This window comes from Variovorax sp. RCC_210, assembly GCF_041355175.1.
Lineage (GTDB): Bacteria > Pseudomonadota > Gammaproteobacteria > Burkholderiales > Burkholderiaceae_C > Variovorax.
This window is the reverse complement of the sequence record NZ_JBFUPJ010000006.1, coordinates 280,510-335,865: the sequence shown is the minus strand read 5'-3', so window position 1 is coordinate 335,865 and position 55,356 is coordinate 280,510. Positions and strand designations below refer to the sequence as shown.

Below are 55,356 nucleotides of genomic sequence, written 5' to 3'. Positions count from 1 at the left end.
ATCCCGCCTGGCGGCTTTGTCCCGCAGGTTGCCAGAGGTCGGCCGTTCCACACTGCGTCCCGCCACCACGCCCTCGCGTTCCACTGTTCGACTGTTCAAATGCTTCCTGAGCAAGCTCGCAATGCACGACGCGCGCATGGTTCAGCAAACCTCCCTGAAGATGAATCCAGGCGAATGAAAAGTATCGTCATGGCTTGAGCTGACGGCCATCTTGAGCACGAGCCGGGCCTGGAGCCGGCGCGACATGAAACGCGTCAGGAACGCCGAGATGTTGTTGAGCCTCCCCGCGATCACGCTCGACCTGGCGGCGAACATGGCGTCGAGCCCGATGCGCGCGACATCGGCTGGTGCCAGCATGGCGCGCTGCGCCGACTTCGGCGCGCGGTATTGCGCCGCGGCGGCGAAGCCGGTGTCCATGAGGCCGGGCGAGAGCACAGTCACGCTCACGTCGCGGCCGCCGAGCTCGGCGTGCAGCGACACGCCCAGCGACAACACGTACGCCTTGGCCGCGCCGTACACCGCCAGCATCGGCGTCGGCTGGTAGGCCGCCATGCTCGCCACTAGCAGCATGTACCCGCGCCTCCTCGCAGCCATGCGCTGCCCGAAGACCTGGGCCAGCTCGGTGACAGTCGTCACGTCGAGCCGGATCATCTCGTTGAGCCGCGCCTCGTCCTGGTCGAGAAAGGCACCGCTGAGGCCGAACGCCGCGTTGTTGATCAGGATGTCCACGGCGATGCCGCGCTCGTCCAGGCGTGCCTGCAAGGCGCGCGCACTGCCGGGTCGCGCGAGGTCGATGGCCACGACCTGCACATCGACGCCGTGCGCCTCGCGCAGCCGGGCCGCAAGCTGCTGCATCGGTTGCTCGCGGCGTGCGGCGAGCACAAGGTTGATGCGACGACCGGCGAGGTCCGCGGCGAGCGCTGCACCCAAGCCACTCGATGCGCCGGTCACCAACGCCCACTGGGAAACTCGTTTTTCCATGAATACTCCGATGAAGAAGCTCGACTCTCGGGCAGAGCCCGGTTCGCGCTGAATCCGATTGCGCCATCGCGTCATCCGAACGCGCCAATCCCGGGCATCGCGTTGGCGCGATGCGATTCGTCGCGCCGGAATGACCTGCCTACACTTCCCCGATGCAGCTGAAAGACCAGATCATTCTTCCGGCCTTCGTCCCGGCCCTCGCTGCTGCGCACGGCCTGGACATGCATCGGCTTCTTCATGCCGCCGGCTTGCCGCAGTCGCTGTTCCACGCCGGCAAGGCGAGCGTGACGACGCGCCAGTACTTCGGGCTTTGGCGCGCCATCGAAGGGATGGGACTGCCGGCGGATTTCGGAATGCAGCTCGGCGCGCGGCACATGCCCGGGCGATACGACGTCGCCACTGTCGCGGCCCTGCACTCGGCGAACTTCGCCGAGGCCATCGCCAAGATCTCACGCTACAAACGTATCGTGTGCCCGGCCGTCTGGACGCTGGCGACGCGCGGCGAAGAGACAAGTCTCGAATCGCAATGGCTGCTGAGCGAGGAGCCCGTGCCCGCCTACCTGTCCGAGGGCGGATTCGCCTCGATCGTGCGCCTGTTCTCGCTCGGAACCGGCGGCGCGCGATTGGCGCCGCATCGCCTGGAGTTCACACGCGCCCACGGAAACGTCGAGATGCTGGCACAGCATTTCGGCTGCGAAGTCCGCTTCGGCGCACCACGCGACCTGCTGGTTTTCTCGCGCAGCAAGCTCGACGAACCCTTTCTGTCGCACAACCCCGAATTGCTGGAGTTGATGATTCCGGGCCTCGAAACGGCGCTCCGGGAACACATGGCACAGCCTTCGCTCATCGAACGTGTCCAGGCCAGCATCGCAGCGCACATGCAAGGACAGCGCCCCGCCATGGCCGCCATCGCCAGCGAGCTGTGCATGAGTTCGCGCACCTTGCAACGCCGGCTGGCGATGGACGGCACCAGCTATCAGCAGTTGCTCGACGGCATCCGTCGTTCCAGCGCTTGCAAGATGCTCGAAGCCACGACGCTGGAACTCGGCGAGATCGCGTTCCTGCTGGGCTTCGAGGAACTCAATTCCTTCCAGCGGGCGTTCCAGGCATGGGAGGGGGTCACGCCGGTCAGATGGCGGGCGGCTCGACTTGGCTCTGGCCGCAGCTAGCTCGATCGACACGGACATGCATGCAGCAGGCATAGCCGATGTATCTGCTGCGTGCTGGTTGGTGCTGCACGCCATTCAGGCGCTGCGCCCAGGACTCGCCGCAGGAAGTTCCCGACTGACGCCTTGCGCATCAGTGTGAGTACCGCGGACCGGCCGGAAGGCCGCTTGGGCCGTCAGGGCTGTGCTGCCCTCCCAGAGTTCCGTCGCGCGGCCTTCGTCGTACGACGCGACGGAGGAGCGTATCTCCTGCAGTCCTTCGAAATATCTGCCATTGGTCTTGGCCAACGCCGGATCGGTGATGAGGCGTGCGAGCGCCGCGCCGGACGCCTCGGGTGTGTGAATGTTCTTCGTGATGAGCAAGCGGAGCAGCGGGATCACCCTTGGCATCACGAAGTGCCACATGAACCGGCCGATGGCGGAATATTCCCGGGCCAGGCCTGTGCCCGGCATCAGGCCCGGATCGAATGCATTGACCGTCGCACCAGGAGGCAGTCGCGCAGCCAATCCATAGGTGAAATAGATGTTTGCGAGCTTGGCCGTCGAATAGCGCCGGCCGCGGTCGGCGTCTGCATCGTCAGCTGCGGCTTCCGGCCCAAGTTCGCCGAGGGCGAGCTTGGCCGGGGTGTTCCAGGCAGGCGGAGGCACGCCGGCACTGGCCGGCAGCCCCTCCAGTTGCGCCGGGTCGTGCACGCCGCTGGCAACGACGGCGATGCGTGCAGGCGCCTCGAGGAACGGCAGCAGCAGGTTCACGAGCAGAAAGTGCCCCAGGTGATTCACACCGAATGTGAATTCGAAGCCATCGATCGTGAACACCTTCGCGCCCTGCATGGCGGCATTGCAGACCAGGCCATGCAGAGGTGGCAGTTCGCCTGCCTTCAGCCTGCGGCTCAGCGCTGCAGAAAACGTGCGTACCGAAGCCAGCGATGCCAGGTCCAGAACCATTGCCTCGACTTTTGCGCCGGCCACCGCCGTCTTTCGAAGTGCATCGACCGCGCCGCGCGCCCGCGCCGGATCGCGACAGGCGAGAACGACGTGCCATGGCGGCGACGCGGCAAGCAGCGTTCGGGCGCAGGCGAAACCCAGGCCGGAGTTGCCGCCGGTGATGACGACGGTGCGCGGCGATGGCGAAAACGACTTGGGTGGGATTTTCTCGGGGGTCATGGCGGTGTGTCCGTACGCAGGTTCATGTGAGTGCCTGCCGACCATCGCCGATGCGCGAAACAGGGTCGAGGTCGATCGTCTCGACCTCTTGCCTGAACCTATCAGCCGCGTTGCCAAGCCGAAGAAAGGGCCACATGATCCGGGAATGGATGAACTTCTCGAAAAAATGCGTGACCGGGTCATCGCTCATGTCGACGGCATCCATACCGAGACACCGATTCCCAACCTGAGCCTCGGTGTCGTCCGCCAACCCCTGATCCCGGAAACCGCGTTCTGCCAGCCGATGGTGTGCGTGGTGCTGCAAGGCGTGAAGCAGGTTCTTGTCGGCGGTCACCTCATCCGCTACGGGACGGCGCACTCTTTCGCATCCGCCGTCGAATTGCCCGCGACCGGTTGCGTGCTCGAAGCGGAAACCGACAAGCCCTATGTCGCAGTGGGCCTGACGCTCGACCACGCCATGCTCGCGAACCTGGTCACCGAGCTGCCGCCGGTTTCTACATTGCCGCAAACCATGGGATTCGGCGTGGCGACCGTCTCGCAACCGCTTCTGGAGGCGCTCGACAGCCTGCTGGCGCTTCTGGATCGCCCCGATGACATCGCCGCGCTTTCAAAAGGACGTGAGCGGGAGGTGCTGTACCAACTGCTGCGCAGTCCGCATGCCCCCATGCTGCGACAGGCGCTCAGCGTGGACGGCCAGCTGGCGAGAATCCGCGAGGTGATCCAGCGGATACGCCAGCAAGTCGACACGTCCCTTTCGGTATCGGCGCTTGCCGAGTTGGCCGGCATGAGCGTGCCGTCTTTCCACCGCCACTTCAAGGCGGCCACAGGCATGAGCCCGCTGCAATACCAAAAGACGCTGCACCTTCATGCAGCGAGAAAGCTGATCGTGGCCAGCGGCGATGCCGCCAGGACCGCTTACGCGGTCGGCTATGAAAGCCCTTCGCAATTCAGCCGGGAGTACGCCAGGTTGTTCGGCATCTCCCCAGCCCGCGACGCCGCGCGGTTTCGACAGGGGGCGGGGCCGACCGCTTTCGGACTGGTCTGACTGCCGCGCAGCGGTCCAACGGGGAGGACTTCGCGCCATCTGCTTCTAAGAAAACGAACGCGCGTGTGAGGTCGACTCCCGTTCCGTGGCTCACTCGCAAGGAAATCGCAGGCGGCCGAGGTCGACAGCGGCGATTGCCCGTGTAAGTAGAACGTTCATGAAGATGTCACCACTTGCAACGATGCTGCAGCCCTCGATTCCCGAAAAAGCTGTGGCTGCCATGTTTCCCACCAAGACCGACAAGGCGCGCGACGAACTCCAGGGCCGCCAGCGCACGCTCAGCCAGCGCGAGCGCGCGCTGCTGCTCATGGCCGACGGCCGGCGCTCGCTGACCGACTTCAGCCCGCTGTTCAGCACGCGGGACGAGGCCGAGCAGGCGCTGTCGGCCCTGGTGCAGCGCGGCTACCTGCAAGACCCGCACGCGGCGGCTGCAGCTGCCGCCCAGGCCGCGCTACTGGCGTCGCAGGCATCGCAGGCATCGCAGGCATCGCAGGCCGCGCAAGCGGCCAGCGACGCCCAGGCGGCTCAAGCCATGGCGGCGCTGCCGGCGGTCGACCCGATCCAGGTCAGCACCTCGGCCGACAGCTTCGACGGCAAGCGCTCGCTGGCGACCACGCGCATGTTCCTGTTCGACATCTGCGAGCGCATGTTCGTGCGCCGCGACCCCAAGTTCGCGTCGCAGATGCGCGACGCCCTGCGCGAAGCGCGCGACCGCGAGGCGATGATGACCATTGCCGCGCTGATGCTCAGCGAGGTCGAGAAGGCGGCCGGGGCCGAGCGCGCCGAGTCGCTGCGCGAGCGCATCGACCGGCTGCTGCCGCCGGCTGAAATCGTTCACTGAGGCCAAAGCCCCGCGCGCCGCGATCCACTACACTCGCCCGGGTCAGGAGAGAGCCCCGCGCGACGGGGCCGCCGAAGGCGCAGGGGTCTCCCGAACGCTCAGGCAAAAGGACTGACAAGGCGCCGGTGCACACCGGCGTTTCCTTGCTGGAGAGAGGCCGCCGCACCCCACGGTGCAACGGCCCACCGAAGGAGCAAACCCCGATCGTGGGGCGAATCTCTCAGGTAAAGCGGACAGCAGGGGTGGCCCATGGCTTGCGTCATGGATTTCGTCTGCCCCTTTGGAGTGCCCCATGGCCTCTTCCACTGCTTCCGCTGCTCCCGCCGCTTCCGCTGCTTCCGCCTCCGACACCCTGTTGAAGACACCCCTGCACGACCTGCACGTCGAGCTCGGCGCCCGCATGGTCCCCTTCGCCGGCTACACCATGCCGGTGCAATACCCCGCCGGCCTGATGGCCGAGCACAAGCACACGCGCGACGCGGCCGGCCTGTTCGACATTTCCCACATGGGCCAGCTGCGCCTGGTCGGCCCCGACGCCGCGGCCGCCTTCGAAACCCTGATGCCCGTCGACGTGATCGACCTGCCCGCCGGCAAGCAGCGCTACGGCCTGCTGCTGAACGACGAGGGCGGCATCCTCGACGACCTGATGTTCTTCAACGAAGGCAACGGCTCGCTCTTCGTGATCGTCAACGGCGCCTGCAAGGTGGCCGACATCGCGCACATCCAGCAGAAGATCGGCAGCCGCTGCACCGTGCAGCCCCTGCCCGACCAAGCGCTGCTGGCGCTGCAGGGCCCGCAGGCGGCCGCCACGCTGGCGCGCCTGTCGCCCGGCATCGAGCGCTTCGTGTTCATGACCGGCGGCGCGGTGCAGATCGGCGACGGCGACGCGAAGGTGCCAGCCTTCGTCACCCGCAGCGGCTACACCGGCGAAGACGGCTTCGAGATCTCGGTGGCCGCCACCGACGCCGAGCCGCTGGCGCGCCTGCTGCTCGCCCAGCCCGAAGTGAAGCCCATCGGCCTGGGCGCGCGCAATTCGCTGCGGCTCGAGGCCGGCCTGTGCCTGTACGGCAACGACATCGACACCACCACCACGCCGGTCGAGGCCTCGCTCAACTGGGCGATGCAGAAGGTGCGCCGCGCCGGTGGCGCGCGCGAAGGCGGCTTTCCCGGTGCGGCCAGGATCCTGGCGCAGCTCGCCGCGGCCACCCCGGGCGCGGCCGGCCACACCGACCACGACACGCTCAAGCGCAAGCGCGTGGGCCTGGTGGCGCTGGAGCGCATTCCGGTGCGCGACGGCACGCTGCTGCAGTCCTTCGAGGGCCACGACATCGGCATCGTCACCAGCGGCCTGCTCGGCCCCACGGCCGACCGCTGCATCGCCATGGGCTACGTGGCCACGGCGTTCGCCGAGCCGGGCACGCGCATCCAGGCCATCGTGCGCGGCAGGCCGGTGCCGATGGAAGTCTCGACCCTGCCCTTCGTGCCGACCCGCTATTACCGCGGCTGAGCCTGCCGACCGCCCCCGGACCCGGCTAGGCTCTGCACCCCGAAACATTTTTTCCACGAGGAGTTTTTCATGAGCATCAAGTACACCAAGGACCACGAATGGGTGGCGGCCGAAGGCGATGCCGCCACCGTCGGCATCACCGTGCACGCGCAGGACGCGCTGGGCGACGTGGTGTTCGTCGACCTGCCCGAAGTCGGCAAGAGCTTTGCCCAGGGCGAAGTGGCCGGCGTGGTCGAGTCGGTGAAAGCCGCCGCCGACGTGTTCATGCCCGTGTCGGGCGAGATCGTCGAAGTGAACGAGGCCCTGCGCGCCGACCCCTCGCTGGCCAACAGCGACCCGCTGGCCAGCGGCTGGTTCTTCAAGGTCAAGCTGAGCGAACCCGCGCAACTCGACGCGCTGCTCGACTCGGCCAGCTACGACAAGTTCGCCGCCGAATCCTGAAATGATGTTTGCCCCTCGGCTTGCCGCTTCGTGTGCTTCTCCGTCCCCCACGGGGAAGGCGCGGGCCGCCTTGGGGCGGCCCGGCGCCGACCGCTGAGCTCTTTTCCGCCGAGCTCTTTTCCGCCGAGTTCCTTTATCAACGCCGATAGACAGTCACCGCCATGCCGACGCCCGCCCTTCCCTCTTTGCAAGAACTAGAGAACGCCGAAGAATTCCTTGCCCGCCACATCGGCATCGATGCGGCGGACGAGGCGCGCATGCTGCCGGTGATCGGCTCGGCCACGCGGGCCGAGCTCATCGACGGCATCGTGCCCGCGGCCATTCGCCGCGCCCGGCCGATGCGCCTGCCCGCGCCGGTGACCGAGGCCGACGCGCTGGCCGAGCTGAAGACGCTGGCGTCGAAGAACAAGGTGTTCAGGAGCTTCATCGGCCAGGGCTACTACGGCACGCACACGCCCGGAGTCATCCTGCGCAACGTTCTGGAGAACCCCGCCTGGTACACCGCGTACACGCCCTACCAGGCCGAGATTTCGCAGGGCCGCATGGAGGCGCTGCTCAACTTCCAGACGATGGTGTGCGACCTCACGGGCATGGCCATCGCCAACGCCTCGATGCTCGACGAGGCCACGGCCGCGGCCGAGGCCATGACGCTGGCCAAGCGCAGCGTCAAGAGCAAGAGCAACGTGTTCCTGGTGTCGGGCGACTGCCACCCGCAGACCATCGAGGTCATCAGGACGCGCGCCGCGCCGCTGGGTATCGAGGTCAAGGTCAGCACGGTGTCCGAGACGCTGCCGCACCTGATGGTGAGCGGCGAGTTCTTCGGCGTGCTCGCGCAGTACCCCGCCACCACCGGCCATGTGCACGACCTGCGCCCGCTCGCGGGCCATGCGCACCAGTGCGACGCCGCCCTCATCGTCGCGGCCGACCTGCTGGCACTCACGCTGCTGGTGGCCCCCGGCGAGTTCGATGCCGACATCGTCTGCGGCACCACGCAGCGCTTCGGCATGCCGCTGTGCAACGGCGGCCCGCACGCCGCCTACCTGGCCTGCCGCGATTCGTTCAAGCGCTCGCTGCCCGGCCGCCTGGTGGGCGTGAGCGTCGACACGCACGGCCAGCCCGCCTACCGCCTCGCGCTGCAAACGCGCGAGCAGCACATCCGCCGCGAAAAGGCCACGTCGAACATCTGTACCGCGCAGGTGCTGCCGGCCGTGGTGGCCAGCATGTACGCCGTGTACCACGGGCCCGACGGCCTCACGCGCATCGCGCAGCGCGTGGCCGCGCTCACCGCCATCCTGGCCAAGGGCCTGTCGCAGATGGGCCGCGAGCCCGTCAACGCCACCGCCTTCGACTCGCTCACCGTGAGCACCGGCGACGACACGCACGCCATCATCGAGCGCGCGCAGGCTGGCGGCGTCAACCTGCGCCAGCGGCTGCAGCACCACCTGGGCATTTCGCTGGACGAGACCACCACGCGCGCCGACGTCGAGACGCTGTGGGCGCTGTTCGTGCCCGCGGGCACCGCGATGCCGCGCTTCGACGACCTGGCCGCCAGCGCCGCGCCGCTGATTCCCGAGGACCTGCGCCGCACCAGCGCCTTTCTCACGCACCCGGTGTTCAACACCCACAAGAGCGAGACCGCGATGCTGCGCTACATCCGCAGCCTGTCCGACAAGGACCTTGCGCTCGACCGCAGCATGATCCCGCTGGGCAGCTGCACCATGAAGCTCAACGCGACCAGCGAGATGATCCCCATCACCTGGCCCGAGTTCGCCAACATCCACCCCTTCGCGCCCGCCGAACAGCTGCAGGGCTACGCCCAGCTCGACGCGCAGCTGCGCGCCTGGCTGTGCGAGGCCACCGGCTACGCGGGCATCAGCCTGCAGCCCAACGCGGGCTCGCAGGGCGAGTACGCGGGCCTGCTGGCCATCAAGGGCTTCCATGCGGCCAAGGGCGAAGGCCATCGCAACATCTGCCTCATTCCGTCTTCGGCGCACGGCACCAACCCGGCCAGCGCGCAGATGGTGGGCATGCAGGTGGTGGTGACGGCCTGCGACGCGCAGGGCAACGTCGACATGGACGACCTGAAGCGCGCCTGCGAGAAGCACAGCGACAAGCTGGCCGCCGTGATGATCACCTACCCCAGCACGCACGGCGTGTTCGAGACGCGCGTGAAGGAACTGTGCGAGCTGGTGCATGAACACGGCGGGCGCGTGTACGTCGACGGCGCCAACATGAACGCGCTGGTCGGCGTGGCCGCGCCGGGCGAGTTCGGCGGCGACGTGAGCCACCTGAACCTGCACAAGACCTTCTGCATTCCGCACGGCGGCGGCGGGCCGGGCGTGGGCCCGGTGTGCGTGGTCGAAGACCTGGTGCCTTACCTGCCGGGCCACGCCACGGCGGGTGTAGCGTCGAACGGCGTGGGGGCGGTGTCCGCCGCGCCGCTGGGCAACGCGGCCGTGCTGCCGATCAGCTGGATGTACTGCCGCATGATGGGCGCCAAGGGCCTGCAGGCCGCGACCGAAACGGCCATCCTGAGCGCCAACTACATCAGCGCGCGCCTCAAGGACCACTACCCCACGCTGTACGCAAGCCCGAACGGCCATGTCGCGCACGAGTGCATCCTCGATTTGCGCCCGCTGAAGGACACCAGCGGCGTGACCGCCGAAGACGTGGCCAAGCGCCTGATCGACTACGGCTTTCACGCGCCCACGCTGAGCTTCCCCGTGCCCGGCACGCTGATGGTGGAGCCCACCGAGAGCGAGCCCCTGGCCGAGCTCGACCGCTTCATCGACGCGATGATCGCCATTCGTGGCGAAATCCGCCGCATCGAAGAGGGTGTGTGGCCGAAGGAAGACAACCCGCTCAAGCACGCACCGCACACCGCGGCCAGCCTGCTCGGCGCCGAATGGGCGCACCCGTACTCGCGCGAACTCGGCGCGTTCCCGCTGGCCGAGCTGAAGCACGCGAAGTACTGGCCCCCCATCGGGCGCGTCGACAACGTGTACGGCGACCGCAACCTGTTCTGCAGCTGCGTGCCGGTGGGCGAGTACAACGAAACCGAAGAGGCCGCGCAGGCCGCCGACAGGGCCTGACCCGCGCGTGGAGGCGCGCGTGGACCCGCACGAGCTCGCGTCGCTCAAGTCGCGCTGGCGCGACTGCGTGTGGGCCCACACGCTGAGCGATGCCGAAGGCGCGGCGCTGCTGCCGCAGTTGCGCTTCGTCGAACTCGCGGCGGGCCAGCCCATCTGGCACCGCGGCGATGCGGCCGAGCACTGGGTCGGCATGGCGCGCGGCAGCATGAAGCTGTGCACCACCTCGGCCTCGGGCAAGCCGGTGACCTTCATGGGCCAGGCCTTCAGCTGGGTCGGCGAGGTCGAGCTGCTGCAGGACAGCCCGCGCGTGTGCGATGCGGTGGCGCTGTCCGACGCGGTGATCATCAAGCTGCCCAAAGCCGCGTTCTTTCACCTGCTCGACACCAACCCCGCGTTCAACCGCTTCGTGCTGCGGCTGATGAGCGAGCGGCTCACCCAGTCGATGGCGCTCACGCTGTCGGACCGCACGCTGGACCCGGTCGCCAAGGTGGCGCAGAGCCTGGCGTCGCTGTTCAGCCCCTCGGCCTTTCCGCCGCGCTCGCTGGCGCTGCGCGTGTCGCAGGCGGAACTGGCGAACTACTGCAACATGTCGCGCCCGCGGCTGAACACGGCACTGAAGCAGCTGGAGGCCGAGGGCCTGCTCCAGCTCGGCTACCAGGTCGTCACGCTGCAGCGGCTCGATGCGCTGCGCGGCTACTGCGGCGCCGCGTCGGTCGACAGCGGCAGCCACACGCGGCCCGACACCGCATAAGCGTTGTCGGCGGTGATGCCGGCCACCGGTGCCTCCGCGAATGTGTCGGACGCTGGCGCCCACACGTACTGCGCATGCGTGGCGAACAGCGCCACGCCCAGCTCGTCGCCCGGCTGCATGCGCGCGGCCACGCCACCCAGCGCGACACGGTGCCGGCCCGGAGGCACGGGCACCACCTGGTCCGACAGCAGCGTGACATCGCCGTTTCGGCGGCGCAGCGCGAGCCCCACCAGCGCCACGCCGGGGCCGGCCTTCGGCTGCACGTCGAGCTCCGCTTCGGGCACGCCGGCCAATACGGCTCCCGCCCCCTGGCGCGCCAGCACATCGGCTGGCAGCGCCACGAACCGAAGCCCCCTGGCGCCCGCTTCGACCAGCGTCGGCGCGAGCGCCGCGCCGACCTGCGCGGCAACCGGCGTCGGCCCCTGGAAGGCCGTGCCGTCGTCCAGCGCGATGCACAGCGAGGGCACCGACGACAGCCCGGCGCCCTGGTCGCGCAGCTTCGCATCGAGCCACGCCAGCATCGCGTCCATGGCATCGACCGTGCCGCACCGCGCGGGTTTCTCGCGCTGGCCGGCGCGCGGATTGACGTGGCCCGAGCGCAGCACCATCAGCCGCACGTCGCCACCGCCGGACTTCAACTCGCGCCAGTTGCGCAGCCCCTCGCCCATGTCGAACAGCACGTCTTCGCTGGCCTGCACCACCAGCGCATCGACGCGCCGCACCGGCTGCCCGGCCCAGCTCGCGCCCGAGGTGCCGTGCGCCTGGTAGGCCGCGCGCAGGCGCGGGGCATCGGCGCCGATGTCGTTCCACGCCCATGCGCCCGGCTTGGGTGCGGCGTCGCACAGGGGCCGCAGCAGCCCGCCGTCGCGCACCTTGCCGCGCTGGGCCATGAAGCATTCGAACTGGACGAAGCCTTCTTTCAGCACGCCTTGCGGCGCCAGCGAATGCTGCAGGTCGTACCAGGTCATCGACGGAATCACCGTGGTGATGCGTGGCTCCAGCTGCGCCAGCTGCATCTGGTAGCCACCGCCGTACGAGCCGCCGATGCTGCCGATGCGCGCGCGGCCATCGGCGCCCTTGCGCAAGGGCAGCTCGCGCTCGGCCCAGTCGACCAGCGCGCGAATGTCGGCAATCTCGGCCTGCGGATCCATGATGCGGCTGTCGCCGCCGCTGCCGCCGTGGCCCCGGTGGTCGAAGCTGATGACCGCGAAGCCGCGCTCCACCAGCGTGGGCACGAGCCGGTCCAGGCGCGCCCAGTAGCTCGCGGCCGGGTCGGTGTCGCGCGGCGGCAAGGCCTGCAGGCGCGGCAGGCCGAAGCCGCTCGCATGCAGCACCAGCGGGTAGCCGCCTTCGGGTTTCGTGTCGGGCAGGAAGAGCGTGAACGCGACCTTGGTGCCTTCGGTGCCCTTGGCCGCATCGGCGCCGGCCAGCGGGTCGGGCACGGCGGATTGCACGGACAGTTGCTGCACCGTAGCAGCCTGCGCTTGCAGCGGGCCAGCGAGCAGGAGTGCGGCGCTTGCGGCTGCCTTCAGCACGGTGTCGCGGATGGTTGTCTTCATTGTTGTGGTGCCTCGTTGCGTATGTCGAAGCACGCGACTCTAGGAACGAAGACGGCGCTGAATTGTCCCGGCCGGAACAAAGCGCGCACAACAGAGCGCACCACACAGCGCACCGCAGAACACGTCGTCTAGTGCGCCTTCGCCGCCACGCGCGCGACCATCTCGTCCATGCGGGACAGGAACAGTTGCAGCAGCGGCGAGCTGTTGGCCTTGTGGTAGCCCACCACCAGGTCGATGCTCGGTACCTCGCCTTTCGCCTTGCCTCGTCCCTTCCCAGTGCCTTCGCCCGTCACGGCCTCGAGCGGCCGGCTCACCACCGACCACGGCAGGAAGTTCAGCGCATAGACCGGCAGCAGCGCCACCCCGCGCGTCGACGCGACGAGCGAGATCGCCATCGCGAGGTTGTCGGCCGCATGCCCCGGCGTGACGGCGAGCTTGTTCTGGCGCAGGTAGTCGTCGATCACGCGGCGCAGCGCAGGCGCGGTGTCGGACACCTGGATGAAAGTCTCGTGCGCGAGCGAGCGCGGGTCGATGCGCTCGCGCGCGGCCAGCGCGTGGTCGCTCGGCAGCACCACGACCAGCGGCTCTTGCGTCACCCGCCTGAACACCAGCTCCGGCAGGTCGGGCTCGCGGCGCATGAAGGCCAGGTCGAGCTGGCCGCGCATCAGCCCTTCGGCCAGGCTGGGCGAGTACTGGCTGTGCACCGTCACCTCGATGTTCGGCAGCTCGTCGCGCAGCGTGCGCATCACCTCGGCAAGCCAGTCGATCTCCTGCCCCGTCAAGAAGCCCAGCGCGAAAGAAGTCTTGGCGGGCATGGCCGCGCGCCGCGCCGCTTCGCCCGCCGCCTCGACCTGCGCCAACGCCAGGCGCGCATGGTCGAGAAAGGCCTTGCCCGCGGCCGTGAGCGCCACGCCGCGCGCGTTGCGCGTCAGCAGCGGCGTGCCGACTTCGTATTCGAGATCGCGAATCTGCCGGCTCAGCGAAGGTTGCGCGGTGTGCAGCCTGCGTTCGGCCGCCACCGTGAGGCTGCCCTCTTCGGCCACGGCGACGAAGTAGCGGAGGTGACGCAGTTCCATATGAAGGCTCCATGCCTGTGAGGTATGGGGCCCAGCTTACAAAGTCTTTGTGAAGCGTGCACCCGAGCCCTAGATTCACTCCCATGCAAAGGCAACTCGCCGAAGCAACTCCGGCAGACAGCAATACCTCCCGCGTCTGCCTTGAAAGGAAACCGACATGAACCCGCTCCAAGGAAAAACAGCCCTCGTCACCGGCGCGTCGCGCGGCATCGGGCGCGCCAGCGCGCTGGCGCTCGCCCAGGCCGGCGCGCAGGTGCTCGTGCACTACAGCAGCGGCGCCGCCGAGGCCGACGCTGTCGTCGCGGACATCCGCGCCGCGGGTGGCCGCGCCGACGCGGTGAAGGCCGACCTCGGCGCGCCGGACGGCCCGCACCTGCTCGCGCGCCAGGTGCGCGAGGTGGTGGGCGAGCGGCTCGACATCCTCGTGGCCAATGCCGGCGTGTCGGTCGGCGGCACCATCGAGGAGACCACCGTCGAGGCCTTCGACCAGATGTTCGCCGTCAACGTGCGCGCGCCCTTCTTCCTGGTGCAGCAGCTGCTGCCCATCCTCGGCAAGGGCAGCAGCGTGGTGCTGGTGTCGTCGCTGGCCGCGCACGCCTCGGTCGGCGCGCTGTCGGCCTATGCCGCGACCAAGGGCGCCATCGACACGCTGGTGAAGCACTTCGCGTCGGCGCTCGGCGCGCGCGGCATCCGCGTGAACGCGGTGGCCCCGGGCGTGGTCGAGACCGACATGTCGAAGTTCGCGAAGACCGACGCGGGCCGCGACTTCACGTTGTCGCTGCAGGCGCTGCAGCGCGTGGCGCAGCCCGATGACATCGCAGGTGCGATCGCGTTTCTGGCGTCGGACGCCGCGCGCTGGGTCACGGGGGACACGCTGCGGGTGGATGGCGGGTCGAAGCTGTGAGCATGCCGGGGCGCTAGTGGTTAACACCGCCCCGGCCTTCGTTGACTCAACGAAAAGTTCGCACTTAAAATTTGCGTACAGGTTCAGATTTAAAGACCATCTGTGAGATGGCTTTGTCGCGCCTGCATGGTTTGCATCGTCTTCTTGCGGATTATTCCAATGGAGACAACTGTGCAACCCAACGCGATCAAGATCCGCGGCATCGACGATGTCATCGCCTACCTGGATTCACGCCAGGGAATCGTCGGCCGGGCCGCTGTCATCTGGTGGCTCGCACTCGGCGGACTGTTCCTCGACGCCTTTTCCAATTCCGCACTGAGCGCGGGCCTCGGCCCGATGACGCGCAACCTGTCGCTCACCGCCGCGCAGGTCGCGCTGATGACGTCGATGGCCTCGTGGGTCGCCATTGCGTTCAACCCCATCGGCGGCTGGATGGCCGACCGCTGGGGCCGCATTCGCCCGCTCATCCTCGCCAAGCTCCTGGCCGTGATCGGCGCGGTGCTGGTGGTGTTCGCACCCAGCTTCGAAATGATCCTGGTCGGCCGCTTCTTCGTGGGGGCGGCCTACGGCATCGACTTCGCCATCGCGATGGCGGTGCTGGCCGAGTTCACGCCGGCCAAGCTCAAGAGCCGGCTCAACACCTGGCAGGGCATGTGGTACGCAGCGGTGTGCACCAACCTGCTGCTGGCGCTGATGTTCTATTCGTGGGACGTGGGCGACGCGATCTGGCGCTACTCGGTGGCGGCCACGGCGGTGTTCGGTGTGACCATTCTCGTGCTGCAGTTCGCGCTGCTGGTCGAAAGCCCGGTCTGGCTCGCCCGCAAGGAACGCTTCGACGACGCCGCCCGCGCCATGAGCCGCATCTACGGCCAGCGCTTCGTGGCCGCGCCGCTCAGTGAACGACTGCCGGTGCTCAACCAGGCGCGCCGCGGCGCGGCCAACGTGCTGCTGATCTTTCGCGGCGTGTACCTGCAGCGCACCGTGCTCGCGGCCACCGTGCAGATCGGCCAGTCGATCCAGTATTTCGCGGTGTGCTGGTACCTGCCATTGATCAGCGCCACGCTGTTCGGCAAGAACTTCGCGCAGGCCACGCTCGGCGCGCTGGCCTTCAACGTGTTCGGCATCTTCGGTGGCTTTCTCTCGCCGTGGATCGGCCGAAAGCTCGGCCTGCGCCGCGCCTCGGCCTTCGGCTTTGCAATGGTGTTCCTCATGCTGCTCACGCTGGGGCTGTTCCACGGTCGCATGCCGCTGTGGCTGGCGGTGATCGTGCCGTCGCTGTTCATCCTGTTCCATTCGGGCGGGCCGGGCGCCAACGGCAAGAGCCTGTCGTCGCTGTCGTTCCGAAGCGAGTTGCGCGCGGGAGCCAACGGCATCATCGGCGCGCTGGGTTCCATCGGCGCGGCGCTGGGGCTGCTGGTGTTTCCGCTGTTCCGCGAGAAGTACGGGCTGGAGCACACCTTCCTGATCCTGTCGGTGGTGCCGCTCGTTGCCAGCGCGATCTGCTTCGCGATCCGCTGGGACCCGACCCGCACCACCATCAACCCCGACAACGAAGCCGGCGCGCCGCAGTTCGAAGACGACGTGCGCGTGCTCACCGAAACCCTCCAGCCAGCCGTGGGAAAAATGAACCGATGAAGTCCACCACCGAGGACGTGATCCTCTCCATCGACGAAGGCACCTCGGGCACCCGGGCAGCCGTGGTCGGCCGCGACGGGCACGTGTCGTGCCTCGAGTACGCGCCGCTGCAGGTCGACACGCCACGCCCCGGCGTGGTCGAACAGGACGCGAACGCGATCCTGGAAAAGACCCTGGCCGTGTGCCGCACGGCCATCGCGCGCGCCCATGCCGAAAACAAGCGCATCGCCGCGCTCGCCATCGCCACCCAACGCTGCTCGGCCGTGCTGTGGGACACCCGCACTGGCCGCGCGCTCGTGCCGGTCATGGTGTGGCAAGACACGCGCTATGTCGACGAGTTGAACCGGCTTGCGCCGGACTGGGACCGCGTGCTGGTCAGGCAGATGGGCCGCCCGGTGGGCGTGCGTTCGCCCTACCTCTGGGCCACGCACCACCTGCGGGAAACGCCGGCCGTTTCCCGCGCCTTCGACGAAGGCCGCCTGGCCTTCGGCACCATCGACAGCTGGCTGCTGTGGCACCTGTCGGACCAGCGCGCCTGCGTGACGACGCCCACCAACGTCACCTCCGGCAGCGCCTACGTGCTGGCCGAGCACCGCTACCACCTCGAGTGGATCGACGCACTCGGCTTTCCCCGTGCGCTGCTGCCCGCGCTGCGCGAGGACGCCGACCAGTTCGGCCGAACCCGCGCCGACCTGCTGGGCATCGACGTGCCCATCCTGGCCTGCGCGGGCGACCAGCACGCGGGTGCCATCGGCCTGGGCTGCCTCGACCGCGAGCAGGCGATGTGCGTGCACGGCACCGGCAGCTTCGTCGACGTGATCACAGGCCCGGTGCAACCCGCCAATGCCGGCCTGCACGACGGCACGCTCACCATGACCGCACGCCGCGCGCAGGGTGTCTCGCACTTCGCGGTGGAGACCTTCGTTGCCACCACCGGTTCCGCGCTGAACTGGGTCTGCGAGAAGCTGCAGTGGTTCGACGATGCGAAGCAGATCAGCCAGCTCGCGGCCACCGCCGGCACTTCGCGCGACGTCACCTTCATCCCCGCGCTGACCGGCCTGCGCGTGCCAGCGATGGAGCCTGCCGCGCGCGCGTCGCTCACCGGCATTTCGATGGCCACCACGCGCGCCGAAGTGGCACGCGCCGTGCTCGAAGGCATCGCGCATTCGGTGGCCTCGTGCATCCAGTCGAACGAAGAGGTATCGGGCGTGCGCGTGTCCGAACTCGTCGTCGGCGGCGGGCTGTCGAGCAGTTCCACGCTGCTGCAGATCCAGGCCGACCTCACCGGCATGCCCGTGCGCCGCATGGCGGAGACAGACCGTGCCAGCCTGCGCGGCATCGCCTTCCTCGCCGGTTCGTCGGGCCTGCTGTGGAACTCGCTGCAGCAGGCCCGCGCCACGCTGGCCACCGACGCGGTGTTCGAGCCCTCGGTCGACGCGGCCGAACGCCAGGCGCGGCGCGCGCTGTGGCACGCGCGCGTCGAAGCCGAACTCGCGCAGGCGCGCCACTTCAAGAACGTTTCAACAGGAGAGCTCCCACGATGAGGGTCCTGCCATCCCTGCGGCCGTCCAAGGACCGCGCCGCGATGACGACCACCGAGCCGCTGCGGCTGAACCGCCAGGAGCAGCTCGCGCGCCTGGCCGACGAACAGTTCGACATGCTGATCGTCGGCGGCGGCGTCACCGGTGCCTATGCCGCGCTCGACGCCAGCCTGCGCGGCTACCGCGTGGCGCTGGTGGAGAAGGACGACTTCGCCTTCGGCACCTCGTCCAAGTCGTCGAAGATGGTGCACGGCGGGCTGCGCTACATCGAGCAGGGCAACCTCGGCCTGGTGCGCCACTCGCTGCTGGAACGCCAGCGGCTGCGCCGCAACGCGCGGCATCTGGTGCAGCGCCTGCCCTTCCTGTTTCCGGTGATGGAGCGCGAGGGCGTGTTCGACAAGCGCCTGGCCAAGGCCTTCGAGAGCCTGCTGTGGACCTACGACATCGCGGGCGGCTGGCGCGAGGGCATCCTGCACCAGAAGCTGTCCAAGGCCGAGGTGCTGTCGCACTGCCCCACTTTCCGCGAAGAGCACCTGACCGGTGGCTTCATGTATTTCGACGCGCGCGTGGACGACGCGCGGCTCACGCTCAACATCGCGCGCACAGCCGCCTTCCATGGCGCCGCGGTGATCAACCACGCAAAGGCCGTCGAGATCACACGCAACGCCCACGGCAAGGTCGACGGCGCGGTGGTGCAGGCCGACGGCCGTGAGATTCGCGCGCGCGCCGGCGTCGTCGTCATGGCCACCGGCGTGTGGCTGCGTGACTGGGACGGCCGCAAGAAGAACGAGGAAAAAACCTTGAACGTGCGCCCCGCCAAGGGCGTGCACGTGGCCATTCCGTGGCTGAAGATCCGCAACGACTGCACCGTGACCATTCCGGTGCCGGGCCGCAACCGGCGCGCCACCATCACGCGCTGGGGCGACGTCTCGTACCTGGGCACCACCGACGAGGACTACACCGGCAACCTCGACGACGTGTGCTGCACGCGCGACGAACTCGACTTCCTGCTCGACGGCGCGCGCTCGGCACTCAAGACCGACCTGCGCGCCGAAGACGTGGTCGGCAGCATCGCCGGTTGCCGCCCGCTGGTGGCGCCGCCGGGCGGCAAGACGCTGGAAATCAAGCGCAACCACGAGATTCGCACCGCGCCCGACGGGCTCCTGACCATCGTCGGCGGCAAGCTGACCACCTCGCGCCACATGGCCGAGCAGACCATCGACGCCGCGCAGAAAGTTCTGGGGCAGCGCAACGCCTGCAAGACCAAGTCGGCCTTCCTGCTGGGCGCCGCCGGCTACGACGCGCAGGCCATCACCGCCTCGGGCGGCATGGCGGCCCACCTGGGCGAGCGTTACGGCACCGAGGCGCGCTTCGTCACCGACATCCTGCACGCCGACCCGGGCCTGCAGAAGCAGATCGTCGAAGGCCTGCCGCACAGCGAGGCCGAGATCGTCTATGCGGTGCGCCATGAACTCGCCTGCACCGTCGACGACGTGCTGTCGCGGCGCATCCGCGCGCGCCTCATGGCGCGCGACGCCTCGGGCCGCGCCGCGGCACGCGTGGGCGAAATCCTCCAGGCCGAGCTCGGCCTGTCCCCCTCGGAAACGGCGCGGCAGGTCAGCACCTACCGCGCTGCCATCGAGCATGAAAAATCCATCCTTATGGGAGTGAAGTAGATGATCAGCAAAGACGCCATCCAGCGCGGCTACAACCGCCGCAACTACGTCGTGGGCGCGCACACGCCGCCGGCCTATGCCAAGACCCTTCCGTCCACCGCCACCGACGGCCCGGCGGGCCTGCAACGCGCACCCGTGGCGGTTGCGCCCGCGCTCATCGAGGCGCTGCGCAGGGCGGCCGACGAGGTGCTGACCGCCACCGCCGACGTCGTGGCATGGACGCGCGACTGGTGGGCAGGCTCGATGGTCAGCGAAACCGGCGGCAAGCCCGCCACGCCGCAGGCCGTGATCGTGCGCGCCTCGACCATCGAACAGATCCAGGCCGTGATGCGCATCGCGCATACCGCGTCGGTTCCCGTGACGGTGTCGGCCGGGCGCAGCAACGTGACCGGCGCCGCGCTGCCGGTGCGCGGCGGCATCGTGCTGGACGTGTGCGAACTCAACCGCTTCATCGGCTTCGACGCCGACAGCCAGATCGTCGAGGTGGAGGCCGGCATGTTCGGCGACGTGTTCGAGGAAACCATCCAGCGCGACCACCGGATGACCATGGGCCACTGGCCCTCGTCCTTCGGCATCAGCACCGTGGGCGGCTGGGTCGCCTGCCGCGGCGCGGGGCAACTGTCGACGCGCTACGGAAAGATCGAGGACATGGTGTTCGGCATGGACGTGGTGCTGGCCGACGGCAGCCTGGTGAGCGTGGGCGGCTACTCGCGCGCGGCGGTGGGCTCCGACCTTCAGCAGCTGTTCATCGGCTCCGAAGGCACGCTCGGCGTGATCGTGCGTGTGCGGCTCAAGCTGCACCGCCTGCCGGACTACGGCCACGCCATTGCCTATGGCTTCGACAGCTTCGCCACCGGCCTGCAGGCCTGCCGCGAGATCATGCAGCGCGGCGCCAACCCGGCGGCGCTGCGGCTGTACGACGCGCTCGAAAGCAAGGTGCAGTTCGAGCTGGCCGACACGCACGTGCTGCTGATTGCCGACGAGGGCGCGCCCGAGATGGTCGATGCCGTCATGGCCATCAGCGAGCGCGTATGCAAGGAGCTGGGCCGCGCGCTCGACGGCCCGGCGATCTTCGAACGCTGGCTCGACACGCGTTACCTCACAGGCAAGAGCGCCGAGGGCTTCAAGCGCAGCCCCGGCTTCGTGGCCGACACGCTCGAGATGAGCGGGCGCTGGAGCGACCTGCCCGCCATCTACGACGAGGTGGTGGCGGCCATCAACGCGGTGCCCGGCACGCTGGCCGGCTCGGCCCACCAGTCGCATGCCTACGTGGACGGCGCCTGCCTGTACTTCTCGCTGCGCGGCGAGGTCGAGGTGGCCGATCGCGCGCGCTGGTACCGCGCCGCCTGGGACGCGGCCAACGCGGTGCTGGTGCGCCACAATGCCGCGCTGAGCCATCACCATGGCGTGGGACTGCTGCGTGCGCCCTACATGGCCGATTCGCTGGGCGGCGCGTTTGCGGTGCTGCAGGCCGTGAAGCGCACGCTGGACCCGAAGAACATCCTGAACCCGGGCAAGCTCGGCCTCACCGACGAGCTGCCCACCCAAGCAGACTGAGTTTCAACGAATGGACCGCTCCCTCGGCGCGCGCCTTGCGCGGCACCCGATCATCGCGACGCTCTACGGGGCAGAGCAGATCGACGCCTTCATCGACAGCGCGAGCGAGATCGCCATCGTCGCGAACGTGGAGCTGCGCAAGCTTCAAGCCGTGGTGGGCACCATCACGCGGGCGGACAAGATCGTGATCGTCAACATCGACAGTTGCGAGGGCATCTCGCCGGACAAGGGCGGTGTCGAGTATCTGGCGGAGATCGGCGCGACCAGCCTGGTGTCCACCCGCGTGGCCACCATCCAGCGCGCCAACCGGGCCGGCCTGCTGACCATGCAGAAGGTGTTCGTGACCGACCGCTCGACCTGGCCGCGCAGCGTGAAGGCGGTGGAGCAGAGCGACCCGAACCTGGTTCAGCTGATGCCCGCGCCCATGCTGCCGCACATCGCCATCAAGGAGCGCAATGCGCTGCCGCCCATCGTCGCCTCGGGCTTCGTGAGCACGCACAACGACGTGCGCAGCGCGCTGGCCGCCGGCGCGGTGGCGGTGTCGACCAGCGACACCGCGATGTGGAGCGTCGACATCCAGTCGCTGAAGGCGACTGACCAGGGCAACTGATCAGGGCTGCTTCTTCTTCCCCGCGCTCGCCACCTCTCCCGTGGCGATCTGCTGGCGCAGCCCGCGCAGGCTCGCCTTCACCTTGCGCTCGTTCTCCAGCCCCATGCGCACCATGATCTTCTGGCCGGAGGACATCGACTCCAGCTGCGGGTCGACGTACTCGTAGCGCACCCACGGGCGCTGCGAGGGCACGTCGCCCTTCACCTCGACCAGCCGCACCTGCACCGGCCCCGTGGGCTCGGGCGCCTGCAGCAGATGGTCGATCACGGCGATGAGCCGGTCGTTGAAGTAGCGCCCCGGGTAGCCCAGCTCTTCGTACGACTGCTGGAACAGCGGATACAGCCTGGCGTACACGGCCGCGGCCTTGGCCGGGTCGACCGACTGGGCCAGCAGCACGATGGCGTTGTAGCGCGCGGCGTTGTTCGCCGAGATGGCCTGCGCCTCGCCCTGCCCCTCGGTGATGAAGCGCTGGCCCGTGGGCTGCACCGGCCATGCGTTGGCCGGCGCCTGCTCGCGCGCGAGGTTGTCGACCGTGGTCACGAAGCGATGCACGATGCCGTCGGAGCGCAGGAAGGTCTCCGCGTTCTTGGCGCCCAGCAGCTCGGCCAGCGCCTTCATCACGCGCGAATCGGACTCGGCCAGCTTGGGCAGCGCGGCATCGGGCGGCGCGAGCGCGTCGACCGGGTTCTGCGGCCCCGTGGGCGCCGCGGCAACGGGCGGCGGCGGGGCCGGCGCGTCGTTGGGGGCCTCGGCCACGGGCGTGGGCTCGGCGGGTTGTTGCTGTTGCTGCTGGTACCAGCGCCAGCCGAAGAACGCGGCGGCGAGCAGCACCAGCACGGCGACGACGATGGCGCCGGTGGGTGTCTCGCGGCGGGGCCTGAATTCGGGGCGGTCGCGGGTGTCGCGAATGTCGCTGTCGGACATGGGGTCGGTTCCTTTTGCGAGAACTTTCAGGGGAGGCGAAAGGCGATGGTGCACCAATTCGGGTAACACCCGGGGCCTGCCGTCGTAACGCCCTGTGACGCATCCGACCGTGCGTAAGTTCAGTCGCTCGATGACACGGCGACGCCCGCTGGCGGCGGGGGCCTGTTCTTCGCTTCGTCTAGTTCGCAGGCCAAGCGTGGAATCGAGTGGGCGCCGACAACGTTCCAAAAGGTCTTGACGTTGTAGAAGAGTGCATACCGCACGCTGCGGATCTTCGGTTCGTCGGCGGCCGGTGGCACGAAGAAGTTGGTGATGGAGCGTACGAACGCGAGCGCTTCTCCGCGCTCGTAGATGCGGTCGATCTCCAGCCGCTTGGCATTGGGTGCGCGCACCGCTTCGTCCACGCTGTAGTACCCGGTCACTGGCGACGGGTCGAATGCGTACACGCGCTCAACGCGTGGCACATCTGGATCAGCGGGCAACGCATATGCGAACTGCTGAGCAAGGCCTCCGCCCAGTGAATGTCCGGTCGCATACAGCCGCAGCCCGCCGCCGCTTCTCAAATATTCGTGGCTCGGTTCGCTTGCGCGGGCCTTGTACCTGGCGACAAATGCCTTGACGAACTCTTTCTGAATCATCGTGTACTCGTCCTCTCTTTCGGGCAAGAACCAGCGAATGTTCGACAACCAGTCGGAAGCATTGGTGAATACAGTCCCCCCGAATGCGACCGCCATGCGACGCGTGGCCACATGCTCCCAGACCTCGACGCGAAGATGCGCCTTGCGCAGTCGTTCGGCCAGCCCGTCATCCATAGGACCCGGAAAGTCTTCCCACCGGTGCCAATCGGCATCCTTGAGCACATCGTCGGGTTTGGGGCAGTCCCGCTCCGCTTTCAAGCTCTGCACACCGGCCGAGCCGGACTCCACACGCGGTAGCTCGGGCACGGTTCCGGTGGCTTCGATGTAGTGAGCGTTGTAGGCCCGAGTGCTCAACCACGCGAACTCCCAATGCTTCTTTGCCTCCACAACCACGTCGACAGAATGACCGAGCACGCGCTCACCCGGCTCGCGCGACAACGCCGTGTCTTGTGGTTGCGTCAGGCTGACGCAGCCTTGCATCAGAGTCAACACCAGCGCACCGCAGCAGGCGCCGAACGCACGTTGTGCAAAGCGAGGAAGCCGCAGGCTCCCGCCTGATTTCTTTGAGGGCATCAGAACCTCCAGAGGGTTGCCGCAAAACCGAGTGCGCGCAGGCTATCGCTTCGCGTGGATGCCCTCATCCCTCTTTCATGGGAGGCGCAGCAATCAATCCCCGATCCGCACCACATGCGCCAGCCGCGGATCCACCTTGCCTGCATGCAGGTCCGCGATCACCGCCTGCGCATGCGCGAAGCCTTCGCCCTGCGCCAGCGCCATCCAGCGGTTGCCGGGCGCGGCGAGCTCCGCGATGAACTTGCCTTGCGCCTCGTTGAAGCGGCGGTTCACCTCCTGCGGGCCCCAGTCGGCGTTGCGCTTGCGGATCTGCACGGGCGCGAAGTACAGCTGCGGCGTGGGGCCGGGCAACGCGCTGGTGTCGCCCAGGAACTCGGTCTTCTGCGCGGAGCCCGCATAGCAGTCGTACACCAGCGCGTCGCCGAAGTGGTGGTGAAGGGTGGCGCGCAGCGCATCGTTGCCCGAGAAGTCGACGTACAGCGTGGGCACATCGGCGGGCAGCGTCGCCGCTTCTTCGTACGCCAGTGTGCGGTCGTAGCAACCCAGGCCTTCGACGAAGGCGCGGTTACCGCCGGACGTGAGCGCCACCAGCGCCAGCCCCTCGCGCCGGCCCAGGCAGAAGGCGGTGCCGAACGCGGTCTTGCTCGATGCGCTGGACACCACGATCTGCTTGGCGCCGAAGAAGCCGTTGTCCTCCAGGAAGTCGGCCAGCATGAACGAGGTGATGAACAGCGGGCGCACCAGCATCTGGTAGTCCTCCAGCGCGGCGGCGTAGCCCGCGTCCTGGCTGCAGCGCATGTACTGGTTGTAGGCCGACACCAGTTCGCCGCGGTGCGGCGCGCCGTCGTAGAAGCCGCGCGGGGTCACGCGCACGGGCTGCATGCGCAGGTGGCTCGCGATGGGAAAGTAGCCGTAGAAGCGCTCCCCCACGGCCACGCCTTCCACGTTGGAGGCCGCCACGTCGGCGAAGCCCCAGGCCGGCATGTGGCCCCAGTCGGCATCGCCGGTCGGGAAGAACTGCCAGTACTTCATGACGGCGTCGCCGAAGGCCGCGTAGGTGATGTTGTTGGTGGTCAGCGAGAAGCGGCCGATCTTCAGCAGCACCTCGCCGGGCTGCAGCGCGCCGTCGTCCGGCGTGGTCACGACACGGGTGGTGCCGAGGGCGTTCTTGCGCGTCTGCAGGCGCGTTAAAGTGAATGCGTTGTTCATTCGCAAACTGTATGGCGACCCGCTTCGCGGCGGGTTCGGAAAACCCGCCGATGCCGGACACCCCCCGCTCCAAGCCCCTGAAACGCCCTACGCAGGCACGCGGCAAGTTCACCGTGCAGGCGATCTACGACGCCTTTGTTCGGATTTGGAACGCGCACGGCTGGCAAGGCGTGACCACGCGCGCCGTGGCGCTGGAAACCGGCATTGCGGTGGGCACGCTGTACGACTACTTTCCCGACAAGGAGGCGCTGCTGTCGGGCTACGTGCGCCATTGCATCGAGGCGCTGCTCGCGCGCATCGATGCGGAGGTGGTCGCGCCGTCGGGCCTTGCATGGCGCGAGCGCGTGACGCGGCTGGTGCGCATCACCTGCGACACGCAACTCGACGGCCTGCCCGCGTTCGACCACGAGATGCTGATGCTCGAGCACCGCGTGGCGGAGCCCAAGCATCACCGCCGCGTGTACGACGAACTCGCCGCGCGATGGGTGCAGGCCTTCGCGGCCTGCACCGACCTGCGGCCGCAGCCGTCGAGCGCGACGGTGCACGCGCTGCTGACGGCCGCGTGGGGCGGGCGCCGCTACCGGCTGCTGGTGCAGCCCGAAGCTGGAACGGGAACGGGAATGGGCAACGAAGACTGGGTCGGCGAGATGGAGGCGATGACGATGGCGCGGCTGGGCGCCGGCATGCGCTGACTGCCCGCTTCAACCGCCCCCTTCAACCGCCCGTTTCAACCGTTCGCCTCAAGCGCCCGTCGGCGCGCTGAGCGACTGCAGCCAGGCCACCGTGGCCTGCAGCTCGGCCGGGCGCAGCTCGTGCGCACCCGGAAAATCCGCGCCCGACAACGCCAGCGGCAGCGTGCGCGCCAGGTCGCGCGTGACCTGCGCGGCGCTGGGCGGGATCACGTTGTCGGCGCTGCCGTGGCTCACCCACAGCGCCTTGCCCTCGAAGGCCTCGGCCGGCGCCACGTGCGGCACCACCTGCGACAGCAGCCGGCTGTGCCACACCATCGCGGCGCGCACCGTGTCGGGCTTGGTCAGCAGCAGCGACAGCGCCATGATGCCGCCCTGGCTGAAGCCGCCGACCACCACACGCTCCGGCGGAATGCCCAGCTGCTGCGCGGCCGAGGCGAGCATCTCGCCGACCAGGAAGCGGCTTTCGCGCTCCTGCTCTTCGTCGATGTGGCGCTCGCCGTTGGCCAGCACCTGGAACTCGAACCACGCGTACGAGTCCGGCGACAGCACGTAGGGCGCGCGCAGGCTCAGCACGTGGAACTGCGGCGGCAGCATGCGCGCCAGGCCGAACAGGTCCTGCTCGTTGCTGCCGACGCCGTGCATCAGCACCAGCAGCCAGGGCTCGCGCACCGAAGGTTGCGCGGGGTGTTCAAGGAACTTGAGGGGGAGGTGGAGTTGGGTCATGGTTCGGTTGCTCGCACGTCGCTCAACGAAAGCCCTGGGCGAGTGCGCGTGTGATGTCCGCGGAAGAAGCCTCGCGGCAGCCGGTGGCGTTCTGCCCCGACCATAGCGGAGAAAAGTCGCCGCTGCCCTGGGCCTCGGCCTTGGCGCGCAAGGGCGCGATGGCCGAGGTGGCCAGCGGAAACTCAGGCGCCGCCGCGCCGATGGGGCCCAGCTCGCGCATCACGCGGTTGACGATGCCGCGCGCCGGGCGGCCGGTGAAGAGATTCGTCAGCGCCGTGTGGCGCGCGGCCTCGCTCTGGAGCGCGGCGCGGTGCAGCGCGCTGGTGGTGGCCTCGTTCGCCAGCATGTAGGCGGTGCCCACCTGCACACCCGCCGCGCCCAGCGCCATGGCCGCGGCCACGCCGTCGGCATCGGCAATGCCGCCGGCCGCAATCACCGGCACCTTCAGCGCGCGCACCAGCTGCGGCAGCAGCGCGAAGGTGCCGAGCTGCTTGGTGAGGTCGTGCGACAGGAAGTGGCCGCGGTGGCCGCCCGCCTCGAGCCCCTGCGCGATGACGGCGTCGGCGCCGTGCGCCTCGAGCCACAGCGCTTCTTGCACCGTGGTGGCCGAGGCCAGCACCCTCGCGCCCCAGCCGCGCACCTGCGCCAGCAGCGCCTCGGGCGGCAACCCGAAATGAAAGCTCACCACCGGCGGGCGGAACTCGGCCAGCAGGTCGGCCATGTCGGCGCTGAAGGGGTTGCGGCCCGGGCCGGCCGGAATGCTGGCCGCGTCGATGCCGAACTCGGCGTAGTACGGCGCCAGCGCCGAGCGCCACGTGGCCTCGCGCTCGGGGCTCGCGGCCGGCGGGGTGTGGCAGAAGAAATTGACGTTGTAGGGCTTGCCGGTGCCCGCGCGGATGGCGGCCAGCTCGTTGCGCAGCATCTCGGGGCTCAGCATGGCGCAGGGCAGCGAGCCCAGCGCGCCGGCGTTGCTCACCGCGACCACCATCGCGCTGCCTTGCACGCCGGCCATCGGCGCCTGGATGAGGGGAAGTTCGGTGCCCAGAAGTTGTTGCAGCGTGGCCATCGTGAAAGTGCTCCTTGTCGTGCGGGTCGTCGGAATGCCGGGCATTGTCCCGCCAAGGCGGAGGTCACCGCAGCGACAGGGTCATCGCCATTCGGCTTCGGCAGAATGGCGGCCATGCCCAGCCCCACCACGACCCCTGCGACCTCGCGCCCGTCCGTTCTTTCGAAGCCGCTGCAGCGCACCGGCGCGGTCGCCGTCGCCACCGCCGCCCTGCTCGCGCTCGGCGGCTGCCCGCAGAAGGAAGCGGCCGTCGGCACAGCTGCCGCGCCCGCTGCAACGACCACGGCAACACCCGCGGCAGCCCCTGCGCCAGCAGCAACGGCAGCGGCATCCGCGGCGCCGGCCACCGCAGCGACCTCGCTCAAGCGCGCCGAACTCATGGCGCTGGTGTTCCCCGATTCGCAAGGCCCCAACGCCAAGCCGGGCCAGCCCGACATCGTCTCGCTGCCCGAGACCGGCAACGACGGCAAGACCGTGCCCGACAGCGCGGCCGAGCAGAACGCCCGCGTGTCGCCGCGCGAGGTCGTCAAGCTCGACGACACGCACGCCGTGATGCTGACCGAGACCGTGCCGCTCGACGACCAGGGCCAGCCCATGGACGGCCACGTGAGCGGCGCGTGGCTGGGTGCTTACTTCTTCGAGCAGGGCCCCGAGGGCTGGAAGCTGGCGAGCCGCAACGACGCAGTCGACTACCTCGGCTTCATGGGCAACCTGGGCACCACCAAGGTGGAACGCATCGCGCCGCAGCGCTTCGGCCTGACCATCACCAACGGCAGCTGCTGGCAGGGCTACTGCGGGCAGTGGCTGTCGGTGTACGGGCTGGAGGCGGGCGCGGTGCGCACGCTGATCCCGTCCATCGCGCTGTCGGCCACCAACGAAGGCGCCGACGAGGCCTGCGAGAAGGTGCTGAAGTCGCAGAAGCCCGAGGAGCCGCCGCGCGGCGAGTGCTACGACATCGGCGGCACGCCGGCCTTCGCGCCCGGTGCCGACGACACCACGCCGGGCGAGCTGCGCATCGTGTTCAAGGGCGAGCGCACCAGCGGGGCCAAGGCCCGGCGCGTGGACACGGTGGACACCACGCTGGTCTACGCCTGGCGCAACGGCGCCTACGTGCTGACCGAAGGCAAGAACCCCGTGCCGTCGTTCTGACGGCCGAAGGCCCGCTCCCTCACCAGCGAACCAGCTAGCGAGTGCAGGCCGCGCGCGTCGTCATTCCTCGCTGGTCCACTCCACCTGCACGCCCAGGCTGCGCAGGTTTTCCACGAAGCGCGGATGCGCGCGGCGGATGGGCGCGGCATTGCGGATCTCCGACTTGCCCTCGATGCTCGCCGCCACCATGAACAGCGCGATCGCCACGCGAATGATGTAGGGGCTCTCGACCACCGCGGGCGTCAGCGGGTTGCCGCCGAAGGTGATGAGGCGGTGCGGGTCCGACGAGAACACGTGCGCGCCGAATTTCGAAAGCTCGCCGGTCCAGCCCAGCGCGCCGTCGTACACCTTGTTCCAGAACATCGCGTTGCCCTGCGCGCGCACGCCCAGCGCAATGAAGATCGGCAGCAGGTCGACCGGAAAGTAAGGCCACGGCGCCGCCTCGACCTTGGTCAGCACGTTGCTCGTGAACGGCGTCTGCACCTTCAGCGGGCCGCTGCGGATGGCGCGCGACCAGCCGTCTTCATGCACGATCTGCACGCCGAACTTCGCGAAGGTGCGGTCCAGCAGCGGAAAGTTCTCGGGGGCGCTGTTGCGCACGACCACGTCGCCGCCGGTGATGGCGCCCAGCGCCAGGAAGGTGGTGATCTCGTGGAAGTCTTCGTCGAAGCGAAACTCGCCGCCCGTGAGCGTGCCGCCGCCATGCACCGTGAGCCGCGAGGTGCCCATGCCCTCGATGCGCACGCCGATCATGGCCATGAAGCGGCAGAACTCCTGCACATGCGGCTCCGAGGCGGCATTGGTCAGCGTCGATGTACCGCCCGCCGCCGCCGCGCACAGCACGAAGTTCTCGGTGGTGGTGACCGAGGCGTAGTCCAGCCAGTGGTCCGTTGGCGTGAGCCGGCCCTTGCTGTGCACCAGCAGCGAGCCCTCGGTGCGCTCCACCTCGCCGCCGAAGCGCTGGAACACCTCCACGTGCGGGTCGATTTCGCGCACGCCCAGCGTGCAGCCCTTCACGTTGTCTTCCAGCCGCGCCACGCCGAAGCGCGCGAGCAGCGGCGGCACCAGCATGATCGACGAGCGCATCTCCTCCGGCAGCCGGTGGCGCGCGGCGTCGAAGCTGGTCTCGCGGTGGTGCAGTTCGAGCGTGCCGCTCTCGTGGTCCATGTGCACCTCGCTGCCCAGGGTGCGGAAGATGTCCAGGATCTTGCGCACGTCGGTGATGTCGGGCACGCCGAGCAGTCGCAAGGGCTCCCAGGTCAGTAGCGTTGCGCAGAGCACCGGGAGCACGGCGTTCTTGTTGGCGGAGGGAATGACGCGGCCACGCAGCGGCGTACCGCCGTGCACGATGAGGTTGGACATGAAGAAAGCGGGGGACCGAGAGGCGGTGGTGAAAGGGTCGCGGACAATCCGAAACCGGAGACCGGCACTTTACCGTCTGAAAGCAGCATGTACGGCGCTGAAGTTGTAAGAACTTCAAATTGAAAGTCGCCGAATTAACAATTCTTTCGCGTTACATCGCGACGATTTCCTCGAACCAACTTCTTAGCAACCTCTTATGCGCACGCTTGACGAACTGATCGACACCGAAGACGCCGCCCTGCCGCTGCTACAGGAATGGGCCGCGGCCGCCAACGCCGACTCCAGTCCCAACCACCCCTTCGAGATCCTGGCGCCCGCCGAAGCCGATCGCGCTCGCGTGCTGCTCGCGCTGCAGGTGACCACGCGCTCGACCATGGGCGCGGTCGCCTACGACACCGGCGGCCTGCTCATCGACCACGGCTGGCTGCGCGTGCTCGGCTCGGGGCATGCCCGGCTGCCGCGCAACATCGCCGACTGGAACGCACAACAGTCGACCAGCGCGGCCGGCTTCCTTCTGGTGGCGGACGACGTGCTGGGCGGCTTCTTCGCGCTGAACGGCGGCGGGCTGGGCAACGACGCCGGTGCGGTGTACTACTGGGCGCCCGAGACGCTCGCGTGGGAGTCGCTCGACATCGGCTACAGCGACTTTCTCGAATGGGCCTCGACCGACCGGCTGCAGGTGTTCTACGGCAGCGCGCGCTGGAGCGGCTGGGAGGCGGACGTACAGGCCCTGCGCGCGGACCAGTGCTTCAACTTCTATCCCTTTCTCTGGGCGAAGGAAGGCTCGGTGCACATCAGCTCCCGCAAGGCCGTGAGCGTTGCGGAGCAGTACGCGGTCAATGCCGAGCTGGCGGCCAAGGTGGTCGGGTAGGCCAGACGCGCCAGACGCGCCGCGAGCCGGTCAGCCGCTCAGTCGATCAGTCCGCCCGCCCGTGCCGCAGCACGCGACCGGCGTGCACATCCAGGCTGCGGCCGTCCCTGCAAGCCAGGCGGCCGTTGACGAACACCGCGTCGATGCCCGCGCTCACCTCGGTCGGGTGGGCGAAGGTGGCGCGGTCGGCCACGCGCTGCGCGTCGAACACCACCACGTCCGCATGGTGGCCCGGCGCCAGCACGCCCCGGCCCCGCAGCCCAAAGCGCCGCGCGCTCAAGCCGGTCATCTTGTGGACCGCCGTCTCCAGGGAAAACAGCCGGCGCTCGCGCACATAGTGCCCCAGCACCCTCGGGAAGGTGCCCCACAGGCGCGGGTGCGGGCTCACGTCGTGCGCGAGGCCGTCGGAACCCACCATGGCCATCGGGTGGGCCAGGATGCGGCTCACGTCGGCTTCGCTCATCGCGAAATAGATGGCGCCCGCGGGCTGCAGGTCTTGCGCCAGTTGCTCCGGCGTGACGCCGCGCTCGCGCGCCAGCGCGAACAGCGACTGCCCGGCGGCGCTGGCATCGGCCTTCGACCAGGTCACGCGCACGTCGTCGGACTGCGCCACGCGCCCAGGCAGCAGCATGGTGGAAGAGGCGTTGTAGGGGTAGCAGTCGAAGCACACCGGCTGGCCCTCGGCGGCCTGCTCGATCATCGCCAGCGTCTGCACCGAGCGGCCATGGTTCGCCTTGCCGACCAGCTTGTGGTGCGACAGCACCGTGTCCACGCCCAGCGTGCGCCCGATCAGCAGCGCCTCGCGCAGCGCCTCGTCGATGGCATCGCTCTCGTCGCGAATGTGCATGGTGATGACGCCACCGGCGCCCGTCAGCGGCGCGCCGACCGCGACCACCTCCTGCATGCTCGCAGCCCTGGCCGGCGGGTAATACAGCCCGGTCGACATGCCGATGGCACCTGCCGCCAGCGCGTCGGCCAGGTCGCCGGCCATGCGCTGCGCTTCGTGCGACGTGGCCTCGCGGTCCAGCCGGTCCATGTGGCGCACGCGCAAGGTCGAGTGGCCGACGAGGCATGCAGCGTTCACTGCGGGGCCCGAGGCTTCCAGCTCGTCCAGGTAGTCGCCGAAGCGCGCAAAGCGCCAGGCGTCCGTGCCCAGCAGGTCCAGCGGCGCGGGCGGCGAGGTGGCGGCCTGCAGCGGCGCCAGGCTGACGCCGCAATTGCCGGTGACCACCGTGGTCACCCCTTGCGACAGCTTGGAATGCGCGCCCACGGGCGTGTCGAGCAGCAGGCGGTCGTCGTGCGTGTGCACGTCGATGAAGCCCGGCGCCACGATGCGCCCGCGCGCGTCGAAGCGCTCACGGGCCGCGAGCGCCGACAGCGCGCCGATGGCGGCAACGCGCCCTTGCGCAATGGCCACGTCCGCGCGCAGGCGTGGCGCCCCCGTGCCGTCGATGACGGTGCCGCCTTCGATGATCAGGTCGAACATGCGCGCCCCTCAGTCCAGCTGCGCGCCGGAGCGCTTCACCACGTCGGCCCACATCGGGGTTTCGCGCGCGACGCGCTCGGTCAGGCGCTCGGGCGGTCCCGTCAAGGTCTCGAAGCCGATGGCCGCGTACCGGTCGCGAATGCCGGGCATCGCCAGGATGGTGTTGATGGCGCCGTTCACCTGCGCCACCACCGCGGCCGGCGTCCTGGCGGGCGCGACGATGCCGCCCCACGCCACCACGTCGTAGCCCGGCACGCCGGCCTCGGCCATGGTCGCGATGTCTGGGAACAACGCGCTGCGGTGGGCACCGGTCACGGCCAGCACCTTGAGCCGCCCGGCCTTGATGTGCGGCGAAATGGAGCTGAGGTTGTCGAACAGCAGGTCGACCTGCCCGCCCATCAGGTCCTGGATGGCCTGCGGGCTGCCGCGGTAGGGCACGTGCGTCATCGAGATGCCGGCCATGCGCTTGAACAGCTCGCCGCTCAGGTGCCCGGTCGTGCCGTTGCCCGCAGACCCCACGCTGAGCGCGCCCGGCTTCGACCGGGCGAGCGCGACAAGCTCCTTCACGCTGTCCACGCCCAGGTCCTTGCGCACCACCAGGGCGTTCTGCACGTAGCCCAGCAGCGCGACGGGCACAAGCTGCGTGTCGGGGTCATAGGGCAGCTTCTTGAACAGCGACTTGTTGATGGCCAGCGTGCCGACGTTGCCGTAGCCCAGGGTGTAGCCGTCGGGTGCGGCATGCACGATGTCGATCATGCCGATGTTGCCGCCCGCGCCCGGCTTGTTGTCCACCACCAGCGGCTGGCCGAGCGAGCGCGCCAGCTCGCCGGTGAGGATGCGGCAGACCGCGTCCGGCGAGCCGCCCGCGGCCGAGGGCACCACCAGGCGAATGGGGCGCTCGGGCCAGCCTGCCGCGCGCGACAGCAGCGGCACGCCGGCGAAGGTGGCAGCGCAGGCGGCGGCACAGCCCAGCTGCAGGACATCGCGTCGCGTGGGAGGGGTGGCGGTCATCGGTACATCCTTTCATCGTTGAAACACCAGGCAGTGGTGTGAGCGGCCGATGGTGCGGTGGCAGCCCGCGGCGGGCAAACCATGTTTGCTGGCCCCTGCATGCGCTTTTCTCATGCATGATTTCAGTGCGCCCGCCAACCCATTGCGGGCTCGTGCACCGAACCTGCTCTTTTCTCATGAACCACCACGTCCGCGCCCCGTCCACCACGTCGCTGCTCTGCATGGAGGCCAGCGCGCGCCTGCGCTCCTTCACGGCCGCCGCGCAGGAGCTGCGCCTCACGCAGGGTGCGGTGAGCCGGCAAATCCAGACACTGGAAGACCGACTCGGCGTCAGGCTCTTCACCCGCCGGCGCGATGCACTGGCCTTGACGGACGCGGGGCGCTACTACCTGGGCGAGGTCGCGCCGCTGCTGCACCGGCTCGAACGCGCCACGGCCAACGTCATGGCGTTCAAGGGGCGGGGCGGCGAGCTGTCGCTGTCGGTCGGCGCGTCGGTGGGCAGCTACTGGCTCATTCCCCGCCTGCCGGGGTTCACGCGCGACCATGGAGAGATCCTTCTCAACCTGGGCACGCGCGTGGGTCCGGTGGACTTTCGGGCCACCGCGGTCGATGCCTCACTGGAATTCGGCGACGGCCAGCGCGCGGGCCTGCACAGCGAGTTCGTGCTGCCGCTGGTGCTGTCGCCCTACGCCGCGCCCGCGTGGATCGCCTCCCATGGCAAGGCCGTCGATGCAGGCACACCCCGCGCATCGCTCATCCACCACCAGACGCTGCCCGACGCATGGGACGAGTGGTTCGCGCTCGAAGGCATCGCCGGCGGCGCCGGGCGCGAGGGGCCGCGCTACGAGATCATGTCGATGGCCCTGAACGCATCCGTCGCCGGCATGGGCGTGGCCCTGCTGCCGCCCTACATGGGCGAGGACATGGTCGCGGCGGGCCGCCTGAAGCGGCTGTCGCGCCGCAAGTGGCGCCACGCCAAGGGCTACTACCTCGTCTACCCGGAAGAGTCGGCGCAGATGCAGTCGCTGCAGGTGTTCCGGGCGTGGCTGCTGGAGCAGGCGCAAGGCAACGGCGTGGCCTAGGCACGGCGGCCACAGCAAGTTCGGTCAGGACACACCGGCCACGGCTGATTCATGATCAGCCGCATGGACAGCCCGCCTTCCCCACGCCCCACCGAACCCGACCTCTTCCTGCCCCTGGTCGCATGGATCGAGGAGCAACTCGACACGCCTCTCACGCTCGAGCTGATCGCGCAACGCGCCGGCCTCTCGGCGTACCACTTCTCGCGCCTCTTCACCGCCCGCATGGGCCGCAGCGTGATGGCGCACGTGCGCGGGCGCCGGCTGGTTCGCGGCGCCCGAAGGCTGGCGACGGAGCCCGAGCTGAAGCTGGTCGAGCTGGCGTTCGACTGCGGCTTCGAATCGCAAGAGGCGTTTTCCCGCGCGTTCAAGCGCGTTTTCGGCGTGTCGCCCGGGCGCTTTCGCGACGGCTTCGCGCTCAACCAGATCACACCCATCGAAGGAGAATTTCCCATGAACGCACCCCGCACGCTCTCCACCGCCGTCACCCGCCTGCCGGAACTGGTCCGGCTCGACGCCTTCAGCGTCGCGGGCCCTTCGCGCCGCTTCGACAACGCCAGCAAATCCGAGATTCCGCAGCTGTGGTCCACGCTGGTCGGCGCTCTGCCGCTGAAGGGCCAGAGCCCGAGCTGGGCGACCTACGGCGTGGTGTGGAGCGTCGACCGCGACAGCGGCAGCTTCCAGTACATGGCGGGTGTGGGGCTGAGCGTGAGCGTGGGCGTGTCCGCGTCCGCGACCGAGCGCGAGCTGCCCAAGGGCTTCACCGTGAAGGAGATTCCGGCGGCGACCTACGTGGTGTTCCGCATCGCCCTGAACGGCTCCGCGCTGCACCCGCAGGTGAAGAGCGCCATGGCGACCATCTGGAGCGAGCTGATTCCCGCCTCGGGCCTGCGCGTGGCCGACAGCCCCGACTTCGAGCTGTACGACGGGAGGTTCGCGCCCGACCAGCCGGGCGCGGTCATCGACTTTCATGTGCCGGTCGAGGTCTGAACCCGCCACCGCAGCGGCCATTCACGACGCACTTGTTACTCCCCGCGCTGGCGCAAGCGCCGGTAGATTGGCCGCCATGCCGACCCGGCAGCGACCTTGAAAGGACCCGCGCGATGAGCCAGACCTACACCGGTGGATGCGCCTGCGGCGCCATCCGCTACGAGATACCGACCGAGCCCCTGTTCCAGAACCACTGCCAGTGCCGCGACTGCCAGCACAAGAGCGGCACCGGCCACGGCTCGTACCTCACGTTCGCGCGCGGCGACGTGAAGCAGACCGGCGAGGCCACGCTGTGGGACATCACCGGCGACAGCGGCAACGTCAAGACCCGCGCCTTCTGCCTGACCTGCGGCTCGCCGGTGTTCATGCGTTTCGCGGCCATGCCCGACGTCTTCACCGTGCATGCCGCGAGCCTGGACGACCCCGGCCTGTTCCAGCCGCAAGTGGTCACCTACGCCGTGCGCGCGCACGCATGGGATGTGCTGGACCCGGCGTTGCCGAAGTTCGACAGGATGCCGCCGATGTGAGCAGACAAGAGTGCGAGAACGGGCCCGCGGCGACCCACCGGTTTCCGTAGAAACGCCCACCGGCCGCTGACATGCGGGCATCACGGCGATAGACTGATTTCACCGAGGTGCGATGGCACCCGATGCCATCGCCATGAGCCGCCGAACCTTCTCCTTGCTGATCCTGTCCATCCTGCTGTGCTGCAACGGCTGGGCGGCGGCAGTGCAAGACGTGCTGCAGGTGCGCGCCGGCCTCTTCAACGTCTTCGATGAAGCCGGGCAGGCGCAGGCCGGCGAAGTCTCGTACTGCGCTCAGGACAACGCCAACGCGGGCACGCATCACAAAAGCGCGGCCGGCGAACTGAACATCGACGACGCTGTCATGGCCGGGGTGCCCGATCTGCGGTGCGCCGAAGTCGCGGCGCCTGCTTTCCACCACGCACGCCGTTGCGCGACCCCGCCTTCCAGATGGCTGGAACGACCGATGCGCCCGCCGTGCCCGGCGGCGCGCTTTACTTAAACCTGTAGACCTGTAGACCTCGACCAACGGCACGGGCTCCGGCCCGCCCGACGCTGCCCACGGTCCCACGGTCTCACGTCGCTCCGTCGTAGCGCACCACGCTCACGCAAGCTCGCCGCCCTTTTCCAGCGCACCGTCCGCACCGCAAGGTCCGCATCCGGAGCGCAGGGCGCCTTGGCCATCGAATGGCCGTTCTCCCCCATTGCAGCGGCAAGCCCGGCCTGGTGCGTCCTTTCGAGTGGCACCGAACGCCCGCGCTTGCCGCCCACAGGAACACACATGAAGCAATCCAGCGATGTCATGTATGCGCGCCTGAAAGATTTCAGGATCGACCCCGAAGCGCTGCGTGCGCATTTCTTCGCCCACGTCCAGCAGATGCCTTCGACGCCGTACCGGGACAACCGGGTCGACTACATCGGCTGGGCCGTGACCAGCCGCGACGGCACGCTGCACGACGGCATTCGCCGCATCAACTCCGGCAGCCCCGGCGGCCCGAACGTGCGCGGCGTGAGCCCCACCGACGCCTGCAGCGGCAGCCTGGCGCACGCCATGGACGCGCTCGCCGGCAGCGGCCTGAAGCCCTACCGGGCGCGCATCATGCAGCTGGAAAGCGAAGGCGCCGAAATGCCGCTGCACACCGATGCGAAAACGGAAACCTGGCGCCTGCACGTTCCCATCGTCACCAACCCGAACTGCTTCTTCGAGTGGCAGCGCGCCGATGGCAGCATCGAGAGCGTGCACCTGCCGGCGGACGGCTCGGCCTGGCTGGTGCGCGTGGACGTGCAACACCGCGCGGTCAACCGCAGCAACGAGCCCTCGCAGCGCGTGCACCTGCTGATGGGCCTGGGCGTCAACCCGGCCTTCGACAGGCTCGCGCCGCCCTGGCTGCCCGTCGTGCGCGAAAGCCCTGTGCGCCGAAGTGAAGAACCCGCCGCGAACCTGGGCCTCTTCGCGCACTCGATGGCGGACTGAGCGTGCACCTTCCACAGGGCCCGGGCGCCGACCTTCGCGAAGCCGTGGCGGCACCGCGCACGCCACGCAAGCCGCCCAAGCCGGGCACGCTGCTGCGCGTCGCGGCCTGGCTTTGCATCGCCTGCCTGGGCGTGGCGGCAAGCGCGCAGCAGCCCGCACCGGGGCCTTGCCGCCCGGGCAACAGCACACCGTTCGCCACCCTCGACCGCATCCATGTGCGCGACGAGTTCCGCATCGTCTACGCCGTGACCGGCCCGCACGCGCTGCCCGACCAGCGCGACCTGAACGCCAACGGCATCCCCGACAAGGTGGAAGACGTCGCCACCCAGCTCGTCGCGGGCCGCCGGCTGTTCAGCGAGGTGATGGGCCTCGTCGCGCCGCTGCGGCAGCCGCGCTACGCGCAAGCCACGGCCATCGACGTGTTCCTGCTGAAGATGGACAAGCGCAACGGCCTCGCGTACGACGAGGTCGTGAACTACCGGCTCGGCTTCGACGGCTCCGGCGGGCGCTGCGCCTTGCGCATCGACCTGCTGAACAGCCGCCCGAACCAGAACCCGACGCCGCTGCACGAACTCTTTCACCTGCACCAGTACGGCTACACCATGTTCAAGGCGCGCTGGTTCCTGGAAGGCACGGCGCGCTGGGCCGAGTACGCGCTGCGCCCCGGCAGCGGCCCGCAGCAGCCGCTGCCGCCATCGCCCGGCGCGCTGCAGGCGGCGCTGTTCGACACCACCTATGCCGCGAGCCACGTGTGGAACCGGCTGGCCTTCCTGCTGGACCCGGTGGGCCGCATGCGCCTGCCGCCCGACCTGGAAAACCTCAGGTACGTGGATGGCAGCCGCGTCGTGCACGACGACGAACTGCACGGCGCCGCCTTCATGAAGGCGCTGCTCGAATCGCTGGCCTCGCTGGCCCGCGATGTGAGCGCGCGGCAAGGGTGGCCCGCCTTTCAGTGGAAAGAGGCCGACCAGCGCTCCGCGCAACACGACGCGCAGATGTTCAAGAAAATCCAGGACGTGGTTCGCGTCGAAGCCCGCCGCACCAACGCGGTGGACACCGCCTACGCCGGCGAACTCGAAGCCTTCCTGGCGCTGCTCCCTGAATTGCCGTCCCCCGCATCGCAGAAAGACAAGCCCGATGAGCCTGAATGAACTGCTGGCCGCCGCCCGCCCCGCCAGCGCCGAGCTGTGGAACGAATGCCGCGCGGCGGCGCCGGAAGCAGAAGACAAACCCTCAGACAAGCCCGGCGTGCTCTTCCTGTCCGCCTGCACCGGCAAGGAGCGCGCGCATGTGGTCGTCGCGCGCGGCAAGGACTTCGGCGCCACCTGGCAGCGCGCGGCCCAGCTGCTGGGCGCATGGCAACGCAAGCGCGCCGTGCTGTCGGTGCCGTGGCTGCGGGTCGACGTCGTGCACACGGTGCATCCGATGCGCTGGGACACGCTGACCCAGGGCCTGGCCGCGACCAAGCGCAACTACTTCCGCTTCGGCATCGCCTTCGACGAAGCCTTTTCCGTGGCCCTGCTGGAGCCCGAGATCGGCGCCAACGCCGTGCTGTACGACGGCACCAAGGACGAGGCGACACCGAACGACGCCAACCTGAAGCTCTACGGGCGGCGCCGCTTCGACCGCGAACTGGCATGGCCCACGCAACCGCAGGAGCGCGTGTGGCTGTTCGAGACGCGCGCCGTGTTCACCGACGGCAAGGCGCTGCACCGCGTGGAGCACCAGGGCCGCAACCGCGGCCACCGCGTGCTGCCGCGCTGGGACGCGGCGTGCGTCGAAGAGGTGATCGGCGCGAGCAGCAGCTACCTGGCGCGCCAGGTCACGCCCTCGGGCAAGTACCACTACGGCTGGTTCCCGTGCTTCGACCGCCCCATTCCCACCTACAACACGCTGCGGCACGCAAGCTCGACCTACGCGCTGCTCGAAGGCTGGGAGCTCACGCGCGACCCGCGGCACAAGGAGGCCGTCGACAAGGCGCTCGCGCACCTCACGGCGCACTTCATCCATCACCTCGCGCTGCCTTCGGGCGCGCAGGCCGCCTTCCTGGTCGACGAGGGCGACGAGATCAAGCTGGGCGGCAATGCGGTGTGCCTGCTGGCGCTGGTCAAGTACACCGAGCTCACCGGCGACACCCGGTACATGCCGTTGCTGGAGGCACTGGCGCTCGGCATCGTCCACATGCAGGACCCGGTGACGGGCCGCTTCGTGCATGTGCTCGACCACCCGAGGCTGAGCGTGAAGGAAGAGAGCCGCATCATCTACTACGACGGCGAGGCCGCCTTCGGCCTGATGCGCCTGTACGGCCTGACCCGCGACGCGCGCTGGCTGCGCAGCGCCGAGCTGGCCTTCGGCCACTTCATCGAGGCCGGGCACTGGCGCGCGCACGACCACTGGCTGAGCTACTGCGTCAACGAACTCACGCTGTACAAGCCCGAGGCGCGCTACTACCAGTTCGGCCTGGACAACGTGCGCGACCACCTCGACTTCGTGCTCGAGCGCATCACCACCTTTCCGACGCTGCTGGAACTGATGATGGCGGCCGAGCGAATGATCGAGCGGCTGCAGCGCACGCCCGAGCTGTCGCACCTGCTGGAAGGCTTCGACCTCGACAAGTTTCATCGGGCGCTGGAGCAGCGGGCGCGCTACCTGATGACGGGGCACTTCTTTCCCGAGCTGGCCATGTACTTCAGGAACCCGGCGCGCATCGTGGGCAGTTTCTTCATCCGGCACCACAGCTTCAGGGTGCGCATCGACGACGTGGAGCACTACCTGTCGGGGTACGTGGCGTACCTGAAGTACCTGCGGCGGCGGTCGCCGGGCGGCATCGCACCGGTCGAGGTGCAGGACAAGAAGGAGCTAGAGCGGCTCGCTCACGCCCTTGCCTGACGCGCCTTCGGCCGCCCGGCCTCAGCCTGCCCTCAGCCGCTCGCCGATGTAGGTGGCCGGCGGCTTGCCGAACGCCTTCTTGAACATGGTGATGAAGGCGGACGGCGACTCGTACCCCAGCGCGTACGCCACCTGCTGCACGGTCGCTCCGCCCGACAGCTCCCGAAGCGCGACGATCATGTGCAACTGGCGCCGCCACCGCCCGAAGCTCAGGCCGGTCTGCGCGGTGCACAGGCGGTTCAGCGTGCGCTCGCTGGTGCCGGTCTCGCCCGCCCAGTCCTGCAGGGTGCGGCGGTCGGAGGGGTCGAGCGTGATGGCGCGCGATATCTTGCGAAGCCGCGCGTCCTGCGGCATCGGCAGCGAGAAGTTTTCGTTGGGCATGGCGCCCAGCTGGTCCAGCAGCACGTGCGCCAGCCGGTCGGTCGCGCTGCCGGGCTCGTAGGTCGGCGCCAGGCCGGCCAGGTGCTGGATCATTTCGCTGAGCATCGGGCTGATGGCCAGGGTGCAGCAGTGGGTCGGCAACGCGGCCATGCCCGGGGCGACGAACAGGTAGAAGATGAGCGCGTTCGCCGTGCCGTGGTTGCTGTGCGGCGTGCCGCCCGGAATCCACACGCCCGCCTGCGGCGGCACCATCCAGAGGGTGCCCGGCACCTCGCACGACACGGCACCGCGCAGCGCGATGACGAGCTGCCCCATGTGATGCTGGTGGACCGGTATTTCGCGCGCACGCGCCTCGACATCCACGCGAAGCGCCATGACGGGAACGGTGAACTGGTAGTCCAGGTCTTCGGGGTCGACCTCGGGGCGTGGCATGGTCTCCAATGGTGGGGGCGGGCCCGCCATTCTCGCGCGGCCGCCGAAGGGCTCCACCTGCCGACGGGCACCGCCGGCCATGCCTCCAGCCCCGTGACCGAAAAAAGAAATCGTTCGGCCAGGAATGCAATTTCCGACGCGTGGCCCGCTGCCTAGCATCGGCGCATGAAACGGATTCGCTTCTCGCGCCAGGAGCTGCTCTTCTCCCTCAAGAGCTTCGCGGGCGCCATGCTCGCGCTGTACCTGGCCAACTGCGCCGGCCTGCCCCGGCCTTTCTGGGCCTTCATGACCGCGTACATCGTGGCCCACCCGCTGGCCGGCAACGTGCGCTCCAAGGCGCTCTATCGCTTCGTGGGCACCCTGCTCGGCTGCGCGGCCACGGTGGTGCTGATTCCGTCGCTGTCTGCCTCGCCCGAGCTCCTGTCGCTGGCGTTGGCGCTGTGGACCGGCCTGTGCCTCTACCTGTCGCTGCTGGACCGCAGCGCGCGCTCCTATGTGTTCATGCTCGCCGGCTACTCGGCCGCGCTCATCGGCTTTCCGTTGGTGGACGCGCCCGCGGCCATGTTCGACACCGCCGTGGCGCGGGTGCAGGAGATAGGGCTGGGCATCCTGTGCGCCAGCGTGGTCCACAGCATCGCGCTGCCGGCCAGCCTGGCGTCGCCCCTGCTCGGCCTGGTGGACCGCGCGCTGGGCGACGCGCGCCGGTGGATGGACGACCTGCTGGGAACCGTGGGCAACGCGGGCGATGAACACGGTGCGCGCGTGGCCGCGGACCGCCAGCGGCTGGCGCAAGACATCACGCAGCTGCGGCTGCTGTCCACGCATGTGCCCTTCGACACGGGCAACCTTCGCTGGACGGCGGGCGCCGTCCGCGCGATGCAGGACCGCATCTCGGGGCTCACGCCCACGCTGTCGGCGATGGAAGACCGGCTCGACGCACTGAAGGCCGCCGAGGGCGAGTTGCCAGCAGACGTCGTCTCGGCACTGGAACGGCATGCAAGCTGGACGGCGCCACGCACGCCAGGCATTCCTCAAGCGACCACGGACGAAGCACGCGCCGCGTTCCGCGCCCTGGCGGACGGCCCCGCATCGTCGCCCTGGGTACGCGCACTGCGCATCGACCTCGCCGTGCGCCTCGAAGCGTTGATGGCCGACTGGCACGCCTGCCTCAGCCTGCGTGGCGACATCGACGCCGGCCTCGCGGGCACCGCACCGCCGCTGCGGCGCGCCGCGTCGCTCGGCCACAAGGTGCTGCACCTGGACAGGGGTTTGGCCCTGCGCTCGGCCGTGACTGCCGTGCTGGCCACCTGCGCATGCTGCGCGGTCTGGATCGCCACGGCGTGGCCTTCGGGCTCGGCCGCGGCCATGTCGGCGGCGGTGTTCTGCAGCTTCTTCGCCACCATGGACGACCCCGTGCCGGCCATGCACAAGTTCGTCGTCGCCTTGCTGTGGTCGTTGCCGGTGTCGGTGTTCTGCGTGCTGGCGGTGATGCCGCTGGCGCGCGACTTCGCCATGTTGGCGCTGTGCATCGCGCCCTTCTTCCTGCTTGTCGGCTGCTACATCGCGCGGCCGGCCAGTTCGCTCGCGGCACTGGGCATGTTCTTCGGCGTGGCCGGAACGCTGGCGCTGCAGGACACCGCGAGCGCAGACCTGCCGAGCCTCGTCAACTCGAACCTCGCGCTGATCCTGGGCGCCGTTGCCGCGGCGCGCGTCACCGCCCTGGTGCGCAGCGTGGGAAGCGACTGGAGCGCGCGGCGCATACGGCGCGCGACCTCGCTCGATCTTGCCGATCTTGCCGACCTGGCCGCCCGCCCGCAGGACGCGTCCGCGCACGACGCCTACGCGGGCCGGATGCTGGACCGCATCGCGCAGCTTGCACCGCGCACCGCACCGGGTGAAGGCGAACATGCGCGGGCGGCGCTGCGCGATCTGCGCGTGGGTGCCGACCTCGTCGCCTTGCAGCGGTGGCGCCGCTGCCTGCCGGCCGAGGCCGTCGGCCGCCTCCTCGCGGACTCGGCCCGGGTCTTTCGCGCCCAGGCGGCGGGCGCGCCACGGCGCCATGAAGCACTGCTGCCGCAAATCGACGGCCTGCTGCTCGCCGCATTGCACGGCGACACCGCGCACGGCACACACAGCACACACGCCGCGCACAACATGCCCACCCCGCAGCCTTCCAGCGCCGCCATCGCCGCCCTCGTGGGCCTTCGACGCAACCTCTTTCCGGCCGCCCACGGCGCGCTCCAACCATGATCGAAACAAGCTTCTATGGCGTGTACCTGCCCGGGTTGTTGCTGCTGGCAGGCGGCGCGCTCGCATGCTCCTGGGCGGTGCGCCGCCTGCTGGCCCTGTCCGGCGTCTACCGCTGGGTATGGCACCCGGCGCTGTTCGACCTGGCGGTGTACGTGCTTCTGCTGCATGCGCTGGCCCGTTTCACGGGCGCCATGACGACCTGATCCATCGGTCGGTTCGTCGATTGATTCGCCACCCGATTCCCGAGATTCGCATCCCCTCCCTTCTCCATGAAACCTGACGCCATTCCCTTCCCCGCCTTGGCCCCGCGCAGCGCCCGCCTGGCCGCCCGTGTGCTCGTGACCCTGCTGGTCGTCGCCGCCGCCTGCGGGTCCGCCTGGCAGCTGTGGGACCACTACGAGCTGGCCCCCTGGACGCGCAACGGACGCGTGCGGGCCGACGTGGTGCAGGTCGCGCCCGACGTGTCCGGCCTGGTGACCGATGTGGCGGTGCAAGACAACCAGTCCGTCGCCGCCGGGGCGCTGCTGTTTTCGCTCGACAAGGCCCGCTTCGCACTGGCCGAGCAGCAGGCCGAGGCCGCCGTCGCCGCGCAGGCCATCGCGGTGAACAACCAGCGCATCACCATCGCGCAGGCGCAGCGCGAGAACAACCGCAATTCGGGCCTGGGCGACCTGGTGTCGCAAGAGCTGCGCGAGCAGTCCCGCCTGCGGCTGGACCAGGCGAACGGCGCGCTGCGCTCGGCCGAAGCGGCGCTGCGCCAGGCACAGATCGCGCTGGACACCGCGCGGCTGAACCTGCGCCGTACCGAGGTGCGCGCTCCCACGGCCGGCCTGGTGACCAACCTCGACCTTCGACAGGGCGCCTACGCCAGCGCCGGCCACCCGGTGCTGGCGCTGGTGGACGCGGGCTCGATGTACGTCGAAGGCTATTTCGAGGAGAACAAGCTGCCGCGCATCCACCTGGGCGACCGGGTGCGCGTGACGCCCATGGACGCCGACGTGCTCGAAGGCACCGTGCAGAGCATTGCGGCCGGCATCGCGGACCGCGACCGCAGCACCGGCGCCAACCTGCTTCCCAGCGTCAATCCGACCTTCAACTGGGTGCGGCTCGCGCAGCGCGTGCCCGTGCGGGTGAAGCTGGGCGCGATACCGGCGGGTACCCGACTGGTGACGGGCCAGACCGTGACGGTGCAGGTGCTTGGTGGTTCTGGGGCCTCGGCGACTCCAGCACCCTCCGAAGCTCCAGCGGCTTCGGGCACGGCCGCAGCCGCGCGCCGGTCGGGGGTTCCAGGGTGAGCCGCCTCCATCGGCTGCTGGCCACCGCCATCATGGCCGCGGCGTGCGCGGCGGCCACGTTGCTGGCCGGCTGCGCCCACCCGCCCGTCGGGCCCGACTATGCGGCGCCGGCCGCGCTGTCGCCCACGCAGGCGGCCTCCGCGGGCCCGTTCCTGTCCGGCGACGGCACCGCGACCGACGCGGCACTGCCGCCGAACTGGTGGCGCATCTACCAGGACCCGTTGCTGGACGCACTGGTGGCCCAGGCGTTCGCGCACAACACCGACCTGCGCCAGGCCGTCGCCAACTTTGAGCGCGAACAGGCGCTCGAGGCGGAAGTGCACGGGCCCGAGCGTCCGACGGTGGCACTCAGCGGCGGCCCAGGCTTCGGCCATGTCTCCGGGCTCACGCTGGTGCAGAAAGACTACGAGCCGCCCGGCCGCTTCACCTATGGCGCGAGCGCCGGCCTGTCTTACCAGCTCGACCTGTTCGGCCAGCTGCGCCGCGCCATCGAGGCGGCCGAAGCCGGCAGCGGCGCGGCACAGGCGGCGCTCGACCTGGTTCGCGTGAACGTGGCCGGCGGCACGGCCAGGGCCTATGCCGAAGTCTGCGCGAGCGGCCTGCGCCTGCGCAGCGCGCACGCGTCGGTGCGGCTGCAGGAAGAGGCCGTGCAACTCGCGCAACGGCTGCAGCAGGCAGGCAAGGTCGGGCCCATCGATACCGCGCGCGCACGCGGCCAGCTGGAACTGCTGCGCGCCTCGGTCCCGCCGTTGCTCGCGCAGCGCCAGAACGCGCTGTACCGGCTGGCCACCCTCACCGGCGCGGCGCCGCGCGACTTTCCTGCCCCGGTGGCCGGGTGCGACCGGCCGCCGCGCGCCGCCGGCCTGCTCCCCGTAGGCGACGGCGCGGCCCTGCTGCGTCGCCGGCCCGACGTGCGCCAGGCCGAACGCAACCTGGCCGCCGCCACCGCCCGCATCGGCGTGGCCACGGCCGAGCTCTATCCCAAGGTCATGCTGGGCGTTTCGGCCAGCTCCGCGGGCTTCTTGAACAGGTTCGGCAACCGCGAAACCTTCAGCTACAGCCTGGGCCCGCTGATCAGCTGGACGGTGCCCGACAACGGCGTGGCCCGCGCGCGCATCGCGCAGGCCGAAGCCGCCACGCGGCAGGCCGCGGCGCGCTTCGACGGCACCGTGCTGACGGCCTTGCGCGAGGTTGAAAGCGCCCTGTCGTCGTACGCCCGCGAACTCGACCGCCACGCCGCCCTGGCCGCCTCCCGCGCGCAGAGCGCCACCGTGGCACAGCAGGCGCGCACGCTCTATGTCAACGGCAAGACCGCGCAGCTCGACGCGCTCGACGCCATGCGCACGCTGGCCGCCAGCGAGGCCGCCCTGGCCGCGTCGGAAGCCCAGCTCGCGGACGACCAGTTCGCCGTGTTCATGGCGCTCGGCGGCGGCTGGGAGGGCCAGGCGAACGACGTCGTCGGCCAGGCCGCGCGCTAGGCCATGGAAGACTTGCAGCAGCTGAAGGTCTTCAGGGAAGTCATCGCGCGCAAGAGCTTCACGCGCGCGGCCATGGCGCTGGGCATTTCCAAGGCCAGCGTCACCAAGACCGTGGCGCAGCTGGAGAAAGACGTCGGCGTGCGGCTGCTGAACCGCTCGACGCGCTCGGTCACGCCGACCGACGCCGGGCAAACGCTCGCGCAGCGCCTGGTGCCGCTTTTCAGCCTGCTCCAAGAGGTGAGCACGGAGCTGTCGGACTTCGCGGCGCATCCGCGCGGGCGGCTGCGGGTCGCGGCGCCGCACGGGCTGTCGCTGAGCCTGCTCGGCTGGCACATCGAGGACTTCATCACCGGCCATCCCGATGTGCACGTGAGCATCCACCTGAGCAACCGCGACGACGACCTGGTGGTGGGCGCCATCGATGTCGCGTTGCGCATCGGGCCTATCGAGGCAAGGGACGTCGTGGTGCGCAAGCTCCAGCCGGTGCCGCTGGTTCTCTGCGCGTCCCCGGCGTACTGGGCGCGCCGGGGCATGCCGTCGACCCCGGAAGACATGGCCGGCCATGACGTGCTGAGCTACTCGCTGTGGGACGCCTCGCCGCGCCTGCCCTTCCTGGTCGACGGCAAGACGCACCACGTGCCCGTGCGCAGCCGCCTGGACGCGGACGACGCCGCCCCCCTGATCGCGTTGGCGGTGAAAGGGCTCGGCGTGACGTGCGTTCCCGAGGTGCTGGCGCGCGCGCACCTGGGCTCGGGTGCGCTGGTGCCCGTGCTGAAAGAGGCCATGCCGCAGACGATCTGGCTGTACGCGACCTATGCGCACCGCAGCCACAAGAGCGCGGCGCTTCGGGCGTTCCTGGACTTTCTGACGGTCAGTGCCGGCGGCTTCCCCGTGCGCTGATGCCGCGCCTGGGCGCGGCGCGTGCCTGCCGCAACGCGCCCGCCGCAATCGCTGCATCCCACGGCCCTGGCGACGGAAACACCTCTTCGAGGAATGCGACGAACGCTTTCACGTTCGGGCTCGCACGCCGGCTCTCGGGCCACACGGCGGTGATCGGCGAGCCGTCGACCGAGAACGCCTCGAGCACCGGCACCAGCAAGCCGCGCTCGACGTAGGGGGCCGCGATCCACGATGCCGCCATGCCGATGCCACCGCCGGCGGCCAGCACCTCCACCACCGCGTCGCTGACATCGACCACGATGGCCGCATCGGGCGTGAACTCCACGGTGCGGTTGGCGACCTTGAAGGTCCACCGCAGCGTTTGCCCCGAGGTCTGGTAGCGGAAGTTCACGCAGTCGTGGTCCCTGAGGTCTTCCGGCTTGCGCGGCGTGCCCCGCGCCTTCAGGTACGACGGCGACGCGAATGCGCCGACCCGGTTCGATGCGAAGCCGCGCGAGATCAGGCTGGAATCGGCGAGTTGCCCGATGCGAATGGCCACGTCGATGCCCTCTTCGACCAGGTTGACGAAACGGTCGTTCAGCCGCAGGTCGATGGCGAGCTGGGGGTAGCGCCTACGAAACTCCGGCAGCGCCGGCGCAAGCAGCCGGGTGCCTATGGGCAGCGGCGCCGCGATCTTCAACATGCCCGAGGGCTCGGAGCGCACCGCCGCGGCCGACTGCACGACATCGTCGGCGGCGCGCAGCAACAACACTGCCCGTTCGTGAATGTCGCGCCCCTCCGGCGTCAGCACGAGCGAGCGGGTCGTTCGCGTGAACAGGCGCAGGCCCAGCTGCTGCTCGAGGCGCTGGATGGTCTTGCTCACGGCCGAGGGCGACACGCCCAGCGACTGCGCCGCCGCGGTGAAGCTGCCATAGGACGCCGCGCGCGCGAACGCGACGATGCCGGTGAGCCGCTCCAGGGTGATTTGTTCCGTCATGGCATGAAAGAAGTGAAGCTGTGCGGGATTATCAATCGCAAGGTAAACAACCAGACTCCTCATCAACGACACCACCGGGGTGCCGAACCACAGGAGAAACCCATGACCCGACCCAAGTCCATGAAGACCATGAAGGCCATTCGGCTGCACGCATTCGGCGGCCCCGAGGTGCTGCGCCATGAAGACGCGCCCGTTCCCGAACTGAAGCCGGGCGAGGTGCTCGTTCGCGTTCGGGCGGCCGGCATCAATCCCCCCGACTGGTATCTGCGCGAAGGCTACAAGGCGCTCCCGGCCGACTGGCGGCCGGCGGTGCCCTTGCCCGTCATTCCGGGGTCGGACGTGTCGGGCGTGGTCGAGGCCGTGGCGGCCGGCGTGCACGGCTTCGCGGTCGGCGACGAGGTCTTCGGCATGGTGCGGTTTCCCAGCTATGGCGAGAGCGCCGCGTATGCCGAGTACGTTGCCGCGCCCGCGTCGGACCTGGCGCTGAAGCCCGCCGGCATCGATCACGTGCATGCCGCGGCAGCGCCCATGGCGGCGCTCACCGCCTGGCAGTTCCTGGTCGAGCTGGGGCACGACCATGCCAACCCGCTGCAGCCGCATCGCCATCGCCCCGTGCCGCTCGAAGGCAAGAAGGTGCTCGTCAACGGCGCGGCGGGTGGCGTCGGGCACCTGGCATTGCAACTCGCGAAGTGGAAGGGCGCGCACGTGGTCGCGGTGGCCTCCGGTGGGCAGGCGGCGTTCCTGCGCGAGATGGGCGCGGACGCGTTCATCGACTACACGCAGGGCGCGCCAGAAGAGGCCGAGGCCGCGCGCGACCTCGACCTGGTGCTAGACACCCTCGGCGGCGCCACCGCAAGCCGCTTCCTGCGCACGCTCAAGCGCGGCGGCGCGCTGTTCCCGGTGTTTCCGCTCGGCTTCTCGGGTGCGGAGGAAGCCGCGGAGCGGGGCGTCGTGGTCTCGGCGACGCAGGTGCGCTCGAACGGACAGCAGCTCGCATCGCTGGGGCGCTTGCTCGAAGCGGGCACGCTGCGCGTCGCCATCGACAGCAGCTTCGCGCTCGCGGATGCGCAGCAGGCCCACGCGCGCGCGGCGCGCGGGCACATCCGGGGAAAGATCGTGCTCACGGTCGGGTGATGCGCTACGCAGCCGGGCGTCAACCGTTTCGCGACCGTTCCTCGACCGTTCTGCGACCGTCCGCTTAAGCCTCCCCTAAGATCCGCGGCACACACTACCCTCCGGCAGCCCGCTTTTCTTCTCCTCCTCCCTCCCTCGGGGGCTGCTCTTGACCCGCTGCGGCGGGTTTTTCTTTGCGCATGCGGGGTGCTCGCTCGAAGCCATGAACAACTTGCAGGCATTGCAGTCACTCGGGATCTCGCTGCCGAGCCCGGCCTACATCTTCGGCGTGGTGCTGTTCGGCCTCATCGGCATCGCGCTGTACCGCTACGCGAAGCGCACGGGCCGCCGCCGAAGCAAGTGGCTGGCCGTCGCGCTGATGCTCTACCCCTACGCGGTCTCGCAGACCTGGTTGCTCTACGTGGTGGGCGTGGCGCTGTGCGCCGGTGTGTGGCTGGACCGCGGCTGAGCCAGCCGGTTCAGCCTTCGGCAGTTCAGCTCTTCGCCAGCTTGCGCCGCGCCTTCACCGCCGAGGCCAGCCCCTCGAGCACCGGCACCGTCTGCGCGAAGCTGATGCACGCATCGGTGATCGACACGCCGTACTTCAGCGGCACGCCGGGCTTCAGGTCTTGCCGCCCTTCCTCGAGGTGGCTCTCGATCATCAGGCCCGTGATGCGCCGCTCGCCGCCCGCGATCTGCGCCGCCACGTCTTCGGCGACCACGATCTGGCGCTGGTGCTGCTTGCTGCTGTTGCCGTGCGACACATCGATCATCACCTGCGGCCGCAGGCCGTTCGCCAGCAGCGCGTCGCAGCTGGCGGCCACGTCCGCGGCCGAATAGTTGGGCGCCTTGCCGCCGCGCAGGATCACGTGGCAGTCGTCGTTGCCGCGCGTTTCGAAGATCGCGGCCATGCCCATCTTGGTCATGCCCATGAAGGCATGCGGCGCGCGAGCGGCGAGGATGGCGTCGGCCGCCACCTTCACGCTGCCGTCGGTGCCGTTCTTGAACCCGACCGGGCAGCTCAGGCCCGAAGCCAGCTGCCTGTGGCTCTGGCTCTCGGTGGTGCGCGCGCCAATGGCGCCCCAGGCGATCAGGTCGGCGATGAACTGCGGGCTCAGCAGGTCGAGAAACTCGGTGCCGGTGGGTAAGCCCAGCGTGGTGAGTTCGAGCAGCAGGCGCCGCGCGCGCTCCAGGCCTTCGTTGATGGCGAAGCTGCCGTCCAGGTGCGGGTCGTTGATGTAGCCCTTCCAGCCGACGGTGGTGCGGGGCTTTTCGAAATAGGCGCGCATCACGATCAGCAGGTCGTCCTGCAGCGAATCGGCCACAGTCTTCAGGCGCTGCGCGTACTCGATGGCCTGGTCGTGGTCGTGGATGGAGCACGGCCCGACCACCACCACCAGCCGGTCGTCGCGGCCGTGCAGCACGTCGGCAATGGCCGCGCGGCTGGTTTCGACCAGCGCCAGCGTGTTGTCGCGCACCGGCACGCGCTCCTGCAGCAGCGCGGGCGTCATGAGCGGGCGCACTGCGCCGATGCGCACGTCGTCGATGCGGGTGGTGTCCAGGGTGCTGTCGCGGGAGCCGACTTCAGCGTCGTGCAGGGGGTCGTCGAGGCGGGGCATGGTCGTGGTCGTCTTGGTTTCGGATGAAGCTTGCCCGTCTATTGTCCTCTCGGCGGCGCCCGCGGCCGAGCGGCACCCCCGCGAGAACGGCTGCGTCAGCCCTTCACGAGGCCGCCGTCGACCACGAGGTTCTGGCCCGTCACCGCGCGCGCCCATGGCGAGGCGAAGAACAGCACGGCGTCGGCGAATTCCTCCGGCGTGGTCACGCGGCGCAGCGGCGTGGACGCGGCAATCAGGTCGAACACCGCCTCGGGCGTGCCGGCGCTCGCGTCGGTGGTGCGCAGCAGGCCGCCCGACAGCATGTTCACCGTGATGCCGTCCGGCCCCAGGTCGGCCGACGCGGTGCGCGTGAGCGAGAGCAGCGCGGCCTTGGCGGCCGTGTAGTCGTGGTACGGCACCACCGGGTTCTGGAACAGGTTGGTGCCGATGTTGACGATGCGGCCGAAGCCCTGCGCGCGCATGGCGGGCAGGGCGGCCTGCAGCGTGTGGAGCGCACCACGCACGCTGCCGTCGAACTGCGCTGCGAAGTCGGCCCAGTCGATGTCGCCGACCTTCGCGCGCGCGTCGCCGTTGAAAGAGAAATCGGCCAGCGCGTTGTTGACCACGGTGGTCACGCCGCCGCCGAAATGCGCCTGCGCCTTGGCGAACAGGTCGGCGACCTGTGCCGGGTCGGTCACGTCGGCCTGCAGCGCGATGGCGCGCGCGGGGCCGAGCGAACCGGCCAGGTCTAGGGCGGCGGCGCGGCTGGCACGGTAGTGCACGACCAGGCGGGCGCCTTCACGCGCGAAGGCGCGCGCAATGGCGTGGCCCAGGCCGCGGCCGGCGCCGGTGACGAGAACGGTTTGCTCGGATATCTGCATGACGGTGGCTGTGTTGCGGGGGAGATGGAGGAGATGGAGAAGAAGGGCAGGCGTAGAGGCACGGCCTCGTGGCCCGCAGGATTGTGCCGCTGCATCGCAGCCGCTGTTTTTCGCCGCCCGCATGCCGTGCGCGGAACGGCCTCGTGTCACCCGGCCTGCTCGACCCACTGCGCACGCCACGCGGGCGCATCGAAGGGGTCGGCGAAGTACTGCGTCTCGCGCGCCACCTTCGCACCGCTGAACTCCATGATGCTCACGGTGAAGGCGCTCTTGCCCGCGTAGTCGATCGCGTACTCGGTGATCCACAGCGCGCCCTCCCCCACGATGCGCCGCACCACGAAGCCCGAGGGCTTGCCGGGGTGGTGGCTGCGAAGGGCTTGCAGGTTGTGCCGGCCGTGGATCACCTCGCCCGACTGCGGGTAGGTGCACACGGCATCGTCGTGGTAGATCTCGTGCTCGGCCACCTGGTCGCCCGCGGCGGAGGCCGCCCAGTGCCTGTCGAGGGCCGTTCGAATGTCATGCGCCTGCATCGTCGACCTCCATGCGGGCGCGCCTGCTGGCGGCATCCGCGGCAAGTGAAAACCTGCATGATGCGCGCCATGAGCACCACACCTCACCCCGCATTCGCCGCATTCGACAACCCCGACGTCGTCGACAAGTACGCCGAGGGCCCGCGACGCAACGTACCGGGCTATACCAGCCTGCTGACCATGACGCGCATCCTGCTGGCGGAGCGCGTGCCGCAGGAGGGCCGCGTGCTGGTGGTCGGCGCCGGCGGCGGCCTGGAACTGGAAGAGTTCGCCCGCGCCCACCCCGGCTGGCATTTCGACGGCGTCGACCCGAGCGCGCCCATGCTCGAGCTTGCCGCGCGCAGGCTGGCGCCGCTGTCCTCGCGCGTGACGCTGCACGAGGGCTACGTGCAGGACGCGCCCACCGGCCCTTTCGACGCCGCCACCTGCGTGCTGACCTTCCACTTCGTGCCGCGTGAAGATCGCGTGCCCATGGCCGCCGAAATCCGCCGCCGACTGAAGCCCGGCGCGCCCTTCGTCGCGGCGCACATGAGCGTGGAAGACGACGAGCGCGACCTGTGGATGTCGCGCTATGCGGCCTTCATCACCGCGTCGGGCACCAGGCCGGAGCAGGCGGCGGCCGCACGCGAGAAGGTGCAGCGCGAACTGCCGGTGCTCTCGCCCGCGCAGGACGAGGCCATCCTGCGCGAGGCCGGGTTCAGCGACATCCGCCTGTTCTACGTGGGCTTCACCTTCAGGGGCTGGGTCGCCACGGCCTGATGTGGGCGTGGTGCGCGCTCGATGCGCGCTCGATGCGCGCGTGGTGCCGCACCGCGTGGTGCGGTGCTCAGGCACGGGCTTTCACCCGTGGAAATCCGGTCCCACCGGATTCCGTAGAAATAACGGATTCACACAAATTACGAGTGTGTTGCGGGCCGTGCGGGGGCAGAATAATTTGCATACAAACGCAATACACCCGCGCCATGACACTCGACCAACTCTTTGCCAATGCCGAGTCGCTCCCTACGGTTCCGAGGGTCGTGGCCGACCTGATGGACATGCTGCGCGACGAAGAGGTGTCCTTCGCGGCCGTGGCGCACCGCATCGAACTCGACCAGGTGCTCGCGGCCAAGGTGCTGCAGATGGTCAACTCGCCCTTCTTCGGACTGCGCCGGAAGATCTCGTCGATCCAGGGCGCCATCCTGATGCTGGGGCTGTCCACCGTGCGCTCGCTGGTCGTGAGCTCGGGCCTGTCGGGCGCCTTCAGGAAGGTCGAAGGCGTCGACCTGCCGGACTTCTGGGCCCACAGCCTGCGCGTGGCATCCGTCGCGCGCTACCTGGCATCGAAAACGCGGCGCGCCGACGCCAACCTGGCCTTCACCGCCGGCAGCATGCACGCCATCGGCCACCTGCTGATGGCCCAGGCGATGCCGGGCCGCATGGCCGCGCTGAACGCCGCCCACCCGTTCGACGCACTGGGCCGCGCCCAGCTGGAACGCGCGGAGTTCGGCTACCACTACGGCGACGTGAGCGCATCGCTCGCGCAGCGCTGGGACTTCGCCCCCGAGCTGGTCGGCGCGCTGTCGAGCTTCGTGAACCCGATGAATTCCGCGCACGCCGACAAGCTCGGCGGCGTCCTGCACCTGGCCGTGTGGCGCGTGGCAATGGAGCGTCAGGGCGTGGACCTGAGCCACGTCGCGGGCCTCTGGCCGAGCGAGTCGGCAATGGCCGTCGGCATCACCGAAGCCATCGTGCATGAGATGCCCGCGCCGCGCGTGCTCGCGGCGGAGCTGGAGTCGATGATCGCCTGAGTGCGCGTTCGGTTGCCGGAGGGAGGCTGCGGCCGGGCTACGATCCGCGCTCACCAGCCAGCCCCCGACACTCCGACATGCGCAAGGAAGACTCTCGAGATCCGTGGATCGACCCCTCCCAAGCGCCGACCGCGGCGGCATGGGAAAGATCGTTGCGACCGGCGAAATCATCGGGCGGTCGCATGTGGGTCTTGATGGGTGCCGTGGCCGTCGCCGTCGTGGCCTACCTGGCATTTGACAGCTGGCGAGGTTCAACGACTTCCTCGACGCCAGCCAAACGACAGGCCGCACCTTCCGCTTCACCGGACCCGAAGGCCTCCTACAGCCCGCAGAACGAACGCCAGGCACTCCCCGAGCCGTTGTCCCCACGCACACAGCGCTTCGCGAAGTGCACTACGCCTGCCGGAGCAACGACGTACTCCGACCGGCCTTGCCCCAGCGGCACACGGGCCGGCGAAGTGTCGGTAAAGCCCGATCTCAACCTGGCCGATGGCATGTCCGACGATGCCAGGCAGGCGTCGATGCAGAACAACAGCGCCATCGCGCAGTCCGTTGTCGAACATGAGCGCCGTGTGGCCATGAACGTGGACGCCTCCACATCGGAATGCGCCTCCCTGAACGCGTTGATCGCCTCGATCGACGCCGCGGCGCGCCAGCCCCAACCCGCGTTCGAGCAAGACCGCCTGAAGGACCAGCGCAAACGCGCGCGCGACCGGCAGTTTGCGCTGCGTTGCGGCTGACCGGTTGCCCCACGTTTCGTGCCGCGCGGTGCAGAGCCGCGCAGACGACCGAGCTCGGCCCGCCGAGTTCTACGAGTTGCCTTCCTGCCGCAACGCCGTCACCTCGCGCAAGCGCTGGTGCGCTCCGCTGTCCCACGCAATCGCCTGCTGGTTCTTCGCCTGAAGGTAGTGGTGCGTGAACACCGCCAGGTAGGCCTCCAGCGTCTGGTCGGCGACGTGTTCGCCCGCCAGCTTCATGCACAGCGCGGCCACTTCGCTGGTGCAGAAGTGGTCGTCGCGGCCGGAGCGGCGCAGCTTGTACTGCGTGATCTGCTCGGGCTGCAGGCTCAGCACGGGCAGGCCATCGAGATACGGGCTGCGGCTGAACATCTTGCGCGCCTCGCCCCAGGTGCCGTCCAGCAGGATGAACAGCGGGCGCTTGCCGCCAGCGGCTGCATCTTCGGCGGAAGGCACGCTGACGACCACGCGCTCCGGCGCAGCGTACTGCCCGGGAAACACCACGTAGGGTTGCCATTGCGGATCGGCCAGCAAGGCCAGAAGCGCGGGGTCGGTCTCGGTGCGCGCCCAGCCGAAGGCGAAGGTGTCGGGCACCACGTCGGCAATCAGCCAGCCGGTGTTGGTCGGCTTGAGCGGTTCGATGTCGGCCATGAGCAGGCACACGCCCGCGCGCGTGGCCACCGGCGGGCGCAAGGCGCACATGCAGTGGCTGGGCAACAGCCGGCAGCCGGCGCAGCGCTCGCGCTTGAAGCCGCCACGGGCAAGAAAGGGTTTGGCGCTTCGCGCCAG

General features: G+C 69.2%; 51 protein-coding genes and 2 riboswitches (1 of these 53 only partly in view). Of the genes, 33 read left to right on the top strand and 18 right to left on the bottom strand.

From position 1 onward, the window contains the following. Positions 1-141 precede the first annotated feature (141 nt). Entirely contained in the window at positions 142-981 is an 840-nt protein-coding gene (locus tag AB6807_RS19845) for an SDR family NAD(P)-dependent oxidoreductase (protein WP_371085889.1), read from the bottom strand. Positions 982-1,133: 152 nt separating this feature from the next. Between AB6807_RS19845 and AB6807_RS19840 the strand changes: the two genes are divergently transcribed. Then, a complete protein-coding gene (locus AB6807_RS19840) occupies positions 1,134-2,150 on the top strand; it encodes an AraC family transcriptional regulator ligand-binding domain-containing protein (RefSeq protein WP_371085888.1) in 1,017 nt (338 codons plus the stop codon). Positions 2,151-2,225: 75 nt separating this feature from the next. On the opposite strand, the gene AB6807_RS19835 is transcribed toward AB6807_RS19840, so the two are convergent. After that, the gene (locus AB6807_RS19835) at positions 2,226-3,311 is read right to left on the bottom strand and encodes an SDR family NAD(P)-dependent oxidoreductase (protein WP_371085887.1); all 1,086 of its coding nucleotides are present in this window, start codon (positions 3,309-3,311) and stop codon (positions 2,226-2,228) included. Here AB6807_RS19835 and AB6807_RS19830 point away from each other — a divergent pair. The 6 genes from AB6807_RS19830 (at position 3,253) to AB6807_RS19805 (ending at position 10,988) form a co-directional block, all read left to right on the top strand. Further along, positions 3,253-4,356 carry an AraC family transcriptional regulator N-terminal domain-containing protein gene (locus AB6807_RS19830; RefSeq protein ID WP_371085886.1) on the top strand — a complete coding sequence of 368 codons (1,104 nt, stop codon included), beginning with the start codon at positions 3,253-3,255 and terminating at the stop codon, positions 4,354-4,356. The genes AB6807_RS19835 and AB6807_RS19830 overlap by 59 nt on opposite strands. Positions 4,357-4,513: 157 nt before the next feature. Continuing rightward, positions 4,514-5,197: a hypothetical protein gene (locus AB6807_RS19825; RefSeq protein ID WP_371085885.1), complete on the top strand. Its 684-nt coding sequence runs from the start codon at positions 4,514-4,516 to the stop codon at positions 5,195-5,197. 33 nt (positions 5,198-5,230) lie between these two features. Beyond that, a riboswitch (glycine riboswitch) is annotated at positions 5,231-5,317 on the top strand. Positions 5,318-5,333: 16 nt separating this feature from the next. After that, positions 5,334-5,444, top strand: a riboswitch (glycine riboswitch). A 45-nt stretch (positions 5,445-5,489) separates the two neighbouring features. Continuing rightward, complete coding sequence (gene gcvT, locus AB6807_RS19820) at positions 5,490-6,704, top strand: glycine cleavage system aminomethyltransferase GcvT (protein WP_371085884.1); 1,215 nt, start codon at positions 5,490-5,492, stop codon at positions 6,702-6,704. Positions 6,705-6,773: 69 nt separating this feature from the next. After that, positions 6,774-7,145, top strand: coding sequence for a glycine cleavage system protein GcvH (gcvH, locus tag AB6807_RS19815; protein WP_116909673.1), 372 nt, complete (start codon positions 6,774-6,776; stop codon positions 7,143-7,145). A gap of 161 nt (positions 7,146-7,306) precedes the next feature. After that, a complete protein-coding gene (gcvP, locus tag AB6807_RS19810) occupies positions 7,307-10,237 on the top strand; it encodes an aminomethyl-transferring glycine dehydrogenase (protein ID WP_371085883.1) in 2,931 nt (976 codons plus the stop codon). A 19-nt stretch (positions 10,238-10,256) separates the two neighbouring features. Continuing rightward, entirely contained in the window at positions 10,257-10,988 is a 732-nt protein-coding gene (locus AB6807_RS19805; RefSeq protein WP_371085882.1) for a Crp/Fnr family transcriptional regulator, read from the top strand. On the opposite strand, the gene AB6807_RS19800 is transcribed toward AB6807_RS19805, so the two are convergent. Both AB6807_RS19800 and AB6807_RS19795 read right to left on the bottom strand, forming a co-directional pair. Continuing rightward, positions 10,931-12,547 (bottom strand): alpha/beta fold hydrolase, encoded by a 1,617-nt coding sequence (locus AB6807_RS19800; RefSeq protein ID WP_371085881.1) that lies wholly within the window; start codon positions 12,545-12,547, stop codon positions 10,931-10,933. The two genes, AB6807_RS19805 and AB6807_RS19800, sit on opposite strands and share 58 nt — an antisense overlap. A gap of 128 nt (positions 12,548-12,675) precedes the next feature. After that, the gene (locus AB6807_RS19795) at positions 12,676-13,623 is read right to left on the bottom strand and encodes a LysR family transcriptional regulator (RefSeq protein ID WP_371085880.1); all 948 of its coding nucleotides are present in this window, start codon (positions 13,621-13,623) and stop codon (positions 12,676-12,678) included. 157 nt (positions 13,624-13,780) lie between these two features. Between AB6807_RS19795 and AB6807_RS19790 the strand changes: the two genes are divergently transcribed. The 6 genes from AB6807_RS19790 to AB6807_RS19765 all read left to right on the top strand — a co-directional run bounded on the left by AB6807_RS19790 (position 13,781) and on the right by AB6807_RS19765 (position 21,546). Continuing rightward, positions 13,781-14,527 (top strand): SDR family NAD(P)-dependent oxidoreductase, encoded by a 747-nt coding sequence (locus AB6807_RS19790; protein WP_371085879.1) that lies wholly within the window; start codon positions 13,781-13,783, stop codon positions 14,525-14,527. Positions 14,528-14,698: 171 nt separating this feature from the next. After that, positions 14,699-16,162: a nitrate/nitrite transporter gene (locus AB6807_RS19785; RefSeq protein ID WP_371085878.1), complete on the top strand. Its 1,464-nt coding sequence runs from the start codon at positions 14,699-14,701 to the stop codon at positions 16,160-16,162. Then, a complete protein-coding gene (locus AB6807_RS19780; RefSeq protein WP_371085877.1) occupies positions 16,159-17,706 on the top strand; it encodes an FGGY family carbohydrate kinase in 1,548 nt (515 codons plus the stop codon). The genes AB6807_RS19785 and AB6807_RS19780 overlap by 4 nt, the downstream gene beginning before the upstream one ends. Continuing rightward, on the top strand, positions 17,703-19,379 hold the full coding sequence (locus AB6807_RS19775) for an FAD-dependent oxidoreductase (RefSeq protein ID WP_371085876.1): 1,677 nt from the start codon (positions 17,703-17,705) through the stop codon (positions 19,377-19,379). The genes AB6807_RS19780 and AB6807_RS19775 overlap by 4 nt, the downstream gene beginning before the upstream one ends. Continuing rightward, complete coding sequence (locus tag AB6807_RS19770; RefSeq protein ID WP_371085875.1) at positions 19,380-20,936, top strand: FAD-binding oxidoreductase; 1,557 nt, start codon at positions 19,380-19,382, stop codon at positions 20,934-20,936. Between the two features lie 10 nt (positions 20,937-20,946). After that, a complete protein-coding gene (locus AB6807_RS19765) occupies positions 20,947-21,546 on the top strand; it encodes a glycerol-3-phosphate responsive antiterminator (RefSeq protein ID WP_371085873.1) in 600 nt (199 codons plus the stop codon). Here AB6807_RS19765 and AB6807_RS19760 read toward each other — a convergent pair whose 3' ends face one another. The 3 genes from AB6807_RS19760 to AB6807_RS19750 all read right to left on the bottom strand — a co-directional run bounded on the left by AB6807_RS19760 (position 21,547) and on the right by AB6807_RS19750 (position 24,890). Then, positions 21,547-22,470: a DUF3014 domain-containing protein gene (locus AB6807_RS19760; RefSeq protein WP_116909677.1), complete on the bottom strand. Its 924-nt coding sequence runs from the start codon at positions 22,468-22,470 to the stop codon at positions 21,547-21,549. 119 nt (positions 22,471-22,589) lie between these two features. Next, a complete protein-coding gene (locus tag AB6807_RS19755) occupies positions 22,590-23,681 on the bottom strand; it encodes a hypothetical protein (protein ID WP_371085872.1) in 1,092 nt (363 codons plus the stop codon). Between the two features lie 93 nt (positions 23,682-23,774). Further along, positions 23,775-24,890, bottom strand: a complete 1,116-nt coding sequence (locus AB6807_RS19750; protein WP_371085871.1) for a DUF2855 family protein — start codon at positions 24,888-24,890, stop codon at positions 23,775-23,777. 50 nt (positions 24,891-24,940) lie between these two features. Here AB6807_RS19750 and AB6807_RS19745 point away from each other — a divergent pair, with 50 nt between their 5' ends. Next, complete coding sequence (locus tag AB6807_RS19745; RefSeq protein ID WP_371085870.1) at positions 24,941-25,582, top strand: TetR/AcrR family transcriptional regulator; 642 nt, start codon at positions 24,941-24,943, stop codon at positions 25,580-25,582. Positions 25,583-25,630: 48 nt separating this feature from the next. Here AB6807_RS19745 and AB6807_RS19740 read toward each other — a convergent pair whose 3' ends face one another. After that, a complete protein-coding gene (locus AB6807_RS19740; RefSeq protein ID WP_286514843.1) occupies positions 25,631-26,305 on the bottom strand; it encodes an alpha/beta hydrolase in 675 nt (224 codons plus the stop codon). A gap of 22 nt (positions 26,306-26,327) precedes the next feature. Then, entirely contained in the window at positions 26,328-27,371 is a 1,044-nt protein-coding gene (locus AB6807_RS19735; RefSeq protein WP_371085869.1) for an NAD(P)H-dependent flavin oxidoreductase, read from the bottom strand. 114 nt (positions 27,372-27,485) lie between these two features. Between AB6807_RS19735 and AB6807_RS19730 the strand changes: the two genes are divergently transcribed. Beyond that, positions 27,486-28,520, top strand: a complete 1,035-nt coding sequence (locus tag AB6807_RS19730; RefSeq protein ID WP_371085868.1) for a hypothetical protein — start codon at positions 27,486-27,488, stop codon at positions 28,518-28,520. 60 nt (positions 28,521-28,580) lie between these two features. Here AB6807_RS19730 and AB6807_RS19725 read toward each other — a convergent pair whose 3' ends face one another. Then, a complete protein-coding gene (locus tag AB6807_RS19725; RefSeq protein ID WP_286514839.1) occupies positions 28,581-29,882 on the bottom strand; it encodes a UDP-N-acetylglucosamine 1-carboxyvinyltransferase in 1,302 nt (433 codons plus the stop codon). A gap of 196 nt (positions 29,883-30,078) precedes the next feature. On the opposite strand from AB6807_RS19725, the gene AB6807_RS19720 reads away from it, so the two are divergent. Further along, positions 30,079-30,753 (top strand): DUF2625 domain-containing protein, encoded by a 675-nt coding sequence (locus tag AB6807_RS19720; RefSeq protein ID WP_371085867.1) that lies wholly within the window; start codon positions 30,079-30,081, stop codon positions 30,751-30,753. A gap of 46 nt (positions 30,754-30,799) precedes the next feature. Here the strand turns inward: AB6807_RS19720 and AB6807_RS19715 are convergent, their stop codons facing one another. Both AB6807_RS19715 and AB6807_RS19710 read right to left on the bottom strand, forming a co-directional pair. After that, positions 30,800-32,239: an amidohydrolase family protein gene (locus AB6807_RS19715; RefSeq protein ID WP_371085866.1), complete on the bottom strand. Its 1,440-nt coding sequence runs from the start codon at positions 32,237-32,239 to the stop codon at positions 30,800-30,802. A gap of 9 nt (positions 32,240-32,248) precedes the next feature. Then, the gene (locus AB6807_RS19710) at positions 32,249-33,250 is read right to left on the bottom strand and encodes a tripartite tricarboxylate transporter substrate binding protein (protein WP_116909687.1); all 1,002 of its coding nucleotides are present in this window, start codon (positions 33,248-33,250) and stop codon (positions 32,249-32,251) included. Positions 33,251-33,426: 176 nt separating this feature from the next. On the opposite strand from AB6807_RS19710, the gene AB6807_RS19705 reads away from it, so the two are divergent. The 7 genes from AB6807_RS19705 to AB6807_RS19675 all read left to right on the top strand — a co-directional run bounded on the left by AB6807_RS19705 (position 33,427) and on the right by AB6807_RS19675 (position 40,206). Beyond that, the gene (locus AB6807_RS19705) at positions 33,427-34,332 is read left to right on the top strand and encodes a LysR substrate-binding domain-containing protein (protein WP_371085865.1); all 906 of its coding nucleotides are present in this window, start codon (positions 33,427-33,429) and stop codon (positions 34,330-34,332) included. Between the two features lie 51 nt (positions 34,333-34,383). Continuing rightward, a complete protein-coding gene (locus AB6807_RS19700) occupies positions 34,384-35,319 on the top strand; it encodes a helix-turn-helix domain-containing protein (RefSeq protein WP_371085864.1) in 936 nt (311 codons plus the stop codon). A 113-nt stretch (positions 35,320-35,432) separates the two neighbouring features. Beyond that, entirely contained in the window at positions 35,433-35,846 is a 414-nt protein-coding gene (locus tag AB6807_RS19695; RefSeq protein WP_371085863.1) for a GFA family protein, read from the top strand. 112 nt (positions 35,847-35,958) lie between these two features. After that, a complete protein-coding gene (locus AB6807_RS19690; protein ID WP_371085862.1) occupies positions 35,959-36,345 on the top strand; it encodes a hypothetical protein in 387 nt (128 codons plus the stop codon). Positions 36,346-36,624: 279 nt separating this feature from the next. Further along, positions 36,625-37,317 (top strand): hypothetical protein, encoded by a 693-nt coding sequence (locus AB6807_RS19685; protein ID WP_371085861.1) that lies wholly within the window; start codon positions 36,625-36,627, stop codon positions 37,315-37,317. Positions 37,318-37,319: 2 nt separating this feature from the next. Next, positions 37,320-38,468 carry a hypothetical protein gene (locus AB6807_RS19680; protein WP_371085860.1) on the top strand — a complete coding sequence of 383 codons (1,149 nt, stop codon included), beginning with the start codon at positions 37,320-37,322 and terminating at the stop codon, positions 38,466-38,468. Further along, positions 38,455-40,206, top strand: a complete 1,752-nt coding sequence (locus tag AB6807_RS19675) for a Mur ligase (RefSeq protein ID WP_371085859.1) — start codon at positions 38,455-38,457, stop codon at positions 40,204-40,206. The genes AB6807_RS19680 and AB6807_RS19675 overlap by 14 nt, the downstream gene beginning before the upstream one ends. A 21-nt stretch (positions 40,207-40,227) precedes the next feature. Here AB6807_RS19675 and AB6807_RS19670 read toward each other — a convergent pair whose 3' ends face one another. Beyond that, positions 40,228-41,019: a helix-turn-helix transcriptional regulator gene (locus tag AB6807_RS19670; protein ID WP_371085858.1), complete on the bottom strand. Its 792-nt coding sequence runs from the start codon at positions 41,017-41,019 to the stop codon at positions 40,228-40,230. Between the two features lie 165 nt (positions 41,020-41,184). Here AB6807_RS19670 and AB6807_RS19665 point away from each other — a divergent pair, with 165 nt between their 5' ends. The 5 genes from AB6807_RS19665 (at position 41,185) to AB6807_RS19645 (ending at position 46,942) form a co-directional block, all read left to right on the top strand. Then, positions 41,185-43,269 carry an FUSC family protein gene (locus AB6807_RS19665; protein WP_371085857.1) on the top strand — a complete coding sequence of 695 codons (2,085 nt, stop codon included), beginning with the start codon at positions 41,185-41,187 and terminating at the stop codon, positions 43,267-43,269. Continuing rightward, positions 43,266-43,472, top strand: coding sequence for a DUF1656 domain-containing protein (locus AB6807_RS19660; RefSeq protein ID WP_116909696.1), 207 nt, complete (start codon positions 43,266-43,268; stop codon positions 43,470-43,472). Before AB6807_RS19665 ends, AB6807_RS19660 begins: the two co-directional genes overlap by 4 nt. A 66-nt stretch (positions 43,473-43,538) precedes the next feature. Continuing rightward, positions 43,539-44,564: a biotin/lipoyl-binding protein gene (locus tag AB6807_RS19655; protein WP_371085856.1), complete on the top strand. Its 1,026-nt coding sequence runs from the start codon at positions 43,539-43,541 to the stop codon at positions 44,562-44,564. 32 nt (positions 44,565-44,596) lie between these two features. Then, positions 44,597-46,042: an efflux transporter outer membrane subunit gene (locus AB6807_RS19650; protein ID WP_371085906.1), complete on the top strand. Its 1,446-nt coding sequence runs from the start codon at positions 44,597-44,599 to the stop codon at positions 46,040-46,042. A 3-nt stretch (positions 46,043-46,045) separates the two neighbouring features. Continuing rightward, the gene (locus AB6807_RS19645; protein WP_286514823.1) at positions 46,046-46,942 is read left to right on the top strand and encodes a LysR family transcriptional regulator; all 897 of its coding nucleotides are present in this window, start codon (positions 46,046-46,048) and stop codon (positions 46,940-46,942) included. Here AB6807_RS19645 and AB6807_RS19640 read toward each other — a convergent pair. Continuing rightward, a complete protein-coding gene (locus AB6807_RS19640) occupies positions 46,914-47,918 on the bottom strand; it encodes a LysR substrate-binding domain-containing protein (protein ID WP_371085855.1) in 1,005 nt (334 codons plus the stop codon). The genes AB6807_RS19645 and AB6807_RS19640 overlap by 29 nt on opposite strands. Positions 47,919-48,020: 102 nt before the next feature. Between AB6807_RS19640 and AB6807_RS19635 the strand changes: the two genes are divergently transcribed. Together AB6807_RS19635 and AB6807_RS19630 are read left to right on the top strand one after the other, a co-directional pair. After that, positions 48,021-49,052, top strand: a complete 1,032-nt coding sequence (locus AB6807_RS19635; RefSeq protein WP_371085854.1) for an NADP-dependent oxidoreductase — start codon at positions 48,021-48,023, stop codon at positions 49,050-49,052. A gap of 202 nt (positions 49,053-49,254) precedes the next feature. Continuing rightward, positions 49,255-49,500, top strand: coding sequence for a hypothetical protein (locus AB6807_RS19630; protein ID WP_286514818.1), 246 nt, complete (start codon positions 49,255-49,257; stop codon positions 49,498-49,500). A 25-nt stretch (positions 49,501-49,525) separates the two neighbouring features. On the opposite strand, the gene AB6807_RS19625 is transcribed toward AB6807_RS19630, so the two are convergent. From AB6807_RS19625 to AB6807_RS19615, 3 genes are all read right to left on the bottom strand, one after another. Then, positions 49,526-50,650 carry a 3-deoxy-7-phosphoheptulonate synthase gene (locus AB6807_RS19625; protein WP_371085853.1) on the bottom strand — a complete coding sequence of 375 codons (1,125 nt, stop codon included), beginning with the start codon at positions 50,648-50,650 and terminating at the stop codon, positions 49,526-49,528. Between the two features lie 95 nt (positions 50,651-50,745). Further along, positions 50,746-51,510 carry a 3-oxoacyl-ACP reductase gene (locus AB6807_RS19620; RefSeq protein WP_371085852.1) on the bottom strand — a complete coding sequence of 255 codons (765 nt, stop codon included), beginning with the start codon at positions 51,508-51,510 and terminating at the stop codon, positions 50,746-50,748. A gap of 146 nt (positions 51,511-51,656) precedes the next feature. Beyond that, entirely contained in the window at positions 51,657-52,040 is a 384-nt protein-coding gene (locus tag AB6807_RS19615) for a nuclear transport factor 2 family protein (RefSeq protein ID WP_371085851.1), read from the bottom strand. Positions 52,041-52,109: 69 nt separating this feature from the next. On the opposite strand from AB6807_RS19615, the gene AB6807_RS19610 reads away from it, so the two are divergent. From AB6807_RS19610 to AB6807_RS19600, 3 genes are all read left to right on the top strand, one after another. Next, the gene (locus AB6807_RS19610; RefSeq protein WP_371085850.1) at positions 52,110-52,799 is read left to right on the top strand and encodes a class I SAM-dependent methyltransferase; all 690 of its coding nucleotides are present in this window, start codon (positions 52,110-52,112) and stop codon (positions 52,797-52,799) included. Positions 52,800-53,002: 203 nt separating this feature from the next. Then, on the top strand, positions 53,003-53,830 hold the full coding sequence (locus tag AB6807_RS19605; protein ID WP_286514813.1) for an HDOD domain-containing protein: 828 nt from the start codon (positions 53,003-53,005) through the stop codon (positions 53,828-53,830). Between the two features lie 77 nt (positions 53,831-53,907). Continuing rightward, on the top strand, positions 53,908-54,570 hold the full coding sequence (locus AB6807_RS19600; protein ID WP_371085849.1) for a DUF4124 domain-containing protein: 663 nt from the start codon (positions 53,908-53,910) through the stop codon (positions 54,568-54,570). A 69-nt stretch (positions 54,571-54,639) separates the two neighbouring features. On the opposite strand, the gene AB6807_RS19595 is transcribed toward AB6807_RS19600, so the two are convergent. Continuing rightward, positions 54,640-55,356 carry the 3' portion of a tRNA-uridine aminocarboxypropyltransferase gene (locus AB6807_RS19595; protein ID WP_116910092.1) on the bottom strand. Its footprint extends 36 nt past the window's final position, so only the last 717 of its 753 coding nucleotides appear in the window; its start codon lies beyond the right edge, outside the window; it ends in the stop codon at positions 54,640-54,642.

Excerpts from the sequence above, each read along its gene's own strand:
- AB6807_RS19705 (WP_371085865.1), top strand. The coding sequence starts at position 33,427 with ATGAACCACCACGTCCGCGCCCCGTCCACCACGTCGCTGCTCTGCATG.
- AB6807_RS19695 (WP_371085863.1), top strand. The coding sequence starts at position 35,433 with ATGAGCCAGACCTACACCGGTGGATGCGCCTGCGGCGCCATCCGCTAC.
- AB6807_RS19790 (WP_371085879.1), top strand. The coding sequence starts at position 13,781 with ATGAACCCGCTCCAAGGAAAAACAGCCCTCGTCACCGGCGCGTCGCGC.
- AB6807_RS19665 (WP_371085857.1), top strand. The coding sequence starts at position 41,185 with ATGAAACGGATTCGCTTCTCGCGCCAGGAGCTGCTCTTCTCCCTCAAG.
- AB6807_RS19770 (WP_371085875.1), top strand. The coding sequence starts at position 19,380 with ATGATCAGCAAAGACGCCATCCAGCGCGGCTACAACCGCCGCAACTAC.
- AB6807_RS19775 (WP_371085876.1), top strand. The coding sequence starts at position 17,703 with ATGAGGGTCCTGCCATCCCTGCGGCCGTCCAAGGACCGCGCCGCGATG.
- AB6807_RS19605 (WP_286514813.1), top strand. The coding sequence starts at position 53,003 with ATGACACTCGACCAACTCTTTGCCAATGCCGAGTCGCTCCCTACGGTT.
- AB6807_RS19765 (WP_371085873.1), top strand. The coding sequence starts at position 20,947 with ATGGACCGCTCCCTCGGCGCGCGCCTTGCGCGGCACCCGATCATCGCG.
- AB6807_RS19615 (WP_371085851.1), bottom strand. The coding sequence starts at position 52,040 with ATGCAGGCGCATGACATTCGAACGGCCCTCGACAGGCACTGGGCGGCC.
- AB6807_RS19725 (WP_286514839.1), bottom strand. The coding sequence starts at position 29,882 with ATGTCCAACCTCATCGTGCACGGCGGTACGCCGCTGCGTGGCCGCGTC.
- AB6807_RS19845 (WP_371085889.1), bottom strand. The coding sequence starts at position 981 with ATGGAAAAACGAGTTTCCCAGTGGGCGTTGGTGACCGGCGCATCGAGT.
- AB6807_RS19620 (WP_371085852.1), bottom strand. The coding sequence starts at position 51,510 with ATGCAGATATCCGAGCAAACCGTTCTCGTCACCGGCGCCGGCCGCGGC.
- AB6807_RS19740 (WP_286514843.1), bottom strand. The coding sequence starts at position 26,305 with ATGACCCAACTCCACCTCCCCCTCAAGTTCCTTGAACACCCCGCGCAA.
- AB6807_RS19800 (WP_371085881.1), bottom strand. The coding sequence starts at position 12,547 with ATGAAGACAACCATCCGCGACACCGTGCTGAAGGCAGCCGCAAGCGCC.
- gcvH (WP_116909673.1), top strand. The coding sequence starts at position 6,774 with ATGAGCATCAAGTACACCAAGGACCACGAATGGGTGGCGGCCGAAGGC.
- AB6807_RS19675 (WP_371085859.1), top strand. The coding sequence starts at position 38,455 with ATGAGCCTGAATGAACTGCTGGCCGCCGCCCGCCCCGCCAGCGCCGAG.
- AB6807_RS19610 (WP_371085850.1), top strand. The coding sequence starts at position 52,110 with ATGAGCACCACACCTCACCCCGCATTCGCCGCATTCGACAACCCCGAC.
- AB6807_RS19690 (WP_371085862.1), top strand. The coding sequence starts at position 35,959 with ATGGCACCCGATGCCATCGCCATGAGCCGCCGAACCTTCTCCTTGCTG.
- AB6807_RS19795 (WP_371085880.1), bottom strand. The coding sequence starts at position 13,623 with ATGGAACTGCGTCACCTCCGCTACTTCGTCGCCGTGGCCGAAGAGGGC.
- AB6807_RS19745 (WP_371085870.1), top strand. The coding sequence starts at position 24,941 with ATGCCGGACACCCCCCGCTCCAAGCCCCTGAAACGCCCTACGCAGGCA.
- AB6807_RS19825 (WP_371085885.1), top strand. The coding sequence starts at position 4,514 with ATGAAGATGTCACCACTTGCAACGATGCTGCAGCCCTCGATTCCCGAA.
- AB6807_RS19730 (WP_371085868.1), top strand. The coding sequence starts at position 27,486 with ATGCCCAGCCCCACCACGACCCCTGCGACCTCGCGCCCGTCCGTTCTT.
- AB6807_RS19700 (WP_371085864.1), top strand. The coding sequence starts at position 34,384 with ATGATCAGCCGCATGGACAGCCCGCCTTCCCCACGCCCCACCGAACCC.
- AB6807_RS19650 (WP_371085906.1), top strand. The coding sequence starts at position 44,597 with ATGGCCGCGGCGTGCGCGGCGGCCACGTTGCTGGCCGGCTGCGCCCAC.
- AB6807_RS19830 (WP_371085886.1), top strand. The coding sequence starts at position 3,253 with ATGACGACGGTGCGCGGCGATGGCGAAAACGACTTGGGTGGGATTTTC.
- AB6807_RS19635 (WP_371085854.1), top strand. The coding sequence starts at position 48,021 with ATGACCCGACCCAAGTCCATGAAGACCATGAAGGCCATTCGGCTGCAC.
- AB6807_RS19685 (WP_371085861.1), top strand. The coding sequence starts at position 36,625 with ATGAAGCAATCCAGCGATGTCATGTATGCGCGCCTGAAAGATTTCAGG.
- AB6807_RS19655 (WP_371085856.1), top strand. The coding sequence starts at position 43,539 with ATGAAACCTGACGCCATTCCCTTCCCCGCCTTGGCCCCGCGCAGCGCC.
- AB6807_RS19735 (WP_371085869.1), bottom strand. The coding sequence starts at position 27,371 with ATGGCCACGCTGCAACAACTTCTGGGCACCGAACTTCCCCTCATCCAG.
- AB6807_RS19750 (WP_371085871.1), bottom strand. The coding sequence starts at position 24,890 with ATGAACAACGCATTCACTTTAACGCGCCTGCAGACGCGCAAGAACGCC.
- AB6807_RS19755 (WP_371085872.1), bottom strand. The coding sequence starts at position 23,681 with ATGCCCTCAAAGAAATCAGGCGGGAGCCTGCGGCTTCCTCGCTTTGCA.
- AB6807_RS19660 (WP_116909696.1), top strand. The coding sequence starts at position 43,266 with ATGATCGAAACAAGCTTCTATGGCGTGTACCTGCCCGGGTTGTTGCTG.
- AB6807_RS19670 (WP_371085858.1), bottom strand. The coding sequence starts at position 41,019 with ATGCCACGCCCCGAGGTCGACCCCGAAGACCTGGACTACCAGTTCACC.
- gcvT (WP_371085884.1), top strand. The coding sequence starts at position 5,490 with ATGGCCTCTTCCACTGCTTCCGCTGCTCCCGCCGCTTCCGCTGCTTCC.
- gcvP (WP_371085883.1), top strand. The coding sequence starts at position 7,307 with ATGCCGACGCCCGCCCTTCCCTCTTTGCAAGAACTAGAGAACGCCGAA.
- AB6807_RS19840 (WP_371085888.1), top strand. The coding sequence starts at position 1,134 with ATGCAGCTGAAAGACCAGATCATTCTTCCGGCCTTCGTCCCGGCCCTC.
- AB6807_RS19715 (WP_371085866.1), bottom strand. The coding sequence starts at position 32,239 with ATGTTCGACCTGATCATCGAAGGCGGCACCGTCATCGACGGCACGGGG.
- AB6807_RS19600 (WP_371085849.1), top strand. The coding sequence starts at position 53,908 with ATGCGCAAGGAAGACTCTCGAGATCCGTGGATCGACCCCTCCCAAGCG.
- AB6807_RS19625 (WP_371085853.1), bottom strand. The coding sequence starts at position 50,650 with ATGCCCCGCCTCGACGACCCCCTGCACGACGCTGAAGTCGGCTCCCGC.
- AB6807_RS19780 (WP_371085877.1), top strand. The coding sequence starts at position 16,159 with ATGAAGTCCACCACCGAGGACGTGATCCTCTCCATCGACGAAGGCACC.
- AB6807_RS19720 (WP_371085867.1), top strand. The coding sequence starts at position 30,079 with ATGCGCACGCTTGACGAACTGATCGACACCGAAGACGCCGCCCTGCCG.
- AB6807_RS19760 (WP_116909677.1), bottom strand. The coding sequence starts at position 22,470 with ATGTCCGACAGCGACATTCGCGACACCCGCGACCGCCCCGAATTCAGG.
- AB6807_RS19710 (WP_116909687.1), bottom strand. The coding sequence starts at position 33,250 with ATGACCGCCACCCCTCCCACGCGACGCGATGTCCTGCAGCTGGGCTGT.
- AB6807_RS19630 (WP_286514818.1), top strand. The coding sequence starts at position 49,255 with ATGAACAACTTGCAGGCATTGCAGTCACTCGGGATCTCGCTGCCGAGC.
- AB6807_RS19645 (WP_286514823.1), top strand. The coding sequence starts at position 46,046 with ATGGAAGACTTGCAGCAGCTGAAGGTCTTCAGGGAAGTCATCGCGCGC.
- AB6807_RS19835 (WP_371085887.1), bottom strand. The coding sequence starts at position 3,311 with ATGACCCCCGAGAAAATCCCACCCAAGTCGTTTTCGCCATCGCCGCGC.
- AB6807_RS19640 (WP_371085855.1), bottom strand. The coding sequence starts at position 47,918 with ATGACGGAACAAATCACCCTGGAGCGGCTCACCGGCATCGTCGCGTTC.